This is a genomic window from Acidovorax sp. MR-S7 (assembly GCF_000400995.2).
Classification (GTDB): Bacteria; Pseudomonadota; Gammaproteobacteria; order Burkholderiales; family Burkholderiaceae_C; genus MR-S7.
Genome location: NZ_DF238999.1, coordinates 320,813 through 376,278, shown reverse-complemented (window position 1 = coordinate 376,278; position 55,466 = coordinate 320,813). Strand labels below are relative to the sequence as shown.

The window sequence follows — 55,466 nt, the reverse complement described above, 5'->3', positions numbered from 1 at the left end:
TGTAAGCGCTATAGCCGAAAATGCCTGTGATTCCACTGTATACCTGACGTTAGACACAGGCCACATGGGAGTCGCGCCCCTGGTGGCAGAGGTGCTGCAGCGGCAACAGGTGAAGGTGACCTTTTTCGCTGCCAGTGAACGCACGCAGACCGGTGGCGGCAGCCTGGATGGGCACTGGGCCGCGTGGTGGAAAAGCCGGGCAGCCGAGGGGCACGAGTTCGCATCCCATACGCTGGACCATGTCTACTGGCGGGCCGATGAAGGTTCGGATGGCAAGCCGTCTTTCCGCGTGCGTCCTTCTGCCGGGCCGCAGGCGGGGCAGGAGTTCTCGCTCACGGGAGCGCAGTATTGCGCGCAGATCGACGCGGCTGCCCGCAGGCTGCGGGACATTACGGGCAAGGAGCCGCTGCCCCTCTTCCGGGCGCCCGGCGGCAAGACTTCGCAGCGTCTGCTGGCTACTGCCCGGGCGTGCGGGTATGCCCATGTGGGTTGGTCACCCGCGGGCTTCCTGGGCGACGAGCTGCCGAGCGAGCGCTACAGCAACCGCGCTCTGCTGGAGCAGGCGCTGCGCACCATCCGCGATGGCGACATCCTGCTGGCGCATCTGGGTATCTGGTCGCGCAAGGACCCGTGGGCGCCGGCTGTGCTGGAGCCCCTCATCAAGGGATTGAAGGAGCGGGGGTTTTGCTTTCGCACCCTGCGCGACCATCCCGGCTATGCTGAATGGATACGGCAACGGTAGGACACCATGGCATGGCTGACCCAACTCTTTGACGCCGCGCAGCAGTGGCTTTTCGAGGCCGTGGTGCAGCCCGTGCTGTTCGCGCTGGGGCAGGCCGGCGTGCTCGAGGATGCCTATGCCGCCACGGGCTGGCTGCTGGTCGGGCTGCTGCAACTGGCGGTGATGCTGGTGGTCATCGCTCCCCTGGAGCGCTGGAGACCAGTGGAGCCGGTGGTGGACCGAGCCGCCATCCGTACCGATGTGCTGTACACGCTCATCCACCGCCTCGGGGTGTTCCGCCTGGTCCTGTTCTTCTCCGTCGAGCCGCTGTGGGACGGCCTGTTCGGTGCGCTGCGCATCCAGGGGCTGAGCACGTTCCAGCTGGATGGACTGTGGCCTGGCGTGACCGACAGGCCCCTGGTGAGCCTGCTGCTGTACCTGCTGGTGTTCGACTGCGCGGACTATGCCATCCACCGGGCCCAGCACCGCTGGGACTGGTGGTGGCGCCTGCATGCGCTGCACCACTCGCAGCGCCAGATGACGATGTGGAGCGACAGCCGCAACCATTTGCTGGACGACCTGCTGCGCGACACCCTCCTGGTCTTCGTGGCGCAAGCCATCGGCGTGGCGCCGGGCCAGTTCATCGCGATCGTGGCGCTCACGCAACTCAGCGAGAACCTGCACCATGCCAACCTGAGGCTGGGATTCGGTGCGCTGGGCGACCGCCTGTGGGTCAGCCCGCGCTTTCACCGGCTGCACCACGCGATCGGAGATGCCGGCGCGACTGCCGCGGAGGCCCGTGTCCCGCCAGGTTGCAACTTCGGTGTGCTGCTGCCATGGTGGGACATGCTGTTCGGCACGGCGAATTTCGACCGCCGCTACGAGCCTACGGGCGTGAGTGACCAGGTACGGCCGGGCCCGGACGGGCGGTTGCGGGACTATGGCCGAGGGTTCTGGAGGCAGCAGTGGCGCGGGCTGCTGCGCCTGGCTGGGCGCGCCTGAGCGTTGCCTGCAATGGCGCTATGCTTGGCCGGCATGGGACCTCTTCTTGATTCCTTTTGGCGCGCGGCAGGATATTGCCTGGTCCCGCGCGTCGTGGCGCTGTCGCTGCTGCCGTTGCTGCTCATCGCCGTCGTGGCCGCCGCGTGCGGCTATTTCTTTTGGGCGCCGGCGGTGGCCTGGGTGCAGGGCGCGCTCGAGAATGCGGACTGGCTCGGCATGCTGTGGGGCTGGCTGCGTGGATTCGGCGCCGGTGACCTGCCGGGCGTCTTGGCACCGGCGCTCGTGGTGCTCGCGGCCACGCCGCTCATCGTCATCGTCTGCGTACTGGCGGTGGCCCTGCTGATGGCGCCGGCTGTGGTGACGCTGGTCGCGCAGCGGCGTTTCCCTGGCCTGGAGCGCAAGCGGGGCGGCTCCTTTCTCGTCAGCGTCTTGTGGTCGCTGGGCTCCACCCTCGCGGCTCTGGTGGCGCTGGCCGTGTCCGTGCCGCTGTGGCTGGTGCCGCCGCTCGTGCTCATCCTGCCGCCGTTGATCTGGGGGTGGCTCACCTACCGCGTGATGGCTTTCGATGCGCTGGCGGAGCATGCCAGCAAGGAAGAGCGCCAGACGCTGTTCAAGCGCCACCGGTGGAGCCTTCTGCTGATCGGCGTGCTCAGCGGCTTCCTGGGTGCTGCGCCAGGCATCGTGTGGGCCTCGGGCGTGGTGTTCGCCGCGGCGTTCTTCGTGCTGGTGCCGATCGCCATCTGGATCTACACCCTGGTGTTCGCCTTTTCCTCCCTCTGGTTCACCCATTTCTGCCTGGCTGCCCTGCAGCGGCTGCGGCAGGAGCGCGGAGAGCCCCTTCCCGCTCCTGCGGATGCGCAGGCGCCGCCCCTGCTCGACAATCCCTCATCATGACGCCTTCCTTCGGTCTCATCATCGTCGGCGACGAGATCCTCTCCGGCAAGCGTGCCGACAAGCATCTGCCCAAGGTCATCGAGCTCCTGGCGGCCCGGGGCCTGGGGCTGGCCTATGCGGACTATGTGGGAGACGACCGGCCCCGCATCACCGCCGCGCTGCGCAGGGCGTTCGCCTCCCCGGACATCGTCTTCAGCTGCGGCGGCATCGGCGCCACGCCCGACGACCATACCCGCCAATGCGCTGCCGCCGCGCTGGAGCTGCCGCTGGCGCCGCACCCCGAGGCGCAGGCCCTGATCTGCGAGCGCATGCAGGACGTGGCGCGCGAGCAGGGCACAGCTTTCGAGCCTGAGCGGCCGGACAACCTGCACCGGCTCAACATGGGCGTGTTCCCGCAGGGCGCCCGCATCATCCCCAACCCGTACAACAAGATTCCCGGCTTCTCCTGCGACGGGCCGGGCGGCGGCATGGTGCATTTCGTCCCGGGCTTTCCGGTGATGGCCTGGCCCATGGTGGAGTGGGTGCTGGAGCGCTACTGCGCCCGGTGGTTCAACCGCCGGCCGCAGACGGAGCATTCCGTCGTGCTCTACGGCGCGATGGAAGGCGCCCTCACTCCGCTGATGGAGCGCATCGAGGCCGAGCATCCCGGCATCAAGGTCTTCAGCCTGCCCAGCGTGGACCATCCGGTGCACGGACGCCACGTAGAGTTGGGCGTCAAGGGCGATGCAGGCAAGGTGCCGGCAGCCTGGCATGCGCTACGCACAGGACTGCACGATTTTGGTGCGACCATAGGCCCTGAAATGGTGCGGCATTTGTGATGGCGGCTGCCATCTAGAATCCGGCACTCTATTGGTGCGTTGTCGCCGAGCTTGCGTCAAAGACCTGCGCGGTTTTACCGCCGGGCAGGGGATGGCGGTGCTGGCATGCAATCTGCTTTTTCTGCCTCGTCATTTTTGATGAGCACTTCTATTCCTGGAGAACCCTGATGGCCAAGACCGTTGCAGACGTGATGAAGATGGTGAAGGAGAACGAGGTCAAGTTCGTGGACTTCCGCTTCACGGACACCCGTGGCAAGGAACAGCACGTGACCGTGCCGGTTTCGCATTTCGACGAAGACAAGTTCACCTCCGGCCATGCGTTCGACGGTTCCTCCGTTGCCGGCTGGAAAGGCATCGAAGCCTCGGACATGCAGCTCATGCCCGATCCCAGCACCGCCAACATCGACCCGTTCTTCGAGGAAACCACGCTGTTCCTGCAGTGCGACGTGGTGGAGCCGGGCGACGGCAAGGCCTACGACCGCGACCCGCGTTCCATCGCCAAGCGCGCCGAGGCCTACCTGAAGGCCTCCGGCCTGGGCGACACCGCCTACTTCGGCCCCGAGCCCGAATTCTTCATCTTCGACGGCGTGCGCTGGAGCAACGAGCCCGGCAAGGTGTTCTTCGAGATCGAGGAATACGAAGCCCCCTGGAACAGCGGCGCCAAGCTCGAAGGCGGCAACCGCGGCCACCGTCCCACCACCAAGGGCGGCTACTTCCCGGTGCCGCCGGTGGACAGCACGCACGACATGCGTGCCGAGATGGTGCTGGTGCTGGAGCAACTGGGCATTCCGGTCGAGGTGTTCCACCATGAAGTCGCGGGCGCCGGCCAGAACGAAATCGGCACCAAGTTCAGCACGCTGGTCGAGCGCGCCGACTGGACCCAGGTCATGAAATACGTGATCTGGAACGTGGCCAACGCCTATGGCAAGACGGCGACCTTCATGCCCAAGCCCTATGCAGGCGACAACGGCTCGGGCATGCACGTGCACCAGTCCATCTGGAAGGACGGCAAGAACCTGTTCGCGGGCGACGGCTACGCCGGCCTGTCGGACTTCGCGCTGTACTACATCGGTGGCATCATCAAGCACGCCCGTGCGCTCAATGCCATCACCAACCCCGGCACCAACAGCTACAAGCGCCTGGTGCCCGGCTTCGAGGCACCCGTGAAGCTGGCCTACAGCTCGCGCAACCGCTCGGCGTCGATCCGCATCCCCTACGTGGCCAACCCCAAGGGCCGCCGCATCGAGGCGCGCTTCCCCGATCCTTCGGCCAACCCCTACCTGTGCTTCTCGGCCCTGATGATGGCCGGCCTGGACGGCGTGGAGAACAAGATCCATCCCGGCGAAGCCGCCACCAAGGACCTGTACCACCTGCCTCCCGAGGAAGACAAGCTGGTGCCCACCGTGTGCCACAGCCTGGACCAGGCGCTGGAATCGCTGGACAAGGACCGCGGCTTCCTGACCAAGGGCGGCGTGTTCTCCGATGCCATGCTCGACGCCTACATCGAGCTGAAGATGGGCGAGGTGCAGCGCTTCCGCATGGCACCGCACCCGGTCGAGTACGACATGTACTACTCGCTGTGATTTGCGCGGGAGGCCACTCTCGCCCATGGTAGAAAAAAGGCGGCTGCGAGCCGCCTTTTTGCATCGAGGGCCTGCGTGCAATCCCTGCCGGTCCGGGCGGCCGTGATTGGCTGCATGGGGTGATTGGGGGATACTCGACCGCCATGCATGCGGCACGCATGCCCCGTGAGGATTTCCATGAAGAACACATTGCTCGCCTTGACCGCCGCCGTCGCCGCGCTCCAGCCCGCCTGGGCGCAGGACCGCATCTACCGCTGCGGCAACGAATACACCAACAACACCACGCAGGCCCGGGAGCGTGGCTGCAAGCTCGTGGAAGGTGGCAATGTGACGGTGCTCCAAGGTTCGCGTCCGGCGGCAGCCCCGGCGGCGCCTGCAGGCGGCGGGGGCTCCGCCAGCACTGCGCCCGCGAACACGCCACGCGTGGACACGGCCGACCAGCGCGCCCGCGACGCCGACGCGCGTGCCATCCTGGAGGCCGAGCTGCGCAAGGCCGAAGCGCGCCTGGCCGACCTGCGCCGGGAATACAACGATGGCTCGCCCCAGCGCACCGCGCTGGAGCTGCGCAACCCGCAGGGCTACATCGAGCGCACAGCCGAGCTCAAGGCCAGTGTGACGCGCGCCGAGGCCGACGTGGCCGGCATCAAGCGCGAGTTGGCCCGCCTGAACAAGTAAAACGCGCAGGAGGGTACGATCATCCAGCCGCCGCCGCCCACCACTTCCCCGGCGCCCGCGCTGCCGTCCGAGCGCTACCAGGCGCTGGACCTCGTCTCCACGCTGATCGCCGTGCTGCACCCCGACGGCAACACGGCGTTCGTCAATGCCGCGCTGGAAAACGCCCTGGGTCTCTCGCGCCGCATGCTCGAAGGGGCGGACTTCCCGCACTGGTTCACCGACCCCGGAATGCTGCAGCACGCGCTGGCCGGGGCGCGCGGGCAGGACTTCGCCGCGCTGCGCTTCGAGGCCGTGCTGCGCCGCCCGCAGCAGGAGCCGCTGCCTGTGCACGCCAGCGTGGCCGTGGTGGAGCCGGGCGGCGACGTGCTCGTGGAGCTGTGGCCGCTGGAGGCACAAGCCCGCCAGGATCGCGAGGAACGCCTGCGCGAGCAGGCGCAGGCGCACAAGGAGCTGATCCGCAACCTGGCGCACGAGATCAAGAACCCCCTGGGCGGCATCCGCGGCGCGGCGCAGCTGCTGGAGATGGAGCTGGACCGGCCCGAACTGGCCGAATACACCCAGGTCATCATTCACGAGGCTGACCGGCTGCAGAGCCTGGTGGACCGCCTGCTGGCGCCGCACCGCCATCCCCACCTGGTGGGCGACGTGAACATCCACGAGGTCTGCGAGCGCGTACGCGCCCTGGTGCTGGCCGAGCACCCGCAGGGCCTGCGCGTGCTGCGCGACTACGACACCTCCATCCCCGAATTCCGGGGCGACCGGGCGCAGCTCATACAGGCCGTGCTCAACATCGTGCAGAACGCCGCGCAGGCGCTGGCCGGGCGCATCGCCACGGGCGACGCGGAGATCACGCTGCGAACCCGCGTGGCGCGGCAGATCACCTTCGGCCGCCAGCGCTACCGGCTGGCACTGGAATTGCATGTCATCGACAACGGACCGGGTGTGCCCGACGCCATCAAGGAGCGGATCTTCTATCCGCTGGTGACGGGCCGGGACGGGGGATCGGGGCTGGGCCTGACGCTGGCGCAAACCTTTGTGCAACAGCACCATGGCTTGATCGAGTGCGAGAGCGCGCCGGGCCGCACCGACTTCCGCATCCTCATCCCGCTGCCCTGAGGTCCGCGACACGCAACAACGGAGCAAAGACTGTAATGAAGCCGATCTGGATAGTGGATGACGACCCCTCGATCCGCTTCGTCCTTGAAAAAGCGCTGGCCCGCGAGAACCTGCCCACACGCAGCTTCATCCAGGCGCGCGACGTGCTCGACGCCCTGGCCGAGGTGGCCGCGGGCGAGGGCGCGCACCAGGGCCCGCAGGTACTGGTGAGCGACATCCGCATGCCCGGCGGCTCAGGCCTGCACCTGCTCGAGCAGGTGCGCAAGCAGCAGCCGGGCCTGCCGGTCATCGTCATGACGGCCTATTCCGACCTGGACAGCGCCGTCTCCGCCTTCCAGGGCGGTGCCTTCGAATACCTGCCCAAGCCCTTCGACCTGCCCCGCGCGGTGGAGCTGATCCGCCGCGCCGTGGAGGAGAGCCAGCGCGAGGACGTGGCCGAACTGCAGCACGCCGCCGCGCCCGAGATGCTGGGCCAGGCCCCGGCCATGCAGGACGTGTTCCGCGCCATCGGGCGGCTGTCCCAGAGCGTGGTCACCGTGCTCATCACGGGCGAGTCGGGCGCGGGCAAGGAACTGGTGGCGCGCGCGCTGCACCGGCACTCGCCCGTGGCGGACGGGCCATTCATCGCCATCAACACCGCCGCCATCCCCAAGGACCTGCTGGAGTCCGAGCTGTTCGGCCACGAGCGCGGCGCCTTCACCGGCGCGCAGACCCAGCGGCGCGGCCGCTTCGAGCAGGCCGAGGGCGGCACGCTGTTCCTCGACGAGATCGGCGACATGCCGTTCGACCTGCAGACGCGCCTGCTGCGTGTTCTCTCGGACGGCCAGTTCTACCGCGTGGGCGGCCACGCCGCCGTGAAGGCGCACGTGCGCGTGATCGCCGCCACGCACCAGAACCTGGAGCAGCGGGTGAAGGACGGCGCATTCCGCGAAGACCTGTTCCACCGCCTCAACGTCATCCGACTGCGCCTGCCCGCGCTGCGCGAGCGCAGCGAGGACGTGCCCATGCTCACGCGCCACTTCCTGCAGCAGAGCGCGCGCCAGCTCGGCGTAGAGCCCAAGCGCATCTCCGAGGGCGCGCTGGCGCTGCTCACACGCTTCGGCTTCCCGGGCAATGTGCGCCAGTTGGAGAACATCTGCCACTGGCTCACGGTGATGGCGCCGGCCCAGGTGATCTCGCCGCAGGACCTGCCCCCCGAGGTGCTGGACGCTTCCTCCGGCTCCGCGTCCCTGCCGGTGGCGGCTCCGGCGCAACCCGCCGTGCCGGTGGAGGCGCCCCCCTTCGCCCCGGTGCCGATGGCGGCACCCGCCGCCCCCGCGTCCGTGCAGGCCCTGCCGCTGGCCGGCTGGGAGCCTGCGCTGGAAAGCGAGGCGCAGAAGCTCCTGCACGATGGGCTGCCCGACGTGTGGGGCGAACTCTCGCGGCGCTTCGAGTCGCAGCTGATCCGCACCGCGCTGCACCTGACCCACGGGCGGCGCATGGAGGCCGCGCAGCGCCTGGGCATCGGCCGCAACACCATCACCCGCAAGATTCAGGAACTGGGTCTGGATGCGCCGGATGAAGGGTGAAAATGGGCTCTAGCGCTTGCTTGTAAAGCGCAAGAAGCTCCTTTATTTGTAGCTTACGGCTGTGGGAGAAGCGCTGCCTGCGGGTGGGCGGCGCGTCCTACAGCCGGGTCGTCCGCCTGCTGACCCGACGGGGGCGGGGCGGCTTTGAGAATGGCTCCATTGTTCAACCAACCGGAGTCGATTCATGTCGGATTTCAAGGATGACAACCGAGACCCCCTGACCAACGAACCAGGGGCGCACCCCATCGGGACGGGCATTGGCGCTGCGGGCGGGGCCGTGGCCGGCGCTGCGGCAGGCTCGTTCGGAGGGCCTGTGGGCGCCGCGGTCGGTGGCGTGGCCGGTGCGGTGGTGGGCGGGCTGGCGGGCAAGGCTGCAGCCGAGTCGATCGACCCCACCGCCGAAGACGCCTACTGGCGCGACACCTACGAACGCGAGCCGTACTACGTTGCCGGCCGCACGTATGACGAATACCGTCCCGCCTACGAGCTTGGCTGGAGCGCCGTGGGCCGGTACGAGGGCGACTTCGAAGCCGTGGAGCCCCAGCTCTCGCGCGATTGGGGCCATGCCCGCGCCACCAGCCCGCTGGAATGGGAGCAGGCCCGTCCCGCGACCCGCGCCGCGTGGGACCGTGCCCGTGGCAACGTGCTGACCGGCTCTGCCGTGGCGAGCGAGACGGTGCTGGTGGACAACGAGGACGTGGTGGACGTGCTGGACGACCTGCTCGAATGCAGCCGCGACGGCGAATACGGCTTCCGCACCTCGGCCGAGCGCAGCGACAGCCCGGAGCTCAAGCAGACCCTGTTGCGCCATGCTGGCGAATGCGCGACCGCTGCCGCTGAACTGGAGCGCGAAATCCGTTCCTATGGCGGTGAGCCCTCGTCGGGCGGCACCGTGGCCGGCGCGCTGCACCGCGGCTGGGTGTCGGTGAAGGCGGCCTTCAGCAGCAACGACGACAAGGCCGTGCTGGAGGAATGCGAGCGCGGCGAAGACGCCGCCGTGGCGCGCTACCGCAAGGCCCTCAAGGCCACGCTGCCGGCCTCCGTGCGCGCCCTGGTGGAGCGCCAGGCCCAGGGCGTGCAACGCAACCACGACGAAATCCGCGCCCTGCGCGACCGCCAGCCCTGACGGCTGACGGCTTCAGCCCAGCGTCACCACCACGGGTGCGTGGTCGCTGGGCTGCGGGTTCTTGCGCGGCGCGCGATCGATGCGGCAGGCCGTGACCTCGCCGCGCAGCGCATCGCTCACCAGCACGTGGTCGATGCGCAGCCCGCGGTTCTTCTGAAAGCCCAGCATGCGGTAGTCCCACCACGAAAAGCTCTTCTCGGGCTGCTCGAACAGGCGGAACGCATCGGTCAGGCCCAACTCCAGCAACTGGCGGAAATGCGTGCGCTCCTCCACCGTGTGGTGGATGGTGTCCTTCAGGCCCACGGGGTCGAACGAATCACGGTCCTCGGGCGCCACATTGAAGTCCCCCACCAGCGCCAGACGATGGTGCGCCAGCAGCTCCTCGCGCAGCCAGCGGTGCAGGGCGGTGAGCCACAGCATCTTGTAGTCGAACTTGTCCGTGCCCGGGGCTTGCCCATTCACGAAGTAGCAGTTCACCAGCCGCAGAGGGCCCTGCGGCGTGTCCAGCGTAGCGGCGATCACGCGCGCCTGTGCGTCGTTGTGACCCGGGATGTTGCGCACCACGTCGCGCATCGGCGTGCGGCTGAGGATCGCGACACCGTTGTACGTCTTCTGGCCGAAGCACACGGCGTGGTAGCCGGCAGCCTCGAACGCATCGTGGGGAAATTTCTCGTCCACCAGTTTCAGCTCCTGCAGGCCGATGGCGTCCACCGGGTTGGCCTGCAGCCATGCCAGCACCTGCGGCAGTCGGACGGACAAGGAGTTGATGTTCCAAGTGGCGAGTTGCATGGGAGGGAAATGGCGAGGGTTGTGGACTGCGTATTGTCTCGCGCACGCATTGCCCTCAGGGTGCGATGCCATTCAACCGCAGCGGCGGCAGGCCGGTTCCGCGGGCGATGGTCACGCCGCAGGGGCCTTCGCCCCGTGTGGCCAGCCGCTCCTGCAGGGCCTGCGCAGCGGCAGGCAGGGGGGTGTTCGGTGGCAGGCGCAAGGGCGATTGCAGCGTCACGGCTATTCCCGGCAGCACGACCGTAGCGGCGGCCGAGCCGCTGTCTGCATCCGTTCGTACGGCGCCGATGTCTGCCTGCGGACCCAACAGCGCACGGTAGCGGCGCAGGCTGGTTTCCATGTCATGCACCGCGACGGCCAAGGCGGCGACGCCCGTGGCGCCGTTGGGATGGGTGCGGCACGCCGCGCCGTCCGGCACGCGCAGCCGGCGTGGCGTTGCGTCGCCGCAGAGAAAGGGCAGGTCGGGCGTGGCATGGCGGGCTGTGCTCCAGCGCAACTGCGCGCCGTCAGGGCGTATGCGGCCCCCTTCCACCGGACCGTGCAGCGTGTCCAGGCCGCGTGCGCGCGCGGCGGCCAGGGCGCGTGCCGTGTCGTCCGGCAGCAGCGCGAAGTCCACCAGGCCTTCGCCATCGGCCTGCAGCGTGCGCCACCACCGTTCCTGCGGCGCGGGGCCGCGCCAGGCGATCAGCTCGAGGTAGGCGCCGTCCTCGAACACGATCAGCGCATTGTGCGAGGTGCGGCCGGGGTGCTCGCCGCCCGCGAGCACGTGGAAGCCCAGGGCTTCGTAGGCCGCACGGGCGCGATCGAGGTCCGGGACGGCAATGACGACGTGGTCCAGAGGCAGCGGCATGGCGGTCACTCTTCCAGGCGCAGCTTCGTCTCGCGCACGAAGCGGCTCCAGCGCTCGTGTTCCGTATGCACGTGCTGGTCCAGGGCGGAGCCGTCGGTGGCCATGACCTCGAAACCGGCCTGCGTGAGCTTCGTCTTGACGTCGGGTGTGTTCAGCGTGGCCTGGAAGGCATCGGTGAGCTGGCGCACGGTGGCCGCCGGGGTGGCCGCGGGCGCGAAGATGCCGATCCAGGAATAGGCCTCGAAGCCGGGAAAGCCGCACTCGGCCACCGTGGGCACGTCGGGCAGCTCGGGCAGGCGCTTGGCGCCCGTTACGGCCAGGGGCTTGATGCGGCCTGCCGCGATCTGACCGCGCAGCGCCGCGTAGCTCAGCAGCGTGAGGCTGGCCACGTCGCCCACCACCGCCTGCACGGCCGGGCCGCCGCCGCCGTAGGGCACGTGCAGCACATAGGTGCCCGAGCGGCGCTTGATGTCCTCCATCACCAGATGGTTCATCGAACCCAGCCCCGTGGAGGCGTAGCTGTACTTGGCCGGCGCCTTGCGCGCGGCGTCGAGGAATTCCCGCAGGTCCTTGCCCGGCACCGAGGCCGATGCGCCGATCACCAGGGGAAAGCGCACGGCCAGCGTGATGCCCGCGAAGTCCTTGAAGGTGTCGTAGGGCAGGCGGGGCTTGGCGATGGGGTTGATGGCGTGCGTGTCGAAACTCACGAGCAGCGTGCTCCCGTCAGGCGCCGACTTGGCCACATGCTGCGTGGCGATCTGGCTGGCCGCGCCGGGGCGGTTTTCCACGATCACGGGCTTGCCGATCTTCTCGCCCAGGCGCGGCTGCATGAGGCGCGCCGCGATGTCGGTGCTGCCGCCGGGCGGGAAGGTGACGACGAGCTTGAGGTTGGCCTCGTCGGCCATGGCCCCTTGCGGCAGGCCCAGGGCGGCGAGCGCGGCCGCGGACAGCAGTTGTCTTCTTGCGAGAGTCATCCAAGGTCTCCTTCGTGTCTTGAGGGTTCAGCCCATCCACTGGCTCACGGGCACGGCCGTGTCCTGCAGCTCTTGCGAAATCACGTCCACCAGCGCGGGGCCGTCGTGCGCCAGCGCAGCCTTGAGGGCGCTTTCGAGGTCGGCGGGGTTCTCCACGCGCCAGGCCTTCACGCCGAAGGCCTCGGCCACGCGGGCGTGGTCGGTGCGGTTGAAGTCCACCGAGAAGTAGCGCTCGCCGTAGCCGGTCTTCTGGCTGGCCTTGATCCAGCCGTACACGGAATTGGAGAACACGATCATCTTCAGCGGTACGCCCCGGCGCACTACGGTTTCCAGCTCGCCGCAGGTAAAGCCGAAGCTGCCGTCGCCCATGACCGACACCACTACCGAGTCAGGCTGGCCCACGGCCGCGCCGAAGCCTGCCGCGAGCGAGAAGCCCAGGGCGCCGTGCGCCCGGTTGGTAATGAAGTGGCGCCCGGCCTGCGGCGCATCGAAGTAAGCTGAAAAATAGGGGCAGGGCGTGCCGGGGTCGGCCACCACGATGGCTTTTGCGGGCAGCAGGCGGTTGAGGAGGCCCACCACCCGCTCGGGGCGGATCGGGCGCTCCAGGCTCGCGGCCAGCGGTGCGAAGAAGGCCTGCTTGTCGGCGCGTGCGCGGGCCGCCAGCGCCACGCCGTCGGCCGCGCCGGCGGGGCGGCGGGTGATGCGCGCCTGCACCGCCGCGTGCAATGCGGCCAGGCCGAGCTTCGCGTCGCCCACCAGGGCCACGTCGGTGCGGTAGTTGGTGGCGATGGTCATCGGGTCCACGTCCAGGTGCAGGATGGACACCTGGCGCGAGGGCATCTGCCAGTGCTCGGTGGTGGTGGAGCCCGCGCGTGCGCCGATGAACAGCACCAGGTCGGCCTGCGCCACCACGGCGCGTGTGGATTCCACACCGCCGTTGGTACCCACCACGCCCGCGTTGAGCGGGTGCGTGTTGGCCAGGCTGCCCTGGCCACTCACGGTGGTGCACACCGGCGCATTGAGCAGCGTTGCCAGCGCATCCAGCTCGGCCGTGGCGCCCGCAATTACCACGCCGCCGCCGCAGATCAGCACGGGCGAGCGCGCAGCCACCAGGCGCTGCGCAGCGTCTTCCACGGCGGCCGGGTCGGGCGCGCTGCGGTAGGCCGGGAACTGGCCGTGGCCGGGCTGGGCCCAGACGTCGGCTTCGTCCAGCGCATGCTTCTGCACGTCGTAGGGCAGGCAGATGTGGGCCGCTCCCGGGCGCCCCGTGGTCATGGCGCGGAAGGCGCTGCGCACGGCGTGCGGGATCTGGTCCACGCGGTCGATGGTGGTGTTCCATTTGGTCAGAGGCCTGTAGAGCGCCTGCTGGTCCAGCTCGGTGAGAGGGAACTTGCCGCGCGCTCCCACCGATACGTCCGACGTGATGCCCAGCACGGCGACCGACGACTCGTTGGCCTCCACCAGGCCGGGCAGCAGGTAGGTGGCGCCGCCGCCGCTCGGGCCTTCGCACACCCCCACGCGGTCGGTCACGCGGGCGTAGGCATCGGCCATGTAGGCGGCGCTGCGCTCGTCGCGGGTGAGGATGTGGTCCATGCCGTGGTCGATGCGCGCCATGGCGTCGTAGAAAGGCAGGCTGGTGTCGCCGCACAGGCCGAAGATGTGTTTCACGCCATTGAGCTGCAGCATGTGCACCATCGCATCGGCGCCGGTGTAAGGAAGGGTCATGTCTCGCAAAAGTTAGTTAAGAATCCATTTCAGTATACTTAAATGAATTCAAATGGCAAATGCCTTCTGCGTGGGAAGGGCTGGTTCGGGCGGCACAATCCCGGCAGAGGTACTGCACCGCGATGAAAGATTCCATCTCCAAGGTCCGGCGTGAACGCGGCTCGGGCGTGTTCCAAGCCTTGCGCGATATGGCGATCTCCTACCAGTTCAAGCCCGGCGAACGCATCAGCGAGATCGATCTGGCCGAACGCCTGGGCGTGAGCCGCACACCGGTCCGCGAAGCGCTGGCGCGGCTGGTGACGGACGGCTTCCTGGTGCCGTGCACGCGCGGCTTCATGCGCCGCCCGCTGGACATCCAGGAAACCCTGGATCTGTACGAGGCACGGGTGGCCATCGAGCGCGAATGCCTGCGCCTGGCGATGGAACGCGCGAGCGACGCGCAGATCGCGGAAGCGCGCGCCTATCTCGATACCAGCCGCCAGGTGCCGCCCGACACCCCCATCCCCGCGCTGGTGGAGCTGGACGAAGGCTTCCACCTGCGCATTGCGGCCATGGCGGGCAATGCGGAGCTGCAGCGCATGCTGGCGAACATCAACGAGCGCATACGCTTCATCCGCTGGATCGACATGGAGAGCGTGGGGCGCGATTCCACGCAGAAGGAGCACCGCGCCATCGTCGAGGCGCTCGCACGGCGCGCGCCCGCCGAAGCGGAGCGGCTGCTGACCGACCACATCGCACTGCGGCGCGAGCAGATCGTGGAAGCGATCAAGCTGGGGCTGGCGCGCATCTACCTGCCGCAAGAGGCGGGCGCCGCATGAACGTCATCCGGCGCAGGCGCTGGCCATCGCTACGCGGCCGTCATGTAGCCTGGGCTCCCTGTGCCTGCCCGTTCACAGGCCGCCCAGTGCATTCACGGTGAACGCCAGAATCCCCATGTTGAAAAGAAAAGCCATGGCCGAATGGCCCAGCACGACCTTGCGCATGTGGGCCCCGGTGACAGCGATGTCGGAGGTCTGAAACGTCATCCCCAGGGTGAAGCTGAAATAAAGAAAGTCCCAATAGGTCGGCGTGGAAGTATTGGGCACTTGCAGCCCCGCCATGTCTCCATCGGCGTCCTGCAGGTAGTACAGATGGGCGTAGTGCAACGCAAAGACCGTGTTGGCAAATATCCAGGAAAGCGCAAGGGCGCTGACGACAAGGCCGATGCCTTGCCAATGCAGGGAAGTCTTGCCCGCAATGAGCGTCCCGATGCTGAACAGGATCACCAAGGACAACAGCGCCGTGATAGCCAGGAGAACGGGGCGATTGGCATCGTTTGCCTGAGCAGTGCGGCGCATGGATCTTGCGTCGTCGTTCAGCAGCGGCAACACCAGGCCGAGGAAAACCAGCGCGGCGGTATTGAAGCCCAGCAGCAAGGCGATGCGGGGGTCTGCAAAGTGCAGTCCGTAGGCTGCGAAAGCGATCAGGAATGTGGCCCCGAATGCCAGGAACCGCAGCGGCGCGATGCTGTTGCGAAGCCTGCCAGCGACTTTGTCAAGCATCGCTGCGACTGGCGGTCGAAGGAGCTGCGGCCAGCTTGATCATTGTCTGCTGCGCCATGGTGCCGTTGGCAATGATGATTTGGCGCTGGTCATCCGTGCGCAGCACGGTGTATCCGAGTGAAATGTCGTCCACTATGCCGATCTCGTGGCCACTGGCGGTGGGTGCCTGCACCTGAATGCGATCACCCCGGCGAAAGGGTTTGTAGAGCACCAGGCTAATGCCTGCCACAAGGTTGCCCAGGGTGCTCTGCGCAGCAAAGCCGACAATGACCGATACCAGGCTCACGCCTGCCAGCAGGGCCGTGCCGAGCCTGTTCAATGGCGGAATCAAATGGGCATAAGCGGTGAGCAGCAAAAGCCAGAGAAGCAGAACCGACAGGTGGCTCAGGAACGAGAGGGTGATTTGGTCCACCCGTTCGGATGCATCGTGGCGGAGTGCCGTTGCAATCAACTGCCGTATGAGCCTCGAAAGAAAGACGCCGGCCACGAGGAAGACGCATGCCAGGAGCACGGCACGGATGAGCTGGGCAGGTTCGAACCACGTCAACATTGAACCTTCTCCTGAAACTCCTGCATGGCGGGAAATGTTAGCAGTTCGCTTTCTCAGAAAGCGGGAGCTTCCAGCCACCGCCGCGCAGCGCCCATCACGCATTGAGTCAGCCTGTCCAATGCTTGCTGCGCGCTGCGCGGATGGGCCCAGTAGAGCGGCACGTCCAGCGTGCGGCCCGGCAGCAGGTCCACCAGCGTGCCGTCCTGCAGTTGCCGGTCGATCAGCACCGTGGGGTGCATGCCCCAGCCCATGCCGATCTCGCAGGCGCGCACGTAGCCGAAGTTGGACGGCAGGAAGTGCCGCGGCGCCTGCGTGCGCGAAGCCAGGCCGTGTGCCTGCATCCACAGGTCCTGCAGGCGGTCCTTGCGGTCGTAGATCATGATGGGCGCGCGGGCCAGTGCGGCGGGTGTCACGCCGCCGGCGAAGTGGCGTGCGGCGAAGTCCGGGCTGGTGGCGGCCACGTAGCGCATGGTGCCCAGCGGCCAGGTGTTGCAGCCCGCGATGGCTGTGCCGGTGGCGGTCACGGCGGCGATCACCTCGCCTTCGCGCAGGCGCTCGCCCGTGTGTTCCTGGTCGTCGATGCGCAGGTCCAGCAGCTCGTTGCCGCCGGCGGTGAAGGCGGCCATGGCCTCCATGAACCAGGTGGAAAGCGAATCCGCGTTCACCGCCAGCTTGAGTGTGGGCGCAGGAGCGGGGGCATCGGGCAACAGGTCCGGATTGGTGCGGCGCAACTGGTTCTCGAGCAACGCCACCTGCTCCACGTGCAGGCACAGGCGCCGGCCCGCATCGGTGCCCGTGCAGGGCGTGCCGCGCTGCACCAGCACCTGGCCCACGCGCTCCTCCAGCTGCTTGATGCGCTGCGAGACAGCCGAGGACGTGACGTGCAGGCGCCGTGCGGCGCGCTCGAAACTGCCCTCGCGCACCACGGCGGCCAAGGCTTCCAGAGCAGCATAGTCCAGCATTCAGTTTTGCTAAAGATTGGTTAGAAGTTTGAAGTGTACTTAACCAGACGGAGGCCTACGATGCCCCCATGTTCACCACTGCCGTTTCCTCCTCCTGGCTTGCGGGCTTCACCGTCTGCCTGTCGCTCATCGTCTCCATCGGGGCGCAGAACCTGTATGTGCTGCGCCAGGCGGTGCAGGGCCGGCACGTGGGCGTGTGCGTGGCCTGGTGCGTGGCCAGCGACGCACTGCTGGTGGGCCTGGGTGTGGCAGGCATGGCGCAGGTACTGGGCAGCTCGCCCACCCTGGCGCATGCCCTGCAACTGGGCGGCGTGCTGTTCCTGCTGGCCTATGGCCTGTTCGCGTGGCACCGCGCTTTTTTTGCGCCCGACGCGGGGCTTCATGCTGCGGGCAGCGGCGTGGCCCGCGGCGTGCTGGGCGTGGTGAGCGGACTGGCGGTCATCACGCTGCTCAATCCCCATGTGTACCTGGACACGGTGCTGCTGATCGGCTCCATCGGCGCACGGCAGGATGGCAGCCTCAAGTGGGTCTTCGTGCTGGGCGCCGCCTCGGCCAGCCTGGTGTGGTTCGTGGTACTGGCCTTCGCGGGGCGGCGGCTGCAGGGCGTGTTCGCCAATCCGCGTGCATGGCGGGTACTGGATACGCTCACCGGCGCGATGATGTTCGTGCTGGCGTGGTGGGTGTGGCAGGCCGCCTAGAAAGTGGCAGGCGAGTTGACCCAGAGGATGCGAGCCACCACTTCGCCGGCATTGCGGTAGCCGTGGGGCACCTGGCTGGAGAACGTGAAGGCATCGCCCGGCTGCAGGATGAAGCGTTCATGCCCTAGCTGCAGCTCCACGGTGCCTTCCAGCACGTAGCCCATTTCTTCGCCGGTGTGCTCGATCTGGCCGTCGCTGGCCTCGCCCGGGTCGATGATGTGGATGTTGGCCTGGAGCAGGCCGCCGCGCTGGGGTAGCACCAGCCGCTCCAGGCCGAGGCCGCCGCTGCGGATCACGGGCCGCTCGCCCTGGCGCAGGATGGGGCCGGCGTTGGGCGAGCCTTCCGTGGTCAGGGCCGCGATGTTGGTGTTCAGCGCCACGGCCAGCCGGTGCAGCATGGCCAGGGACGGGGTGGCCGACCCGCGCTCGATCTTGGAGATCAGGCTTTCCGAGCATTCGGCCCGCTGTGCCAGCTCCAGCAGCGTGAAGCCGGCGACCAGCCGCGCATGCCGCAGGCGCACGCCCAGCGTGCTGGCGGGGTGGGATGGGGCTGGGGCACGGGGCTTGCGGGGCGTCACGGGTGGGGTTTTCAGCTAGCGATTGGCCAGGGCGGTCACCGTGTAGGCGAGGGCTTGTGCGCCCAGGAACAGGTCGCGCGGTGCCGTGGCTTCGGCCGCATTGTGGCTGATTCCCTTTTCGCTGGGCACGAAGATCATCGCCGTGGGACAGTGGTCGGCCAGGTACATCGCGTCGTGGAAGGCGCCGGAGGTCAGCGCCAGCGGTGCGGGCAGCCCGGCCCGGGCGCTGGCGCGCCCGGCCGCTTCCTGGATCAGGTCCAGCATGGGCCGCGGGAAGTGCGTGGGTGCGCGCTGGAAGAAGCGCTCGATGGTGACGGCACCCTGGGATGCGGCCACCTGCGCATGCAGGAACGCCTCGAAACCGTCGAGCACGCCGTCGTCCAGGCAGCGCATGTCCACGGTGAAGTCCACCCGGCCAGGAATCGTGTTGACCGAGTTGGGCGTGACCTGCCAGCGGCCCAGGGTCAGTCGCAGCTGGGTGGCGCTTTGCGAGGCCGCGTAGTCGTAGAGCTTTTGTGCCAGCGGCATGGCCGCGGCCATCGCGTCGCGGCGCTCGTCCATGGGCGTGGTGCCGGCATGGGCCATCACGCCGTGGCACGACACGGTGAACCAGCGCACGGCCTGGATGCCCGTCACCACGCCGAGCGGGATGCCGGCGCGCTCCAGTACGGGCCCCTGCTCGATGTGCAGCTCCACGCAGGCCGACAGGGGGCGCTGCATGGCGCAGCGGGGCAGGCCGGGCGCCTGCGCGAGGGCGGTCTGCAGTGCATCGCCGAAGCGCACACCGTCCTTGTCCGTGGAGCCGAGGTAGCCCGGCAGCCGGGACGGATCGACGAAGGCACTGGAGCCCATCGCGCCGGGGCCGAAGCGGCTGCCTTCCTCGTTCGTCCAGGCAACGACCTCGATGGGGCGCAGCGTCTCGATGCCTGCGTCGTTGAGCGCGGCGATGGTTTCCAGCCCGGCCAGCACGCCATAGGCGCCGTCGAGCTTGCCGCCCACGGGCTGGGTGTCGCCGTGGCTGCCCGTGAGCACGGCCGGCAGCGCGTTGTCCCGCCCCGGGCGGCGGAAGAACAGGTTGGCGCAGTCGTCGATCATGACCTCGCAGCCCAGGGCGCGGGCTTGGTCGACGAGGTGGCGGCGCGAGGCGAGGTCGATGTCGGTGAGCGTCTCGCGGGATACGCCGCCGTCCGCGCGGCCGCCGAATGCGGCCAGCGCGGCGATGGAGGCCTGCAGGCGGTCGTGGTTCACGGCGTCCTGCGCGCGGGCCGGGGCGTCGAGGCTGGGTGGCTGGTTCAAAGGGGTCTCCTGTGGGATGGTTATGCCAGGGCACGCTCCAGCGCATGTGCTGCGCTCAGGGCCTGGGCATCGTGGTAAGCGGGGGCGACGAGCGTTACGCCCACGGGCATGTTGTGTGCGCCCGTGCCCACGGGAACATGGACGCAGGGATTGCCCAGCAGGGACCACATGCGGTTGAACACGGGATCGCCCGTGGCCTCCAGTCCCGCCGGGGCGATGCCTTCCGTGCTCGGGGCGAGCAGTATGTCCACCTGAGTGAACACGGCGTCCAGCGCATGGCGCGCAGCGCGTGCCTGGGCTTGCGCCGCGAAGAAGCGCAGGCCGTCCACCTGCCGGCCGCTGGCCAGCACGGCGGCAAAGGCCGGGCTGAACAGGTGGGAGTCTGTGCGCAGCTCCGGCGCGAAGGCAGCGGCGGCCTCGTGGCCCATGATGTCGACCTGCGCGGCATTCAGCGAGGCGAACGTATCGGGCAGGATGACCTCGGCCACGCGCGCACCGCCGCGTGCGAGCACGTCGGCCGCCTGTTGCAGAGCGCGGCGTGTGTCGTCGCCGGCCCGGTCCCCATGCGGCGTGCGGCACAGCCCGATGCGCAGCCGCCCGATGGGCTGGGGCGCGAGCGGCAGGCCGGCCAGCGTGCCGACCAGGAAGGCGGCGTCGTCCACGGTGCGCGCGATGGCGCCCACCGTGTCCAGGCTGGGCGAGAGCGGCTTGATGCCGGCGAGCGGCAGGGTGCCGTGCGTGGGCTTGTAGCCCACCACGCCGCAATAGGCCGCGGGGCGCACGATGGAGCCCGCCGTCTGCGTGCCGAAGGCCACCGGCACCATGCCCGCCGCCACGGCGGCGGCCGAGCCGCTGGACGAACCGCCCGGCGTGCGCGGCGCGTCCAGCGGCGCACGCGGGTTGCGCGTGGGGCCGGGCTGGAAGGTGGCGAATTCGGTGGTCACGGTCTTGCCCATGACGAGGGCGCCGGCGCTGCGCGCCATCGCCACGCAGCCCGCATCCACCAGCGGCTTATGCCCTGCGTAGATAGGCGAGCCGTAGGTGGTGGGCATGTCGCAGGTGTCCATCAGGTCCTTCACCCCGATGGGTAGGCCGTGCAGCGCGCCGGCCTGTGGCGCCTCGTCCAGCGCACGGGCCTGCGCCAGCACCTGCGCGGCATCGAAGTGCTGCCAGGCCAGCACCTGGGGCTCGCGTTCGTGGACGCGCTCGATGAAGGCCTGGGCCACGTCCTGGGCGCGCAGTTCGCGGCGCGCGAGGCGGGCCACCAGTTCGCGGGCGGGCCATCCAAGGCAGTCGTGCATGGGTTCCTTTCCTCAGCCGAAATAGGCGGCTTTCACTTCGTCGTTGGCGGCCAGCGCATCGGCCGTGCCCTCGGCCATCACGCGGCCCTGCGAGAGCACGTAGCCGTAATGCGAGATGGCCAGCGTCTGGCGTGCGTTCTGCTCCACCAGCAGCACGGTGATGCCCAGCGCGTTGATGTGCTTGATGACGCTGAAATTTTCCTTCACGTACAGCGGCGACAGGCCCAGCGAAGGCTCGTCGATCACCAGCAGCCGGGGCTCGGCCATCAGGCCGCGGCCGATGGACACCATGGCCTGTTCGCCGCCCGACATGGTGCCGGCGAGCTGCACCGCGCGCTCCTTCAGGCGCGGGAAGATCTCGTACACCCTGGCCAGGCGCTCGCGCACCCGCGCCGAGTCCTTTTCCAGGAAGGCGCCGAGCGCGAGGTTCTCTGCCACCGTCATGCGCGGAAATACCTTGCGCCCTTCGGGAATGCAGGCGATGCCGCTGGCGATGATGCGGTGCGTCTTCTCGCCCGCGAGGTCGCGGCCGTTCCACAGGATCTGGCCCTGGCGCGGCGGCGTGAGCCCCAGGATGGAGCGGATCAGCGTGCTCTTGCCCGCGCCGTTGGCGCCCAGGATGCAGGTGATCTTGCCCGGCGCGACGTCGATGCACACGTCGTGCAGCACGTTCACCTTGTCGTAGCCCGTGGTCAGGCCTTTCACGGTCAGGGCGCTCATACGGTTTCCTCTCCCAGGTAGGCGGTCTGCACTTGCGGGTCGGAGGTGATCTCCGCATAGCTCCCTTCGGCGATCTTCTTGCCGTAGTTCAGGACGACACAGCGGTCGGTGATGCGCTCGATGACGTTCATCTCGTGCTCGATCAGCACCACGGTCAGGTTGCCGAGCTTGCGGCGCACGTCCAGGATGTCGCCCATCAGCGCGTGCGTCTCGTCGTGCGTCATGCCGGCCGAGGGCTCGTCCAGCAGCAGCAGGCGCGGCTGGCTCAGCAGCGCGCGGCACACCTCGATGCGGCGCCGGTCGATCATCGTGAACGTCTCCACGGGCTCGAACATGCGGCTCACCAGCGGCGGGCTGAAGATGCCTAGCAGGCCGCGCACTTTCTCCACGTAGGCCTCGTACTCGGCGCGGAAGGCACGGCGCCGCAGCAGGTTGAAGACCAGCCCGTGCTGCATGTGCTGGTAGTCGCCGATGACGATGTTGTCGAACACCGTCAGCGGCAGCGACAGGCGCGAGCGCTGGAAGGTGCGCGCCACGCCGCTGCGGTAGATCTCCTGCGGCGTCTTGCCGATGATTTCGCCGCCCCGGTAGGAGATGCTGCCGCTGCTGGCCTTGTAGAGGCCCGTCAGCACATTGAAGAACGTCGTCTTGCCCGAGCCGTTGGGGCCCAGCAGGCCCAGCACCTCGCCCTCATGGATGGACATGTCGAGATGGTCGAGCGCCGTCAGGCCGCCGAAGCGCATGGTCAGGCCCTTGACCTCAACCAGGGTGGGTGTCTGGCTCATCGTGCGGCCTCCTGGCTGAAGAACAGGCGGGTCTTGCGCGGCAGCAGGCCGTCGGGGCGGAACAGCAGGATGGCGATCACCAGCGCGGCGTAGAACAGGAAGCGGTATTCCTGGATGAACTGCAGCTTCTCGGGCAGCACGAGCACGATCACCGCGGCGGGCAGCAGCCCCACTGCATTGCCCAGGCCGCCCAGAATGACGATCGACAGCATGAGCAGCGAATCGGCGAAGGTGAAATTGTTCGGCGCCACGAAGCCGGTCAGCATGCCGTACACGCTGCCCGCGATGCCGGCGAAGCAGTTGCCCATCATGAAGGCGATGACCTTCCAGCGCGCGATGTGCAGGCCGAAGGTGGCGGCGGCCGTCTCGTCGGTGCGCACCACGTCCATGGCGAGGCCGACCCAGGAGCGCTCCAGCGCCTTCACCAGCAGGAAGATGCCGCCGCACACCACGAGGCTGAGCAGGGCGTAGCTCACGTAGAACGACGCCTCGTGGCCGAAGACGGTGAAGCCGTCGTTGAGCGCGTAGCCGAACAGCGTCATGCCCGGCACCTGCAGGCCCTGCGGGCCGCCCAGCACGTCGTTCACCTCGATGAAGGTCTTGAACAGGATGCCGAAGGCGATGGTCACCAGCGCCGCGTAGTGGCCGCGGGTGCGCAGCACCGGGGCGATCAGCACCGAGCCGATCACGGCGGCGATCGCGCCCGAGATCACCACGATCAGCAGGTGCGGGATGCCCGTGTGCGTGGCGAGCACCGCCGTGGCGTAGGCGCCGATGCCGAAGAAGGCCGCGCCGGCGAAGTTGGCCACGCCGGAGAAGCCGAACTGCAGTGTCAGCCCCAGGCCTGCGGTGGTGTAGAGCAGCACGGCGCAGATCATGAGCAGCGCGAAGTGCTGGTCGTAGAACAGCGCGATCAGGGCGAGCACCGAGCCCGCGGCCCAGAGGTTGGCCTGGCCGGGGCGCAGGGCGCCGGCCGTGCCGATCTGCCCGGCGATGCCGGTCTTGCGTGCCAGCGCGATCGCGATGGCAGCCAGGGCCAGCAACGCGCCGACGGCGGCCTGCGATTCGGCGTGCAGGAACAGCCACATGTACACGGTGAGGGCGATGCTGGCGAGCGCCAGCACCAGGGTGGGATTGCGGGGTTGGCTGGTGGTCATGGTGTCACACGCGCTCGCTGGATTTTTCGGCGATCAGGCCGGTCGGCTTCCAGGCCATCAGCACGATGACCACGGCGAAGGCGAACACGTCCTTGTACGCACTGGGAATGTCGGGAACCAGGGCAGGCAGCGCCGCGCTGCCCAGCACCTGCAGGCCGGCGAACAGAAAGCCGCCGAGGATGGCGCCGTAGACGTTGCCCAGGCCGCCGAGGATGGCGGCGGCGAAGCCGATCACGCCCAGCAGCAGGCCGATGTTGAAGTTGATCTCGTTGTAGTACAGGCCGTTCATCACGCCCGCCAGGGCCGCCATGCCGGAGCCCAGTGCGAAGGTGAGCAGCACCACCGCCTCGAAGTTGATGCCCATGAGGCGTGCGGTCTCGCCGTCCTGCGCCACGGCGCGGATGGCCATGCCGAGGCGGGTGCGCGTGATGAGCAGGTGCACGCCCACGATCACGGCGGCGCCCGCGGCGAGCAGCAGCAGGTTGTCCACCCGCAACGAGAGGCCGCCCAGCTCGACCGAGCTGGTGGGCAGCAGGCGCGGGAAGGGCTTGGGGTTCGAGCCGTCCGGGTAGAACAGCCGCACCGCCTCGCGGATCACCGTGCCGAGCATCAGCGTGGCCAGCAAGGTGTTGAGCGGCGGCGCCTTGCGCAGCGGCAGGATCAGGTACTTGGCGATGGCCGCGCCTAAAGCGCCCGTCACGCAGATGGCGCACAGCACCACGGCCAGCAGCTGCAGCCAGGGCGAGCCCAGGTCCAGCAAGGTCATGCCGACCGAGGCGGCCAGCCCGGCGAACGCGCCGACCATCAGCACGTCGCCGTGCGAGAACTTGATCACGTCCAGCACGCCGAAGAACAGCGTGAAGCCCACGGCGACCATGGCATAGATCATGCCGAGCATCAGGCCGTTGAAGATGTATTGCCCGAGTTCACTCATCCGATTCCCCTTGTCATGCCGCGGCCCGCATGCGGGCGGGCCGCTGCGTCGTGCTTACAGGCCGGCGAGCTTCTTCTTGCCGCTGGCGTAGGCGCTGTCTTCCCAGATCACCCACTTGCCGCCATCGACCACGTACTTGGTCACGAGCGGCACGATGTTCTGGCGGTGGTCGTCGAAGGTCACCTTGCCGATCACGGTGTCGGCATCCTTGGTGGCGTTGAGCACGTCGCGCACCTTCTTGCGGTCGGGACCCACCTTCTCCACGGCGTCGATGATCAGGTTGGTGGCGGCGAAGGCGAACGGGCCGTAGGCCTCGGGCGGCTCGCCGAACTTCTGCTGCTGGTACTGCTCGGAGAAGAGCTTCCCGCCCGGCAGCTTCTCCAGCGGTGCGCCTTCCAGGAAGGCCAGCGAGCCCTCGGCCAGCTCCGGGCCCACGCCCTGGATGTAGGCGTCGGACATCACGCCCGAGGTGCCCTGGAACTGCGCCTTGATGCCCAGCTTGTCCATCTGGGTGCGGATGCGCACGCCCAGGGGTGTGAGGCCGCCGAAGTAGATGACGTCCGGCTTGAGCTCGCGGATCTTGGTCAGCTCGGTCGTGAAGTCCTGCTGTTCGGCCGTGACGCCGAACGTGCCCACGATGGTGCCGCCGTCCTTCTTCAGGTATTCGCTGAAGTACTTGTTGTGGCCTTTGCCGTAGTCGGTGGTGTCGTGGATGACGGCCCACTTCTTGTAGCCCTGGCCGGTGACGAACTTGGCCGCCACCTCGCTCTGGTTGATCATGGTGCCGTTGACGCGGTGGACTTCCTTGAAGTTGTTCGCGTAGGTGATGTCGGGCAGCACGGCGCCCCACACCACGGCCGGCATGCCGAAGCGGCTGTACACGCCCACGGTGCCCATGGCCACGGCGGAGCAGAAGTGGGTGACGCCCGCCACGATGTTGCGGTCGGCCGCGACCTTGGTGGCTACCTGCACGCCCACGTTGGGGCGGCATTCGTCATCCTGCGTCACGAGCTGGTAGGTGTACTTCGCCTTGGGGTCCGCATTGCGCAGGCGCACGGCCAGCTCCGCCGAATTGCGGCCGCCCAGGCCGATGGCCGACACGCCGCCGGTCAGTGGGCCGATGAAGGCGATCTTGACGACGTCCTTGGCTGCTGCGGGCGCGCTGCCCAGGAGCATGCTGGCGGAGGCGGCCAGCATGGCGGCCGCGATGACGGAATGTTGCTTTGGCACCTTTTTCCCCTTTGAAGTGAGCGCTGGATGGGTTTCAAGCCAATTGAAAATTCGTGCAAGTCATGAGCACTAAATTCAAGTGACTTGAAAATTATGCAAGCAGCATGCCAGCCTGGGGGTGCCGAAATATGCTCGGTAACCCGCACTGTTGCGGCCTGGCGGCGGGCCGGGGCGCGCAGGAACACCGCGGCTGCCTCACGCTGGTGCAGCCGCATGCCTGGCTTTGGGGCGTGGTGCGGCGGGAATAAAAAAAGCGCTGCAGGAGCAGCGCTTCAGGGATGGAGCGTGGAGAGGCTCAGAACGCGGGCACCACGGCGCCCTTGTACTTGTCCTGGATGAACTTCTTCACCTCGGGCGTGTGCAGCGCGTTGATCAGCTTGGCGATGGTGGCGTCGCCCGCACGGTCGGCGCGGGCCGCCACGATGTTGGTGTAGGGCGAATCGGCGCCTTCGATGAACAGCGCGTCCTGCGTGGGGTTCAGCTTGGCCTCGATCGCGTAGTTGGTGTTGATCAGGGCCAGGTCCACGTCGGCCAGGGCGCGCGGCAGCAGCGGGGCTTCGAGTTCCTTGAACTTGAGCTTCTTGGGGTTCTTGGCCACGTCCAGCGGCGTGGGCGTGAGGCTCTTGGAGTCCTTCAGCTCGATCAGGCCCTGCTTGGCCAGCAGGATCAGCGCGCGACCGCCATTGGAGGGGTCGTTGGGGATGGCCACGATGGCGCCGTCCTTGAGCTGATTCACGTTCTTGATCTTGCTGGAGTAGGCGCCGAAGGGCTCCACGTGCACCTTGCCGTTGGGAACGGCCACCAGGCTGCTCTTGCGGTCCTTGTTGTAGCTGTCCAGATAGGGCTGGTGCTGGAAGAAGTTGGCGTCGAGCTGCTTGTCCTGCACGGCGGCGTTGGGCTGCACGTAGTCGCTGAATTCCTTGATCTGCAGGTCCACGCCCTGGGCTTTGAGCTGGGGCTTCACGAAGTTCAGGATTTCCGCATGCGGCACGGCCGTGGCGGCCACCTTGAGCACGTCGGCGGCCTGCGCGCCCAGCGCGAGGGCGGCCAGGGCAATGGCGGAGAGGGTTTTCTTCAGCATGGCGATCAGCGTCCTTTGAATGGGTTACTCCACATCGCCGCTTCATGCAAGAGGGCGATTGCTAGGGCGCAAGTGTAAGACGGGCACACGCCTGGCAATTCGTTTTTATTTTCATATTCATATATGGCGCCATATCTTTATGGAGGGAATTTATGGCGAAATAGGGCTGCGGCGCTTTATTGGAAAGCGCTGGCAGCTATGAATAGGGGAGCGTTGGCGTGCGTGCGTTCAGCGCAGCACTTCCAGCAGCCGGTCCAGCCCGCCCTGGTTGATCGCCACCTTGGCCTGCGCGCGCACGGCGGGCTTGGCGTGGTAGGCCACCGAGAGGCCCGCGGCGCCCATCATCGGCAGGTCGTTCGCGCCGTCGCCCACGGCGATCGCCTGGCGCGGGTCTATGCCCATGAGCGATGCCACCTCCAGCAGCGTGCGGCGCTTCTCGGCCCCGTCGCAGATGTCGCCCCAGGGCTGGTCCACCATGCGGCCGGTGAGCTGGCCGCCCTCGACCTCCAGCACGTTGGAGCGTGCGAAGTCGATGCCCAGATGCGTCTTCACGCGGTCGGAGAAGAACGTGAACCCGCCCGATACCAGCAGCGTGGCCAGGCCCGCGGCCTTGGCGGTGTCGATCAGTTCCTTCGCGCCGGGGTTGAAGCGCAGCCGCTCGGCGAACACGCGCTCCAGGTGGTCCATGCCCACGCCCTTGAGCAGCGCCACGCGCTGGCGCAGGCTTTCCTTGTAGTCGGCGATCACGCCCTGCATCGCCGCCTCGGTGATGGCCGCCACCTCGGCCTTGCGGCCCGCGGCGTCGGCGATCTCGTCCACGCACTCGATGCTGATGAGCGTGGAGTCCATGTCGAACGCGATGAGCTTGTAATCGGCCAGGCGCAGCGGCGGCGCGATGCCCTGCACGACGAGGCCGGGGGCGAATTCGGTGGGGGTGGCGTGGGCGGTCATATGCTTCTGAAAAGATAGCTGCCTGCGCTTGTTCCACAAGGGCAAACAGGCAAAAAGACTAAAAATCGGATGGGAGCGCGGATTATCGCCGCCCCGCGGCCGGTTGCAGGCTGCGCTGCGCGCGCTGGCAGATGCGCTGCGTGGCGGCGCAGCCGCCATCCTGCAGCCACTGGGCGCACAGCGCGCGCACCCAGTCGGGCCGGTCCTTGGCTGCGTCGTTGAGCCAGTTGGCTACCGAGTCCTGCACGTAGGCGCTGGGATCGGCGCGCAGCGGCACCAGCAGGGGCAGGGCGGCTTCGGGGCGGCTCTTGAGTTCCGCGATGTGGGCGCACCAGACGCCGCGCGGGCGCAGTGCCTCGCTGGCGAAGCGGCGCAGGCGCTCGGAGGGCGCATCCGTCCAGGCGGCCAGCAGCGCGACGGCCTCGGGCAGCTGCCGCGCGAGGTGCGGGCGCACGGCCATCCAGGCCCATTCGCGCACGCCGAAGTGCGCATCGTCGGCCAGCGGGCGGATGGCGGCGAGCCGCGTGGGCAGGTCCAGCCCTGGCTGCGCGCCGACCATGAAGCAGGCCCAGCCGCGCACCGTGTCGGCGGGGTGGGCCCTGCAGGTGCCGATGCCGGGGCTGCCCAGTGCCTGCAGCAGCAGCGCGCCGATGCGCTCCATGCGCTTCAGGATGCCGAGGCGGCACGCGTCCTCGGCAGCGGAATGGAGGGCGGGCGGCAGGCCGGGGAACACGCTGCGCAGCAGCTTGGCCTGGTCGAGTGCCAGGCATTCGGCGAGGGTGGCCGTGGGCAGCGTGCCGCGCGAGAGCGCGTCGAGCACGCCGGCGGGAATGTCCGCGGCGCGCGTGGCGCCCTTGCGCTCAGGCGGCGCCATGTGCCGCTGCGCCGGTGTTGGCGGCCACCTTGTCGAGCAGCCGGGCCAGCTGCGTGCGTTCGGCGGCGGTCAGGTTGCCGAACAGGCCGGCGATCCACTGGCCGTGCTGTTCGAACAGCGTGCGGGCGAGCTGCCGGCCCTTGCGCGTGAGCCGGATGCGCAGTGCGCGCCGGTCGCCGGGCTCGGCATGGCGCTCGGCCAGCGCCTCGCGCTCCAGCCCGTCGAGCAGGCCTGTGACGGTGGCGCGCGTGACGCCCGCCTGCCCGGCCAGCAGGTTGGGCGCCAGGCCGTCGGGCGCGGCGTCGAGCAGGAAGAGCATGACGAACCGGCCTTCCGACAGGCCGTGCGGGGCCAGCAGCGCGGCGCAGTCGCGGTCGATGCGCGCGGCCAGCGACAGGGTCTGGAAGCACAGGCGGATGCCTTGCAGGTCGGGAAGCTGCCGCCGTTCGGCCTCCTGCAGCAGGGCGAGGTATTTCTGTTCGAGCACCATGCCGCGATCATACGGTATGGCGGCTAATCATCATGTGCTATCGCTGGTCCAGGTACAGCCTGTCGGACCAGGTGGCCAGCCACTCGGGCTTGAAGGCGACGAACACCGCGCACAGCATGCCGGTGACCACCGCGTCGCCCCAGGCCATGAGCCAGCGCGCCACCAGCGAGAGCTGCTCGCCCACGCCCGGCAGCACGTGGCCCACCCACTGCGACAGCGTGCCGGCGGCGAACACGCACAGTGCCGTGCCCAGGAAGCCCCGGCCCAGCACGTAGACGAACAGGCGCGCGCCGCCCAGCGCGCGCGTGCCGGAGAGCCGGCGCACCGCCGCGCCCAGCAGCACCGCCAGCGAGGCCGGCACCACGCCCTGCCACACGGCCAGGCCCAGCGCGTCGCCCCAGGCCAGGCCGGGCGAAACCAGCGCGGCGATGCCGCCCACCGCAAGCAGCGTGGGCACGGCCAGCGGCCAGCCGAGCATGAGCAGAACCAGGCAGGCACCCGACCACTGCAACTGCAGCGGCATGCGGTGCAGCGTGGGCAGCGCCCAGGCCCAGGGCAGCAGCGCCAGGGTGGCCAGCAGCGGCGTCCACAACGTGGCGGGCGCGCCATGGGTTTCGTGGGCCAGGGGCTTGCGGCTGGCCAGCAGCCGCCAGGGCCGCGCGGCCAGGGCGAGGGCCAGGGCCAGCAGGGCGAGGGCGGCTTCGATCCACATTGCTATGGTTTAGGTAGCTGGTCGCGCTTGGATGGCAAGCGCTAGAGGCTGATTTGGCATATGTTTTCCCCTACGCTCCCAGCGGCTTTCCCAGGCTGCGCAGCACGTCGCGCACCATCTGCGCGCGGTCCTTGGGCTCGGGCAGCTCGCGCTCGATGCGCAGCTTGTCGTTGCCCGCGAGCTTGATGTGCTTGTTCTTCTGGATCAGGTGGATGATGGCCATCGGGTCGATGGGCGGCTGGGGCTTGAAGGTGATGGTGATCACGCTGGGCGCTGCGTCCACCTTGGCCACGCCGTAGGGCGCCGACAGCACGCGCAGGCGGTGCACGTCGATGAGCGCCTGCGCCTGCGGCGGCAGCTTGCCGAAGCGGTCCACGATTTCCTCCAGCAGCGCGTCGATCTGGTCGCCGGTCTTGGCGGTGGCGAGCTTCTTGTAGAACGACAGGCGCAGGTGCACGTCGCCGCAGTAGTCGCCCGGCAGCAGCGCGGGGGCGTGCAGGTTGATGTCGGTCGCTGCCTGCATGGGCGAGAGCAGGTCGGGCTCCTTGCCGGCCTTGAGCGCCTTGACGGCCTCGGCCAGCATGTCGTTGTAGAGCTGGAAGCCCACCTCCAGCATGTTGCCGCTCTGGTTCTCGCCCAGCACTTCGCCCGCGCCGCGGATCTCCAGGTCGTGCATGGCGAGGTAGAAGCCGCTGCCCAGCTCCTCCATCTGCTGGATGGCGTCCAGCCGCTGCTGCGCCTGCTTGGTCAGGCCGTCCATGTCGGGCACCATCAGGTAGGCATAGGCTTGGTGGTGGCTGCGGCCCACGCGGCCGCGCAGCTGGTGCAGCTGCGCCAGGCCGAACTTGTCGGCGCGGCTGATGATGATGGTGTTGGCGGTGGGCACGTCGATGCCGGTCTCGATGATGGTCGAGCACAGCAGGATGTTGTAGCGCTGGGCGACGAAGTCGCGCATCACGCGCTCCAGCTCGCGCTCGGGCATCTGGCCGTGGGCCACGGCGATGCGGGCCTCGGGCAATATCTCTTCGAGCTTCTGGCGCCGGTTCTCGATGGTTTCCACCTCGTTGTGCAGGAAGTAGCACTGGCCGCCGCGCTTCAATTCGCGCAGCACGGCCTCGCGGATCACGCCCGTGCCCTCGTTCCTCACGAAGGTCTTGATGGCCAGGCGCCGCTGCGGCGCGGTGGCGATCACGCTGAGATCGCGCAGCCCTTCCAACGCCATGCCCATGGTGCGCGGGATGGGCGTGGCCGTGAGCGTGAGCACGTCCACCTCGGCGCGCATGGCCTTCATGGCCTCCTTGTGGCGCACGCCGAATCGGTGTTCCTCGTCGATGATGAGCAGGCCCAGGTTCTTGAACTTGGTCGATTCGCTGAGCAGCTTGTGCGTGCCCACGACGATGTCCACCGTGCCATCGGCAATGCCCTTGACGGCTGCGGTGATCTCCTTGCCCGAGCGGAAGCGCGAGACCTCGGCCACTTTCACCGGCCACTTGCTGAAGCGGTCGCTCAGCGTGCGGAAGTGCTGCTCGGCCAGCAGCGTGGTGGGCGCGAGGAAGGCCACCTGCTTGCCCCCGGCCACGGCCACGAAGCAGGCGCGCAGGGCCACCTCGGTCTTGCCGAAGCCCACGTCGCCGCACACGAGGCGGTCCATGGGGCGCGGGCTGATCATGTCCTGCACCACGGCGTGAATGGCGGCCTTCTGGTCGGCCGTTTCCTCGAAGCCGAAGTCGCCCGCGAAGGTCTCGTAGTCCTGCGGCGAATAGCGGAACGCATGGCCTTCGCGCGCGGCGCGGCGCGCGTAGATGTTGAGCAGCTCGGCGGCGGCGTCGCGCACCTGCTCGGCGGCCTTGCGCTTGGCCTTTTCCCACTGGCCGCTGCCCAGCTTGTGCAGAGGCGCCTCATCGGCCGAGACGCCGGTGTAGCGGCCGATGAGCTGGAGCTGGCTCACGGGCACGTAGAGCACGGCCTTGTCGGCGTATTCCAGGTGCAGGAATTCCTGCAGGGCGGGCGTACCGTCGGGGTTCTTCTCGCCCAGGTCCATGTTGACCAGGCCCCGGTAGCGCCCGATGCCGTGCTGCGCGTGCACCACCGGGTCGCCCACGTTGAGCTCGGAGAGATCCTTGATGAGCGCCTCGACGTCGCTCGCCTGCTCCTGCTTCTTGCGCCGGCGCGTGGTGGCGCTGGCGGCGAACAGCTCGGTCTCGGTGACGAGGTCCAGCCCTTCCTCCAGCCATGCGAAGCCCGTGGCCAGCGCCGCCGTGGCGATGCCTACGCGCTCCTCGGGCGTGGCCTGGAATTCGGCCAGGCTGTCGAACGCGGGCGGGTTCAGGCCCGATGCGCGCAGGAAGTCCAGCAGGCTTTCGCGGCGCCCGTCGCTCTCGGCCAGCAGCAGCAGGCGCTGGCGGGTGGTGCGGATGTGGGCCTGCAGCCGGGCCAGCGGGTCTTCCGCGCCGCGCACCACGGCGAGGTCGGGCAGCTTCTGGAAGTGCGCGTTGTCCTGCACGTCCTCCACGCCGGGGCGCAGCGCCAGCTGGGCGTGCGGCTTGGCCTCGCCGTAGAACTGCTCGGCGGAGAGGAACAGCGCATCGGGCGGCAGCACGGGGTAGTCCGGGTCGCCCTGGATCAGGCGGTAGCGCTCGCGCGTGTCTTGCCAGAAGCGCTGGAACGGGGTTTCCAGGTCGCCGTGCAGCACCACGGTGGCCTGTTCTCCCAGATAGTCGAACACGGTGGCCGTCTCGTCGAAGAAGAGCGGCAGGTAGTACTCGATGCCCGCCGTGGCCACGCCGTTGCCCATGTCCTTGTAGATGCGGCTGCGCGTGGGGTCGCCCTCCAGCAGCTCGCGCCAGCGCTGGCGGAAGCGCGCGCGCGCCGCGTCGTCCATGGGGAACTCGCGGCCCGGCAGCAATCGCACCTCGGGCACGGGGTAGAGGCTGCGCTGGCTGTCGGGGTCGAAGGTGCGGATGGAGTCGATCTCGTCGTCGAACAGGTCCACGCGGTAGGGCTGCGGCGAGCCCATGGGGAACAGGTCGATCAGCCCGCCGCGCACCGCGTATTCGCCGTGGCCCACCACCTGCGAGACATGCTGGTAGCCGGCGAGCGTGAGCTGCGCGCGCAGCTTGGCCTCGTCGAGCTTCTGCTTGGTCTTGAAGTGGAAGGTGTAGCCCGCCAGGAACGCGGGCGGCGCGAGGCGGTAGAGCGCCGTGGTCGCGGGTACGAGCACCACGTCGGCCTCGCCCTGCGAGATGCGCCAGAGCGTGGCAAGCCGCTCGCTGATCAGGTCCTGGTGCGGCGAGAAGCTGTCGTAGGGCAGCGTCTCCCAGTCGGGGAACAGCGCGCAGCGCAGGCCGGGCGCGAAGAAGGCCATCTCGTCGATGAGCCGCTGCGCGTCGGTGGCGTCGGCCGTCACGATGGCCGTCGGGCGGCCCGCGGCCTTCTCGCGCTCGCCCAGGCGGGCCAGTAGCAGGGCATCGGCGCTGCCCACGGGGCGGGGCAGGGTGAAACGTTTTCCGGGGGAGAGTTTGGGCAGATCCATGCAGGTGTGCCGCCCTGGCGCTTGAGGCTCGGGGCGCAAGCGGCTGATTCTAGAATGCCCGCCCATGACCGACCTGCCGCAGCCCTCCGCATCCAGGCGCCACGCGCCGGCCCGCTTCTGGGGGCTGGTGCCCTGCGCGGGCACGGGCTCGCGCGCCGTCGGGCCGGGCGGCAATGCGGCCTTGCCCAAGCAATACCAGCTGGTCGCGGGCCAGCCGCTGGTGCTGCACACGCTGGCCGCGTTCGCGGGCGTGGCGCGGCTCGCGGGCACGCTGGTGGCGGTGGCTCCGGGCGACGGCTTCTTCACCGCGCACACGCATCCCGCATGGTTCGCCGTGCCCTGCGGCGGCGCGGCGCGCGCCGATTCGGTGCTCGGCGGCCTCAAGGAGCTGCAGGCGCGCGGTGCGCTGGATGACGACTGGGCGCTGGTGCACGACGCCGCGCGCTGCCTCGTGACCACAGCGCAGATCGACGCGCTCATCGACGCCTGCGAGCACGATGCCGTGGGCGGCCTGCTGGCGCACAAGCTGGCCGACACGCTCAAGACCGCCACCGACGGCCCCGGCGGCGTGCGCGTGGCCGCCACCGTGGATCGCAGCGACAAGTGGCTCGCGCAGACGCCGCAGATGTTCCGCATCGGCGCGCTGCGCCACGCGCTGGAACAGGTGGGCGCGGCCGCCACCGACGAGGCGAGCGCCATGGAGGCCATGGGCCTGCGCCCGCGCCTGGTGCCGGGCGGCGCGCAGAATTTCAAGGTGACCTACCCCGACGATTTCGCGCTGGCCGAGGCGGTGCTCGCGCAGCGCATGCACGGCGCCACGCTGGCGCGCTTCGGCGGCGCACGCGGCGAAGCGTCGGGAGAATCGGTCAAGACCATTTTTTCCTCCAAGCATTGACGGAGCACGCATGGATTTCAGGATTGGCGAGGGTTGGGACGTTCACGCGCTGGTGCCGGGCCGGCCGCTGGTCATCGGCGGCGTAACGATTCCCCACGCGATGGGCCTGCTCGGCCATTCCGACGCCGACGTGCTGCTGCACGCCATCACCGATGCGCTGCTGGGCGCGGCGGCGCTGGGCGACATCGGCAGCCACTTTCCCGATACCGATGCGCGTTTCAAGGGCGCGGATTCTTCCGTGCTGCTCGCCGAGGCCGCGCGCCGCGTGTGCGAAGAGGGTTACGCCATCGGCAACGTGGACAGCACCGTGATCGCCCAGGCGCCGCGCCTGGCCGCGCACATCCCCGCGATGCGCGCATCGATCGCGCGCGCGCTCGGCCTGGAGACGGACCAGGTGAACGTGAAGGCCAAGACGGCCGAGCGCCTGGGGCCCGCAGGGCAGGGGTTGTCGATCGAGGCGCGCGCGGCGGTGCTGCTGCAGCGCTGAAAACCGCGGCTAGCCGCCGCCCAATTGCCCAGTCAGCGTTTGCGCCGAGTGCCGCAGTGCATCGACGAACCACGGCTGCATCCGCTGCTCCGGCGCCGTGAGCGTCAACGCGCCGACCAGCTCATGCGCCGCATTCCACACCGGCGCGGAGACGCCCACCAGGCCGGGGACACGGTCTCCCGTCACCATCACGTAGCCGTCGCGCCGCACCTGGTCGTATAGACGGCCCTTGGCTCCGGCGCAGGCCATCAGCACGCGGCCGCCCGCGCCGCGGTCCAGCGGGAGCAGGTCGCCCGCCCGCACGTGGTCGCGCAGCAGCTGGGGCGAATCCACGCGGTAGAGCACCAAGCGCTGGTCGCCTTGCCGGACGTGGAACGCAACGCTCTCCCCGGTGCGCTCCGTCAGAGCGCGCATTTCCGGCAGCACCAGGTCTTCCAGCGAGAAGGACGCCGAATAGACCGACGCGAGCCGCGCGACTTCCGGGCCCAGCCCCCACAGGCCGTCCGCCGTCTTCTGCACCAGCCGCCCATGAGCGAGCGACGCCAGGACCCGCAGCACGGTGCTCTTGTAGAGGCGGGTGCGCTCTGCCAGCTCCGTGACGCTCAAGACCTTGTCGCCCGACCGGAATGCGGCAAGCACGGTGATGGCCTTGTCGACGGCCGCCGCGCCGCCCGGAGCGGCCTGTTCATCGGCGAGAGAGGCGATCGTGGACTTCTTCGGCATGGGCCCGAGGGTAACGGGAAAACAGGGGGGCTCCGTTTGACAGGCCGGTGAGGCGCTTCTATCATTGTTCCATACATTGGATCTATGTTCTAACTTATAGAACAAAACAAGAATTGCAGGAGACAACGCCATGAGCAGCGGCAATTACCTGGCGGTCCGTCCGGAGTGGCTGGCACTGGGGCCGGAAGAGGTGCTGGAGCCGGATGTGCCCATCGTGGACGCGCACCACCACTTCTACGACCGTCCCGGCTGGACCTACCTGGCAGACGAATTCCTGGCGGACGTGCACACGGGGCACAACGTGCGTGCGACGGTCTACATGCAGGCCCAGACCCGGTACCGCGAGGACGGGCCTGCGCAACTGCGGCCCGTGGGCGAAACGGCCTACGTGGCAGCGGCCACCGAAGCATTGGCTGCGGGCAACGTCCGCGTTGCCGCCGGGATCGTGGGGCATGCCGACCTGCGCCAGGGCGCGCGGGTGCGGGAGGTTCTCCAGGCGCACATCGCGGCGGGGCGCGGCCGCTTTCGCGGCATCCGGCACCTCACGGCCTGGGATGCCGATGCCTCGCTGGTGAACCCGCTGTCGGCGGCTCCCGCCCGGCTCCTGCTCGACCGGGCTTATCGGGAGGGCGTGGCGCAGCTCGCCCCGCTGGGCCTGTCGTACGACGCGTGGCTTTTCTTTCCGCAGTTGCCGGAGCTGCTGGACCTGGCCAAGGCGTTCCCGGACACGCCCGTCATCGTCAACCACTGCGGCGGCATCGTGCGCATCGGCGCCTATGCGGAACGCCGTGCGGAGGTCTTCGGCCTCTGGGCGCAGTCGATGCAGGCACTGGCGGCGCTGCCTAACGTCTTCGTCAAGCTGGGCGGGCTGGGCATGCGCGTCAATGGCTTCGGCTTCGAGCAGGGCGAGCGCCCGCCCACCTCCCAGCACCTGGCAGACACCTGGAAGCCCTGGATGCACACGCTCATCGAGGCCTTCGGCGCCGAGCGCTGCATGTTCGAGAGCAATTTCCCTGTCGACAAGGGCTCGTACGGCTACGCCACCGTCTGGAACGCTTTCAAGCGCCTGGCGGCCGGCGCGAGCGCCACGGAGCGCCAGGCGCTTTTCGAGGGCACTGCCCGCTGCGTCTATCGGCTTGGGTGAAGGCCGTTCCTTTTCTTCTTTCCACCACTACCACTCAGGAGACATCCATGCCAATCGACAACGTACGCCGCCACATGCTTCTGGCGGGCGCCGCCAGCGTGCTCGGCGCTCCTGCCTTCGCACAGGGCAAGCCCATCACCATCATCGTTCCCTATTCGCCCGGCGGGACGGCAGACCTCTCGACACGGGTGATCGCGCAGTTCGCGGCGCCGAGCGTGGGCTCGCCCATGGTGGTCGACAACCGCACCGGAGGCGGCGGGCTCATCGGCTGGGGGCTCGCCTCGCGCGCGGCTCCCGACGGCAACACGCTGCTGACGGTCGAGCTGGCCTACGCGATCGCCGCCGGCTTGCTGCCGAACATGCCTTTCGACCCGCTCAAGGCTTTCTCCCAGATCACGACGGCCGTCAAGGTGCCGCACGTGCTGGTGGTGAATCCGAACGTGCCCGCCAAGACGGTGCAGGAGTTCATCGCGCTGGCCAAGGCGCAGCCCGGCAAGCTCAACTATGGTTCGGGAGGCAACGGCACCAACACTCATCTGGCCGGCGAGCTGTTCAAGAGCGTCACCGGCACGGACATCGTGCACGTGCCCTACAAGGGGGCCGGCGCGGTGCTTGCCGACCTGATGGGCAACCAGGTGCAGGCGCTGATCACCGCGGTGCCCACCGCGCTGTCCCATGTCCGCAGCGGCAAGCTGCGGGCGCTGATGGTGACCGGTGCGGAGCGCAATGCGCTGCTGCCCGACGTGCCTTCGGCCAAGGAGGCGGGCATCCCGGCGATGGACATCGACTACTGGGTCGGGCTCGGCGCGCCGGCAGGCACGCCCCAGCCCGTCGTCGACAGGCTCGGCAAGGCCATCAATGCCGCCCTGGCGCAACCCGAGGCCAGGAAGAAATTCGCCGAGATGGGGCTCACCGTGGTGGGCAACACGCCCGAGCAGGCGACGCAGTTCGTGAACAGCGAGATCCAGCGCTGGAGCGCAGTGATCAAACAGGCCGGCATCAAGCCGGAGTGAGCATGCCGATACAACCTCTGCAGGGCGTTCGGGTGCTGGACCTGACCAATGTGCTTGCCGGCCCTTTTTGCTGCCACCAGCTCGCGCACATGGGCGCGGACGTGATCAAGGTCGAAACCCGGACCGGGGGCGACCTGGCACGCCAATTGGGCGCGGATGTGGAGCTCAACCGCCGCCACATGGGCGTGTCGTTCCTCGCCCAGAACCCCGGCAAGCGCTCCATCACGCTCGACCTCAAGAAGGACAAGGCCAAGCAGGTGTTCCGCCAGCTCGTGCGCACGACGGACGTGGTGGTGGAGAACTTCCGCCCGGGCGTGATGGACCGCCTGGGTCTGGGCTACACCGACCTGCTCCAGGAGAACCCCAGGCTCATCTACTGCGCGATCTCGGGCTTCGGCCAGTCGGGGCCGCTGCGGGACCTGCCTGCCTATGACCAGATCATCCAGGGCATGTCCGGGGTGATGAGCGTCACCGGCGACGCGGACTCGGCGCCGCTGCGCGTCGGCTACCCCATCGCCGACACCATCGGGGGCATCACGGCGGCCTTCGCCGTGGCGTCTTCCCTGGCCGATCGCCAGCGGGCCGAGGGCGTCTTCATCGACGTGTCGATGCTGGAGGCCACGATGGCCACGATGGGCTGGGCGGTTTCCAACTACCTGGTGGCGGGACGCGTCCCGCAGCCCATGGGCAACGACAACGTCACCGCGAGTCCCTCCGGCACCTTCAGGACGGGCGACGGCCTGCTGAACATCGCTGCCAACAAGCAGGAGCAGTTCGAGCAGGTGTGCGAGGTGCTGGGCCGCCCCGAGTGGAAGCAGGATGCTCGGTTCGCCGATCGCCATGCCCGGCTGAAGCACCGTGCCGAGCTCACGCAGTCGATGGAAGCGGAAATGGCCGCGCGCTCCGCCGACGAATGGTGGCGGCTGTTCAACGCGGCCGGCGTCCCCGCCGGTCCGGTGCTGACCGTGCCCCAGGCGCTGGACCACCCCCAGATCGCCACACGCGGCATGGTCGCCACTTACGAGGACGTGCCAGGCGTCGGCCGCGATGTCCGGCTGGTGCGCACGGGCTTCAAGCTCAATGGCGAGGCGCCCTCCGTCGCGGCCCCTCCGCCCCGGTTGGGCGAACATACGGACGCCATCCTTGCCGAACTGGGGTTCCAAGAGGATGAGATCGCGTCCCTCAGGCAACAGGAGGCCATATGAGCGCAACAGCAGAAGAAGTGAAGCGAGGCGTGCAGGATTGGTGGCGCACGTCCATCATCGACATGGCGCCGGGCAGCATCCGCTATCGCGGCTACCCGATCCAGGAGCTGATCGGCAACGTCAGCTTCGCCCAGATGATCTGGCTGATGACGCGCGGAGAGCTGCCGTCCACCGGCGAGGCGCGGCTGCTGGATGCCGCGCTGATGGCCGCGGTGGACCACGGACCTCAGGCGCCGAGCATCGCCATCGCGCGCATGGCCGCCACGTGCGGCGTGGGCTTGAACAACGCGATGGCGTCTGCGGTGAACGTGCTGGGCGACGTGCACGGCGGGGCGGGCGAGCAGGCCGTCGAGATGTACGTGGACATTGCTCGGCGCATGGATGCCGGCGAGGAACTGCAGGCCGCTGCCGGCGCGGGGCTCGACGAGGCCATCGGCCGCCATGGAAAGTTCGTCTCGGGCTTTGGCCACCGGTTCCACCCCATCGACCCGCGGGCGCCGCGCCTGCTGGAACTGGTGGACGAAGCTGCGCAGGCGGGCGTGGTCAGCGGCCGGTTCGCGCTGATCGGCAGGGCCGTCGAAGACGTGTTGGCCTCGCGCAAGGGCGGCCGGCGCATCCCCATGAACATCGACGGCGCCACGGCAGTGATCTATGCCGAGCTGGGTTTTCCGGCTCCGTTGGCGCGCGGGCTTTTCTGCCTGTCGCGCTCCGTCGGCATCCTGGCGCACGCCTGGGAGCAGACGCAGCAGGGCGGGCGCAATAAGGGGCCGATACCCCGCGAATACCTCTGGAGCTACGACGGCCCCGCGCGGCGGCCGCTGCCCGGCTCCGAAGGCTAGCCGGCTACACGGGCCGCGCGGGCTTGCGCGCTTCGGGAGGCAGGTGGCGCTTGATCTGCGGGCGCTGCAGGCGCTGCTCCGGCCCCTGGCCGCCCGGCAGGTCGGCGGCGCGCTGGAGCTGGATGTGCGCCACGAGGCCGCCCGACGCGGAATTGGCCAGCGCGAAGATGCCGCCCATGCGCTGCACGGTCTTGTCCACGATGGACAGGCCCAGCCCCGCGCCGGCCGCGGCGGTGCGTGCCGAGTCGCTGCGGAAGAACGGCTTGGTGAGGCTGGCGAGCTGCTCCGGCGGGGCGCCGGGGCCGTGGTCGCGCAGCTTGACCAGCACCCATTTCTCGCGCGCCTTGGCGGCGATGTCCACCGTGGTGATGCCGGTCTCGCGGTCCTTGCCGTAGCGGCGGGCGTTCTCCAGCAGGTTGGAGATGACGCGCGCCAGCTCCACCTCGTCGGCCAGCACGTTCAGCTCCTCGGGCACGTTCATGGTGATCTGCAGCTCGCGGTGGTCCTGCACGGCGTAGACGCACGAGGACACCACGCCGTGCAGGTTCACGGGGCTGAGCGTCACCGTGTCGGGACGCGCGTAATCGAGGAACTTGTCGATGGTGGCGTCGAGCTGCACGATGTCGGCCACCATGTGCTCGCGCGCCACCTCGTCGAGCACGCTCATCTCGGTTTCCAGGCGCAGGCGCGCCAGCGGCGTGCGCAGGTCGTGCGAGATGCCGGCGAGCATGACCGCGCGGTCCTGCTCCAGCTTGGCGAGCTTCTGCGCCATGCGGTTGAAGCCGATGTTCACCTCTCGGATCTCGCTGGTCACCGCCTCCTCGTCGAGCTGGCTGGCGGCGAAGTCGCCGTCGCGCACGCGGTTGGCGGCGTACGAGAGCTGCTTGAGCGGCCGGTTGATGAGCCGTGCGATGGCCGCTGCACCCGCCAGCGACAGTGCGCCGGCCGTGATGAGCCAGATCAGCCAGGTCCTGCCGCTGGCGGCCGACAGGCGCGAGCGGTCCATGAGCAGCCAGTTGAGGTCGCCGTTGATGGTGAAGCCTACCCACAGCCCGTTCTCGCCGTTCACGCTGCTGGCCACGATGGTGCCGGGGCCCAGGCGCTGGGTGAGCTCCTCCGTCAGCCGCGCACCCAGGGCAGAGGGGGGCAGCAGCTCGAACTTGTCGCCGGGCTCGCGCGGCAGGATGCGCACGCCTTCCTGGTCGGCCATGGTCTTGAGCAGGGAGACGCGGGCGATCGCATCGGAGTGGATCAGCGCGGCGCGGCTCAGGTTGACCAGCGAAGCGATCTGCTGGGCCGTCTGCAGCGTGCGCGGCTCGAACTCCAACGCGCGCAGCGTCTGCAGCCACGCCAGGATGCTGCCCACCAGCAGCAGCGACAGCAGGAAGAAGGTGCGCCAGAAAAGATTCAGCCCCACGCGCGCGCGCTGGGCTCGCTGGCTGGCAGGCGCTTCCAGCGGTGCCGGACTGGTCGCGTCGGAAGGATGATGATGACTAGCGCTCATGAGAAAGCATGGACGGCTTGAAACCGGCACCCGCCATGCCAGCAGCCGCCGCGGAGCTGGCTCCGCCAGGCCGCGGGCGGCGTCCCCCTGGGGGGAAGGCGCCGAAGGCGACTCAGGGGGGCTCCCTTAGTTCGTGCCGTCCGGCACGAACACGTAGCCCACGCCCCACACCGTCTGGATGTAGCGCGGGGCGGCGGCGTCCACCTCGACCAGCTTGCGCAGGCGCGAGATCTGCACGTCCAGGCTGCGGTCGAAGGGCTCGAATTCGCGCCCGCGCGCCAGCAGCGCCAGCTTCTCGCGCGACAGCGGCTGGCGCGGGTGGCGTACCAGGGCCTTGAGCATGGCGAATTCGCCTGTGGTCAGCGGCAGTTCCTCGCCATTCTTCTGCAGCGCGCGCGTGCCCAGGTCGAACGTGAAGGGGCCGAAGGTCACCACCTCGTTGTCGCCCGAGGGCGCACCCGGCGCCTCCTGCGGCGGACGGCGGCGCAGCACGGCGTGGATGCGTGCGAGCAGCTCGCGCGGGTTGAAAGGCTTGCCCAGGTAGTCGTCGGCACCCACCTCCAGGCCCACGATGCGGTCCACGTCTTCGCCCTTGGCGGTGAGCATGATGATGGGCGTGCGGTCGTTGGCCGCGCGCAGGCGGCGGCAGATGGACAGGCCGTCCTCGCCGGGCATCATGAGGTCCAGCACGATCAGGTCCACCGTCTCGCGCAGCAGGATGCGGTTGAGCGCCTTGCCGTCTTCCGCCACCATGACCTCGAAGCCCTCCTGCGTGAGGTAGCGGCGCAGCAGATCGCGGATGCGCGCATCGTCGTCCACCACGAGCACTTTGTCGGTACGGTTGGTCGTAGTTGCCATGTTGTGATCCCGGTCCAATTTGTAACAGAGCCGATTCTGACCAGCTTGCAGCGCAAAGTTCGCGTTTTTCCGAGAGCTTTGACCAAGTGTTACAGGTTTTGCGCCACGTGCCATCGACATTACCCGCACGTCACCAAAACGGCCGTTTCGGCGGCTACGCTTGTATGTCAGCGGATGGCGCATCCGCGTGGAGGCCCTCATGGGCAGGAAGGGAAAATCAATGAAGAATGCTGTAAAAATAATAGCTGCTGCCGCTTTATTGGTGGGCGCTTCTGCGGGTTTTGCTCAGAACGGTGGCGCATCCGCGCCGCAGAATGTGCTGCAACTGTCGGCCGCGGGCACCGTGGAAACCCAGCAGGACCTGCTGGTGGTGACCCTGGCCGCCACCAAGGAAGCGCCCGACGCGGCGGCAGTGCAGACGCAGCTCAAGCAGGCGCTGGATGCGGCCCTGGCCGAGGCGCGCCGCCAGGCCCAGCCGCAGCAGATGGATGTGCGCACGGGCGCCTTCAGCCTGTACCCGCGCCACGGCAAGGACGGCAAGATCGCCGGTTGGCAGGGCCGCGCGGAACTGGTGCTGGAAGGCCGCGACTTCCAGCGCATCACCGGCACGGCGGGCAAGGTGCAGAGCATGGCCATCAGCCAGATCGCATTCGACCTGTCGCGCGAGGCACGCGCCAAGGCCGAGACCGAGGCGCAGTCCCAGGCCATCGAGGCGTTCAAGGCCCGTGCCACGGAGCTGGCGCGGGGTTTCGGCTTCGGCGGCTACACGCTGCGCGAGGTGGCGGTGAACAGCAACGAGATGTTCCCCGGCCCCCGCCCGCGCGTGATGGCCATGAAGGCTGAAGCTGCATCCTTCGCCGATGCGCCCGTGCCGGTGGAGGCGGGCAAGGCACAGGTGGTGGTCACCGTGTCGGGCTCGGTGCAGTTGCGCTGATATCTCAAGCCAAATCGGCCTTTGGCGCTTATCCAGAAAGCGCAAGCAGCTATTGGAATAATAGCGATGGGCAAGCCCTGCGGCACTGGCGCCACCCAGGCCGGCAGACGCCGCGCAGCGGCTCAGAGGGGTGTTCTCTTACTGGGCTGTCCAGCCGCCGTCCATGTTCCAGGCCACGCCGCGCACGTTGTTGGCTGCCGGCGAGCAGAAGAACACGGCCAGTTCGCCCAGTTCCTCGGGCGTGGTGAACTGCATGGAAGGTTCCTTCTCTCCCAGCAGCAGCTTCTTGGCGTCTTCGTTGGACAGACCATGCTCGGCGGCCTTGGCGTCCACCTGCTTTTGCACCAGGGGCGTGAGCACCCAGCCCGGGCAGATCGCATTGCAGGTCACGCCGGTGGTGGCGGTTTCCAGCGCCGTCACCTTGGTCAGGCCGACGATGCCGTGCTTGGCCGCCACGTAGGCGGATTTCTGCGCCGAACCCACCAGGCCGTGGACCGACGCCACGTTGATGATGCGCCCCCAGCCTGCGGCCAGCATGCCCGGCAACGCCAGGCGCGAGGTGTGGAAGGCGCTGGTCAGGTTGATGGCGATGATCGCGTCCCACTTCTCCGCCGGAAAGTCCTGCACGCTGGCCACGTGCTGGATGCCCGCGTTGTTCACCAGGATGTCCACGCGTCCGAACTGGGAGGCGGCGTACTTGAGCATGTCCTCGATCTCGGCGGGCTTGCTCATGTCGGCGCCGTGGTAGGCCACGCGCACGTCCGACGCGCTGCCCGCGGCCAGTACCTGCGCGCGGGGGCCGTCCACATCGCCGAAGCCGTTGAGCACGATGTTGGCGCCCTGGCGTGCCAGGGCCATGGCGATCCCGAGGCCGATGCCGCTGGTGGAGCCGGTGACGAGTGCGGTTTTGCCTTTCAGCATGAGAGTCTCTCCGAATGAATTAGGATGCAATCCAAGCATTATCGAGCGCTGCATGACGGTACCGTTTCCATGATTCAACCTACGCTGAAATACGTACCGTGCCCCGGCCCTGCCGCCGTGGGCTCCGCAGAAGAAGGCCACCGCATGGCCTATTGGAAGTGGAATGCCACGGGCGACGCGGCGCACCCGCGCGTGGTGGTCTGCGCGCACGGCCTCTCGCGCCAGGGCCGCGACTTCGATACCCTGGCCCGTGCCATGAGCCTTCACGCCCGCGTGGTCTGTCCCGATGTGGTGGGCCGGGGCCAGAGCGACTGGCTGGCCGATCCCATGGGCTACCAGATTCCGCTGTATGCCGCCGACATGCTGGCCCTGCTGGCGCACCTGCACCAGCAGGCGCCCATGCGCATGCTGGACTGGGTGGGCACCAGCATGGGCGGGCTCATCGGCATGGTGCTGTGCGGCCAGCCGGGCCTGCCGATGCCCGTGCCCGTGCGGCGCCTGGTGCTCAACGACGTGGGGCCGACCATCGAGTGGCAGGCGCTGGAGCGCATCGGCCAGTACCTGGGCCAGCCCGCGCATTTCGAGACGCTGCAGCAGGCGGCGGATGCGCTGTGGGCCATCTCGCGCAGCTTCGGGCCGCACACGCCGCAGGAGTGGCTGGAGCTGTCGCGCGCCATGGTGCGGCCTGGTCCGCAGGGAGGGCTGGCGCTGCATTACGACCCGGCCATCGCAGTGCCGTTCCGCACCTTGACCGAGGAGGCCGCCCGTGCCGGCGAGCAGCAGATGTGGCAGCTCTATGAGCAGATCACGGCCCAGGTGCTGCTGTTGCGAGGGGCCGAGTCCGACCTGCTGTCCGCGCAGACGGCCCAACACATGGCGCAGCGCGGGCCGCGTGCGCGCGTGGTGGAGTTCGCTGGTGTAGGCCACGCGCCCACGCTGGTGGCGCAGGGCCAAGTGGATGCCGTAGTGTCGTTCCTGCAGGGCGACGGCGTGGAGGGTGCCGCATGAGAAGCAGCGCCATCGGCCACATGCCTCTGGGGCAGGGCGGGGCGGCTGCCGCGGGCCGGCCCGAGGCCGTGCCGCAACTCATCGCCGCCACCGCGCAGACCGAACCCGGCCATGACGGCGCATTGGCGCGCGCGCGCGCCTTCGCCGAACCGCTGCTGACCGGCGAGACGCTGGGTACGGGGGAGAACACCCTCGCACATGCGGATGCCGTGTCCGCCATCCTCAAGAACCTGGGCGGCTCCGAGACCATGCAGGCCGCCGCCTACCTGGTCTATACCTGCGCGCACCTCAACAGGCCGGAGGAGGTCATCGCCAAGGCATTCGGCGACAACTTCGCCGCACTGGCCGTCGAGACCACCAAGCTCATGCGCGTGCAGCAGCAGGCGCGCGAGGCGCAGGTGGCCGGCCTGCAGGTGGACGATGCTGCCACGCATACCGAGAACGTGCGCAAGATGCTGCTGGCCTTCTCGCGCGACCTGCGCGTGGTCATGCTGCGGCTGGCTTCGCGCCTGCAGACGCTGCGCTTCTATGCCGCGACCAAGCGCGCGGTGTCGCCCGGCATTGCGCGCGAGGCGCTGCAGGTGTTCGCACCTCTGGCCAACCGGCTGGGCATCTGGCAGATGAAATGGGAGCTGGAGGACCTGGCCTTCCGCTTCCTGGAGCCCGACACGTACAAGGAAGTGGCGAGTCTGCTGGACGAGAAGCGCGTGGAGCGCGAGCTCTACATGGAGCAGGTTCGCAGCCGGCTGGAATCCGAGCTGCGCGCGCGCAGCATCAGCGCCAGCGTGCAGGGGCGGCCCAAGCACATCTACAGCATCGTCAAGAAGATGCGCGGCAAGTCGCTGGGCTTCGACCAGGTGTTCGACATCCGCGCGCTGCGCGTCATCGTGCCCAGCGTCAAGGACTGCTATGCGGCCCTGAGCTGGGTGCACAGCCAGTTCAGTCCCATCGAGGCCGAGTTCGACGACTACATCGCCCGCCCCAAGCCCAACGGTTACCAGTCGCTGCACACCGTGGTGCGCGACGAGGCTGGCCGGGCTATCGAGATCCAGATCCGCACCCAGGCCATGCACGACCACGCCGAGCACGGTGTGGCCGCACACTGGGCCTACAAGGAGGCGGGCACCAAGGGCTACGCGGGCGTGTCCGCCAGCAGTGAATACGACGCCAAGATCGCCGTGCTGCGCCAGCTCCTGGCCTGGGAGCGCGACCTGGTCGGCGGCGCGAGCCGCAGCGGCCTGTTCGAGGACCGCATCTACGTGCTCACGCCCGATGCCGCCGTGGTCGAACTGCCGCAGGGAGCGACGCCCGTCGACTTCGCCTATGCCGTGCACACCAACGTGGGCCACCGCTGCCGCGGCGCGCGCGTGGACGGCGCTATGGTGCCGCTCAACACGCCGCTGCAGAACGGCCAGACAGTGGAGATCACCACCGTGAAGGAGGGGCGCCCCTCGCGCGACTGGCTCAACCCGGAGCTGGGCTATCTCACCAGCAACCGGGCCAAGGCCAAGGTGCGCGCATGGTTCAACGCGCAGGCCACGCACGCCACCGTCGCGCGCGGGCGCGAGCTGGTCGAGAAGCTGCTGCAGCGCGAAGGCAAGACGGCTGTCAAGCTCGATGACCTGGCCGTGCAGCTGGGCTTCAAGTCGGCCGAGGCGCTGTTCGAGGTGGTTGGCAAGGACGAGTTTTCCCTGCGCTCCATCGAGACACTGCTGCGCCCGCCCGAGCCCGTGGCCGAGCCGGAAGACCAGTTGCTGATCCGCAAGGCGCGCACGGACAGCGTGCCCAAGGGGGGGGTGCTGGTCGTGGGCGTGGACTCGCTCATGACGCAGCTCGCCAAGTGCTGCAAGCCCGCGCCGCCCGATGAGATCCGCGGATTCGTCACGCGCGGCAAGGGCGTGAGCGTGCACCGCGCGGACTGCAGCAACTTCCGCGAGATGGCGGCGCGCAATGCCGAGCGCGTCATCGATGTGGAATGGGGCCGGCCCCAGCTGCAGGCGGCGGCGGTCTACCCGGTGGATGTGGCTGTGGAGGCCTCGGACCGGCAGGGCCTGCTGCGCGATATCTCCGAGGTGTTCGCGCGCGAGAAGACCAACGTGATCGGCGTGCAGACCCAGTCCGTCAAGGGCACGGCCTGGATGACCTTCACCGTGGAAGTGTCGGACGCGGGCCGCCTGAACAAGGTGCTGGGCATCGTCGGCAGCGTTCCGGGCGTGCGTTCCGCGCGGCGGCGTTGAGCATTGCGCCGTTTGCCGGAAGCGGCCTTTTTTACTGCTACAATCTCACTTCTCGAATACACACAGGCGCGTAGCTCAGCTGGTTAGAGCACCACCTTGACATGGTGGGGGTCGTTGGTTCGAGTCCAATCGCGCCTACCATTTCTCTCCTCGTGGAAGTGACCAGCTTCCACGGCACGCAGGAGAGTTCAGCCTCCCCTCTTCCTTTTGCCTTGCGGTGTCTTGGTGCATTCGTGCGCCAGATGGCTATCCCTTTGCCGGGCGCGGGGCTTGGGCAAGCGCCCGGCAGCTGGAAGCCGACGCGCTACAATAGGAGGCTTTCCCGCAAAAAACGTCGCCCGGCCGCATCCAAAGCAATCTTAAACTAGCAGCAGTCCTCAGGAACCGTCTTCCCGAGGGCTCCCGGGCGACCCGCAACCCATCGGAGAACCCAGTGCTTTTGTCTCTCAAGGGAACCTTCCCTCCCGCCATCCTGGCGCTTGCAGACGGCACGGTCTTTATCGGCAACTCGATCGGTGCCACCGGCACCACTGTCGGCGAAGTGGTGTTCAACACCGCCATCACCGGCTACCAGGAAATCCTCACCGACCCCAGCTACTGCCAGCAGATCGTCACCCTGACGTATCCGCACATCGGCAACTACGGCGTCAACAGCGAGGACATCGAGGCCGACAAGGTCCATGCCGCAGGCCTCGTCATCAAGGACCTGCCCCTGGTCGCGAGCAACTTCCGCCAGGCCGAGACCCTGTCCCAGTACCTCGTGCGCACCGACACGGTGGCCATTGCCAACATCGACACGCGCAAGCTGACCCGCCTGTTGCGTGAGAAGGGGGCGCAGAACGGCGTCATCGTCGGGCTGGCCGTGGGCGAAGCCGTGACGCAGGCGCGCATCGACGAGGCCGTGGCGGCCGCCCAGGCCGCGCCGAGCATGAACGGTCTGGACTTGGCCAAGGTCGTGAGCACGTCCGCTACCTACGCTTGGGACCAGACCGAGTGGAAACTGGGCGAGGGCTACGGCACGCAGGACGCGCCGCGCTTCCACGTGGTGGCTTACGACTACGGCGTGAAGCTGAACATCCTGCGCATGCTGGCCGAGCGCGGCTGCAAGCTCACCGTGGTGCCGGCGCAGACACCCGCGGCCGACGTCCTGGCGATGAACCCCGATGGCGTGTTTCTGTCCAACGGCCCCGGCGACCCGGCTGCCTGCGACTATGCCATCGCGGCCGTGCAGCAGATCGTCGCCAGCGGTGTGCCCACCTTCGGCATCTGCCTGGGGCACCAGATCATGGCGCTGGCCGCCGGTGCCAAGACCTTCAAGATGGACAACAGCCACCACGGCGCCAACCATCCCGTGAAGGACCTGGACAGCGGCCGTGTCAGCATCACGAGCCAGAACCATGGCTTCGCGGTGGACATGGCCACGCTGCCCGAGACGCTGCGCGCTACCCACATCAGCCTGTTCGACGGCACGCTGCAGGGGCTGGAGCACAAGGACAAGCCCGCCTTCTGCTTCCAGGGCCATCCCGAGGCCTCGCCGGGCCCGCACGACATCGCCTACCTGTTCGACCGCTTCACGGCGCTCATGCAGGCTGCCAAGGCCAAGTGAAGGAAATCCTGGCGCCATGAAACTCTTCAGCTTCCCGGCCGCGGCGCTCGAGAAGGCGATCCACAAGCGCATGCTCACGCTGCCCGCGCCGCACCGCGAATGGTTCGCCGAGCGCTGGCAGCAAAAGCCCTACAAGAAGGCGTTCGTGGAGAACAAGGCCATGCCGCTGGTCACGCTGATCGCCAAGGGCAAGACCTGGGACGACGCCACCTTCGCCGAAGGCCTGCAGGAATGGGACGTGACCTTCTACGAGGCCGAGGCCGAGGTGCTGCGCCCGCTGGTGCAGGGCGATGGCCTGATCCAGCTCATGCAGAAGAGCCTGCCCGCCGAGCGCGCCCAGGCGCTGCTGGACCGGCTTGACGCACGGCGCCCCGTGGCAGCTTCTGCCGCCACCGACTGAACCGATACACCATGCCAAAACGCACAGACATCAAGAGCATCCTCATCATCGGCGCCGGCCCGATCATCATCGGCCAGGCCTGCGAGTTCGACTACTCCGGCGTACAGGCCTGCAAGGCGCTGCGCGAGGAGGGCTACAAGGTCATCCTGATCAACAGCAACCCCGCGACGATCATGACCGACCCGGCCACGGCCGACGTCACCTACATCGAGCCCATCACCTGGCAGACGGTCGAGAAGATCATCGCCAAGGAGCGCCCCGACGCCATCCTGCCCACCATGGGCGGCCAGACCGCGCTGAACTGCGCACTGGACCTGTGGCGCAACGGGGTGCTGCACAAGTACAAGGTCGAGCTGATCGGCGCCACGCCCGAGGCCATCGACAAGGCCGAGGATCGCCTGAAGTTCAAGGACGCGATGACGCGCATCGGCCTGGGCTCGGCGCGCTCGGGCATTGCGCATTCGATGGACGAAGCCTGGGCCGTGCAGAAGAACGTGGGCTTCCCCACGGTGATCCGCCCCAGCTTCACGCTCGGCGGCACGGGCGGCGGCATCGCCTACAACCCGGAAGAATTCGAGACCATCTGCAAGCGCGGCCTCGAAGCCTCTCCGACCAACGAGCTGCTGATCGAGGAATCGCTGCTCGGCTGGAAGGAGTACGAGATGGAAGTCGTCCGGGACAAGGCGGACAACTGCATCATCATCTGCTCCATCGAGAACCTCGACCCCATGGGCGTGCACACGGGCGACTCGATCACCGTGGCCCCGGCGCAGACGCTGACCGACAAGGAATACCAGATCATGCGCAACGCCAGCCTGGCGGTGCTGCGCGAGATCGGCGTGGACACGGGCGGCTCCAACGTGCAGTTCTCGGTGAACCCGAAGGACGGCCGCATGATCGTGATCGAGATGAACCCGCGCGTGTCGCGTTCGTCGGCGCTCGCGTCCAAGGCCACGGGCTTCCCCATCGCCAAGGTCGCGGCCAAGCTGGCCGTGGGCTACACGCTCGATGAGCTCAAGAACGAGATCACGGGCGGCGCCACGCCCGCGTCGTTCGAGCCCTCGATCGACTACGTGGTCACCAAGATCCCGCGCTTCGCGTTCGAGAAGTTCCCCACCGCCGACAGCCGCCTGACCACGCAGATGAAGTCCGTGGGCGAGGTCATGGCCATGGGCCGCACGTTCCAGGAATCGTTCCAGAAGGCACTGCGCGGCCTCGAAGTGGGCGTGGACGGCATGAACGAGAAGACGCAGGACCGCGAACTGCTCGAAAAGGAACTCGGCGAGCCCGGCCCCGAGCGCATCTGGTACGTGGGCGATGCGTTCGCGATGGGCCTGTCCGTCGATGAAGTGCACGACCTCACCAAGATCGACAAGTGGTTCCTGGTGCAGATCGAGGAGATCGTGAAGATCGAACTCGACCTGGACAAGCTCGCGGAAGGAAAGGGCGATGCCGCGCTGGCCGCCCTGGATGCCGACACGCTGCGCACGCTCAAGAAAAAGGGCTTCTCCGACCGTCGCCTCGCCAAGCTGCTCAAGACCACCGAAAAGGCCGTGCGCGAAGCACGCCGCGCGCTGAACGTGCGCCCGGTTTACAAGCGCGTGGATACCTGCGCGGCCGAGTTCGCCACCAACACGGCCTACATGTACTCGACCTACGAGGACGAGTGCGAGGCAGCGCCCACGGACAAGAAAAAGATCATGGTGCTGGGCGGCGGGCCCAACCGCATCGGCCAGGGCATCGAGTTCGACTACTGCTGCGTGCATGCGGCGCTGGCGATGCGCGAGGACGGGTACGAGACCATTATGGTCAACTGCAACCCCGAAACCGTCTCGACCGACTACGACACCTCCGACCGCCTGTATTTCGAGCCCCTCACGCTCGAAGACGTGCTGGAGATCGTGGACAAGGAAAAGCCCGCGGGCGTGATCGTGCAGTACGGCGGCCAGACGCCTTTGAAGCTGGCACTGGGCCTGGAAGCCGAGGGCGTGCCGATCATCGGCACCTCGCCCGACATGATCGATGCCGCCGAGGACCGCGAGCGCTTCCAGAAGCTGCTCAACGACCTCGGCCTGCGCCAGCCGCCCAACGCTACGGCCCGCACCGAGTCCGAGGCGCTGGAAAAGGCCGCCGCGCTGGGCTACCCCCTGGTAGTGCGCCCCAGCTACGTGCTGGGCGGCCGTGCCATGGAAATCGTGCACGAGCAGCGCGACCTGGAGCGCTACATGCGCGAGGCCGTGAAGGTGAGCAACGACTCGCCCGTGCTGCTCGACCGCTTCCTGAACGACGCCATCGAGTGCGACGTGGACTGCCTGCGCGACCCCGAGGGCAAGGTCTTCATCGGCGGCGTGATGGAGCACATCGAGCAGGCCGGCGTGCACTCGGGCGATTCCGCCTGCTCGCTGCCGCCGTACTACCTCAAGCAGGCCACCATCGACGAGCTCAAGCGCCAGACCGCCGCGATGGCCGAGGGGCTGAACGTGGTCGGCCTCATGAACGTGCAGTTCGCCATCCAGGAGGCCGACGGCAAGGACGTGATCTACGTGCTCGAAGTGAACCCGCGCGCCTCGCGCACGGTGCCCTTCGTCTCCAAGGCCACGGGCATCCAGCTTGCCAAGGTGGCCGCGCGCTGCATGGCGGGCCAGACGCTGGCGGCGCAAGGCATCACGCAGGAAGTGACGCCGCCGTACTTCAGCGTGAAGGAGGCCGTGTTCCCGTTCGTGAAGTTCCCTGGCGTCGACACCATCCTCGGCCCCGAGATGAAGTCCACGGGCGAAGTCATGGGCGTGGGCAAGACCTTCGGCGAGGCGTTCGTCAAGAGCCAGCTCGGCGCGGGCACCAAGCTGCCCACCTCGGGCAAGGTGTTCCTGACGGTGAAGAACGGCGACAAGCCGCGCGCCGTGGCGATCGCGCGCCAGCTGGTGGAGCTGGGCTTCGAGCTCGTGGCCACCAAGGGCACGGCGGCCGCCATCGCCGAGGCCGGAGTGCCCGTCACGGTGGTCAACAAGGTGACCGAGGGCCGTCCGCACATCGTGGACATGATCAAGATGGGCGAAATCGCCATGGTCATCAACACGGTGGAAGAGCGCCGCAACGCCATCGCCGATTCGCGCCAGATCCGCACCAGCTCGCTGCTGGCGCGCGTGACGACGTTCACGACCATCTTCGGCGCCGAGGCGGCCGTGGAAGGCATGAAGTACCTCGACAAGCTCGATGTGTACTCGGTGCAGGAGCTGCATGCCCAACTGGCCTGACGGCCTGGCTTGATCTTGCCGCCGCACGCGGCATAATCAAGCGCTGAACTGAAACCGCCGCCCGGCAACGCGCGGCGGTTTCCCTTTTCACGGAGACTTTTTCCCATGGCCACCATTCCCATCACCAAGCGCGGCGCCGAGAAGCTCAAGGAAGAGCTGCACCGCCTCAAGACCGTCGACCGGCCCGCGGTGATCAACGCCATCGCCGAGGCGCGTGCCCAGGGCGATTTGAGCGAGAACGCCGAGTACGAGGCCGCCAAGGACCGCCAGGGCTTCATCGAGGGCCGCATCCAGGAGGTGGAGGGCAAGCTCTCCGCCGCGCAGATCATCGACCCCTCGGCGCTCGACGCGGGCGGCCGCGTGGTCTTCGGCGCCACCGTGGAACTGGAGGACGAGGACAGCGGCGACACGGTGAAGTACCAGATCGTCGGCGAGGACGAGGCCGACCTGAAGCTGGGCCTCATCAACGTCTCCAGCCCCATCGCCCGCGCGCTCATCGGCAAGGAAGAGGGCGACACCGCCGAAGTGCAGGCCCCGGGCGGCGTGCGCCGCTACGAGGTGGTGGCCGTCAGCTACATCTGACCATGTACGAACGCCTGCCCGTGCTGGCCGCCGCCCTCTGGTGGGGCAGCCTGTCGGCCATCGGCTTCGTGGCCGTGCCGCTGCTGTTCGCGCACCTGCCCACGCCGGCCATGGCGGGCAACATGGCGGCCAAGCTGTTCGCGGCGCAGACTTATATTTCGATAGCGGCTTGCGCTTGTCTGCTGGTGATTTCCAAGCGAAAACATGCCGAAAATCCCGAACAATGGGCGCAAGCAGCTATGGTTTTTGTGATCCTCGGCCTGCTGCTGGCCCTGCTGGTGCAGTACGGCGTGGCGCCGCGCATCGTGGCGCGCGAGAATCTGCGGCTGTGGCACGGCGTGGGCAGCGGCATGTATTTCGTCCAGTGGCTGTGCGCGGGCATCACGTTGTGGAAGACAGCGAAGCAAGGGAGTTAGCCATGGAATCCCAGGTCATCCGTATCGAGGGCAGCGACTGGCAGGCCGTGCAGGGCAATGACGCCTGGCGCGCGGCGCTGGAGGCCGGCAAGGTGCTGTTCTTTCCAAGCCTGGGCTTCGAACTGCAGCCCGAGGAGCGCCCGCTGCTGCGTCCCGACGTACGCGACCCCGGCGCGCGCAACATCAGCCTGAACGTCGACGGCAGCCTCAAGGGCGCCGCGGGCGACGCCGCCACGCAGGCCCTGCTGGCGGGCATGATCGGGCGCTTCCGCCAGCAGGCGCTGGGCCTGGTCGATGCGCTGCTGCCCCACTACACCTCCGCGCTGCGCATGGCGCCGACCAGCTACCGTCCCATGCAGGTGGAAAGCCGCCAGCAGTCCTGGCGCGCCGACGACCGGCGCCTGCACGTGGACGCTTTCCCCTCGCGCCCCAACTACGGCGAGCGCATCCTGCGCGTGTTCGCCAACGTCAATTCCGATGGCGTGCCGCGCGTGTGGCGCGTGGGCGAGCCCTTCGAGACGGTGGCGCGCACGTTCCTGCCCAAGGCCAAGCCGTATTCCGCATGGCAGGCCAAGGTGCTGCAGGCGCGGCACGTGACCAAGTCTTTCCGCAGCGAATACGACCACCTGATGCTGCAGCTGCACGACGGCATGAAGCGCGACATGGCGTACCAGCAGAGCAGCCCGCAGGAAACGGTGCCGTTCCCTGCCGGATCGGTGTGGGTGTGCTTCTCGGACCAGGCCACGCACGCGGTCATGTCGGGCCAGTACATGCTGGAGCAGACGCTGCATCTGCCCGCCGACCACGCCTACGACAAGGAGGCGAGCCCGCTGGCCATCCTCACGCGGCTGACAGGCAGGCAGTTGGTCTGATCGCTTGCACCATCACTCACGCCAGTGCCGGGCGACCCAGCTCGCCGGCTTGATGAACCCCATGCGCTTGTTGCGCCGCCCCGCCAACGCATCGGGCGGGTTGCATTCGCCGTGGAAGATCATGATGCGCGCGCCGGCGGGCACGAAAGGCTCGCGCCAGTAGTTGGCGGGCCATGCCGGGATGCCGTGGTACTTGAAGCTCGGGCACCAGCCCTCGGGCCAGTACGAGAGCTTGCCCTGCCGGTGCAGGAATTTCGAGAGGAACGTCTGCTCGTTGCGGTAGTTCGCCTGCACCTCGTCCATGTGCTCGCGGAAGTATGCGAGCACGTCGGCATGCGCACCCAGTTTGAATCGGTAGACCGACGAGTTGCCCGTGATCCGCTGGCCGAAGCGCCAGAAGCGCGGGTAGTCGTGGATGATGAGGAACTCGCCCGGCTGCTCGAAGAATGCGTCGAGCGAGCCGACGACCACCACGTCCACGTCCAGGAACAGCGCGGTGCCGCGCAGGCCGTGCAGGTCGGCCTCGAAGGTGGTGAGCTTCTTCCACGCGCCGTCGCGCTGGCCCGGCTTGAGGTGCAGGTTCAGCGGCGGAATGGGCAGGCACTGCACCTCGGGGCGGATGCCGGTGCCGTCGTCGGTCAGGCAGACGAAGTTGAACTCGCCGCTCAGGTGGCGGCGCACCATGGCGTAGAGGCGGTTGACGTACTCCGGGCCGTACTTGGTGCCCCACTTCATGCAGAGCACGTGGCGCTGAGGCGCAGGCATGTCAGTCCGCCTGGCGCTTCTTCACCGATTTCTGCTTGGGCTTGGCGCGCTTGATCTGGCCGCCCGCCGTGAGGCGCTGGTTGCCGAGCACGCGCAGCTGCTTCACCTCGGGCTTCTGGCCGGCGCGCTTGCTGAACTTGAGCACCTTCACGTCGCGTGGACCGGGCATGCGGTCCTCATCGACGGCCTTTTCCTTGGCCGGGATCGGGCGCCAGAGCACGAGCAGCTTGCCGATGTGCTGGACGGGCGCGGCGTTCAGGTCGTCGGCCAGCTTCTGGTACATGGCCTCGCGCGCCGCGCGGTCGTCGCCGAACACGCGTACCTTGATGAGGCCGTGGGCGTTCAGGGCTGCATCGATTTCCTTTTGCACGGCGGGCGTGAGGCCGTCGCCGCCGATCAGGACCACGGGATCGAGGTGGTGGGCGTCGGCGCGGTGTGCGCGGCGCTCGGCGGGCGTCAGTTGGATTTGGGGCATGGGCCGTATTATCTCAATCACATGAAAGCCCAGACGAAAAGCAAAAAAGTGAACAAGGCGTGGCTCAACGACCACGTCAACGATCCTTACGTGAA

General features: G+C 68.1%; 54 protein-coding genes and 1 tRNA gene (2 of these 55 running past the window's edge). 28 read left to right on the top strand and 27 right to left on the bottom strand.

Translation table 11 applies throughout. From position 1 onward, the window contains the following. The 9 genes from AVS7_RS22810 to AVS7_RS22770 all read left to right on the top strand — a co-directional run. Positions 1-742 carry the 3' portion of a polysaccharide deacetylase family protein gene (locus AVS7_RS22810; RefSeq protein ID WP_024002134.1) on the top strand. The gene continues 98 nt to the left of window position 1, outside the view, so the window shows 742 of its 840 coding nt (coding positions 99-840); its start codon lies beyond the left edge, outside the window; the stop codon is at positions 740-742. 6 nt (positions 743-748) lie between these two features. After that, positions 749-1,723, top strand: coding sequence for a sterol desaturase family protein (locus AVS7_RS22805; RefSeq protein ID WP_020231075.1), 975 nt, complete (start codon positions 749-751; stop codon positions 1,721-1,723). A gap of 33 nt (positions 1,724-1,756) precedes the next feature. Beyond that, on the top strand, positions 1,757-2,617 hold the full coding sequence (locus tag AVS7_RS22800) for an EI24 domain-containing protein (protein WP_034692011.1): 861 nt from the start codon (positions 1,757-1,759) through the stop codon (positions 2,615-2,617). Continuing rightward, positions 2,614-3,435: a molybdopterin-binding protein gene (locus AVS7_RS22795; protein WP_020231073.1), complete on the top strand. Its 822-nt coding sequence runs from the start codon at positions 2,614-2,616 to the stop codon at positions 3,433-3,435. The genes AVS7_RS22800 and AVS7_RS22795 overlap by 4 nt, the downstream gene beginning before the upstream one ends. 167 nt (positions 3,436-3,602) lie before the next feature. Then, a complete protein-coding gene (glnA, locus tag AVS7_RS22790) occupies positions 3,603-5,018 on the top strand; it encodes a type I glutamate--ammonia ligase (RefSeq protein WP_020231072.1) in 1,416 nt (471 codons plus the stop codon). Positions 5,019-5,195: 177 nt separating this feature from the next. Further along, on the top strand, positions 5,196-5,693 hold the full coding sequence (locus AVS7_RS22785; protein WP_020231071.1) for a hypothetical protein: 498 nt from the start codon (positions 5,196-5,198) through the stop codon (positions 5,691-5,693). 60 nt (positions 5,694-5,753) lie between these two features. Further along, positions 5,754-6,809 carry a nitrogen regulation protein NR(II) gene (glnL, locus tag AVS7_RS22780; RefSeq protein WP_034692009.1) on the top strand — a complete coding sequence of 352 codons (1,056 nt, stop codon included), beginning with the start codon at positions 5,754-5,756 and terminating at the stop codon, positions 6,807-6,809. 35 nt (positions 6,810-6,844) lie between these two features. Further along, on the top strand, positions 6,845-8,377 hold the full coding sequence (gene ntrC, locus AVS7_RS22775) for a nitrogen regulation protein NR(I) (RefSeq protein ID WP_024002133.1): 1,533 nt from the start codon (positions 6,845-6,847) through the stop codon (positions 8,375-8,377). Between the two features lie 184 nt (positions 8,378-8,561). Continuing rightward, positions 8,562-9,503 (top strand): PA2169 family four-helix-bundle protein, encoded by a 942-nt coding sequence (locus AVS7_RS22770; RefSeq protein ID WP_020231068.1) that lies wholly within the window; start codon positions 8,562-8,564, stop codon positions 9,501-9,503. Between the two features lie 12 nt (positions 9,504-9,515). Here AVS7_RS22770 and xth read toward each other — a convergent pair whose 3' ends face one another. The 4 genes from xth to AVS7_RS22750 are packed head-to-tail and all read right to left on the bottom strand — an operon-like array spanning position 9,516 to position 13,841. After that, entirely contained in the window at positions 9,516-10,292 is a 777-nt protein-coding gene (gene xth / locus AVS7_RS22765; RefSeq protein WP_024002132.1) for an exodeoxyribonuclease III, read from the bottom strand. 55 nt (positions 10,293-10,347) lie between these two features. Continuing rightward, positions 10,348-11,142: a VOC family protein gene (locus AVS7_RS22760; RefSeq protein WP_024002131.1), complete on the bottom strand. Its 795-nt coding sequence runs from the start codon at positions 11,140-11,142 to the stop codon at positions 10,348-10,350. Between the two features lie 5 nt (positions 11,143-11,147). Next, positions 11,148-12,116: a tripartite tricarboxylate transporter substrate binding protein gene (locus AVS7_RS22755; RefSeq protein WP_020231065.1), complete on the bottom strand. Its 969-nt coding sequence runs from the start codon at positions 12,114-12,116 to the stop codon at positions 11,148-11,150. Positions 12,117-12,143: 27 nt separating this feature from the next. Next, positions 12,144-13,841: a thiamine pyrophosphate-binding protein gene (locus AVS7_RS22750; RefSeq protein WP_020231064.1), complete on the bottom strand. Its 1,698-nt coding sequence runs from the start codon at positions 13,839-13,841 to the stop codon at positions 12,144-12,146. A 122-nt stretch (positions 13,842-13,963) separates the two neighbouring features. Here AVS7_RS22750 and AVS7_RS22745 point away from each other — a divergent pair, with 122 nt between their 5' ends. Continuing rightward, positions 13,964-14,659 (top strand): GntR family transcriptional regulator, encoded by a 696-nt coding sequence (locus AVS7_RS22745; protein WP_020231063.1) that lies wholly within the window; start codon positions 13,964-13,966, stop codon positions 14,657-14,659. Positions 14,660-14,731: 72 nt separating this feature from the next. Here AVS7_RS22745 and AVS7_RS22740 read toward each other — a convergent pair whose 3' ends face one another. The 3 genes from AVS7_RS22740 to AVS7_RS22730 are packed head-to-tail and all read right to left on the bottom strand — an operon-like array spanning position 14,732 to position 16,894. Continuing rightward, positions 14,732-15,382, bottom strand: coding sequence for a DUF1345 domain-containing protein (locus tag AVS7_RS22740; RefSeq protein ID WP_020231062.1), 651 nt, complete (start codon positions 15,380-15,382; stop codon positions 14,732-14,734). After that, positions 15,375-15,932: a mechanosensitive ion channel family protein gene (locus AVS7_RS22735; protein WP_020231061.1), complete on the bottom strand. Its 558-nt coding sequence runs from the start codon at positions 15,930-15,932 to the stop codon at positions 15,375-15,377. Before AVS7_RS22735 ends, AVS7_RS22740 begins: the two co-directional genes overlap by 8 nt. 53 nt (positions 15,933-15,985) lie before the next feature. Continuing rightward, complete coding sequence (locus tag AVS7_RS22730) at positions 15,986-16,894, bottom strand: HTH-type transcriptional regulator ArgP (RefSeq protein ID WP_020231060.1); 909 nt, start codon at positions 16,892-16,894, stop codon at positions 15,986-15,988. Between the two features lie 68 nt (positions 16,895-16,962). Here AVS7_RS22730 and AVS7_RS22725 point away from each other — a divergent pair, with 68 nt between their 5' ends. Further along, positions 16,963-17,592, top strand: coding sequence for a LysE/ArgO family amino acid transporter (locus tag AVS7_RS22725; protein ID WP_020231059.1), 630 nt, complete (start codon positions 16,963-16,965; stop codon positions 17,590-17,592). On the opposite strand, the gene AVS7_RS22720 is transcribed toward AVS7_RS22725, so the two are convergent. From AVS7_RS22720 to mfd, 14 genes are all read right to left on the bottom strand, one after another. Continuing rightward, entirely contained in the window at positions 17,589-18,170 is a 582-nt protein-coding gene (locus AVS7_RS22720; protein ID WP_024002130.1) for a helix-turn-helix domain-containing protein, read from the bottom strand. The two genes, AVS7_RS22725 and AVS7_RS22720, sit on opposite strands and share 4 nt — an antisense overlap. A 15-nt stretch (positions 18,171-18,185) precedes the next feature. Beyond that, entirely contained in the window at positions 18,186-19,466 is a 1,281-nt protein-coding gene (locus AVS7_RS22715) for a M20 family metallo-hydrolase (RefSeq protein ID WP_020231057.1), read from the bottom strand. A gap of 20 nt (positions 19,467-19,486) precedes the next feature. Further along, entirely contained in the window at positions 19,487-20,767 is a 1,281-nt protein-coding gene (locus AVS7_RS22710; protein ID WP_020231056.1) for an amidase, read from the bottom strand. Positions 20,768-20,779: 12 nt separating this feature from the next. Next, complete coding sequence (locus tag AVS7_RS22705; RefSeq protein WP_020231055.1) at positions 20,780-21,487, bottom strand: ABC transporter ATP-binding protein; 708 nt, start codon at positions 21,485-21,487, stop codon at positions 20,780-20,782. Next, a complete protein-coding gene (locus tag AVS7_RS22700) occupies positions 21,484-22,272 on the bottom strand; it encodes an ABC transporter ATP-binding protein (RefSeq protein WP_020231054.1) in 789 nt (262 codons plus the stop codon). Before AVS7_RS22700 ends, AVS7_RS22705 begins: the two co-directional genes overlap by 4 nt. Next, a complete protein-coding gene (locus AVS7_RS22695; protein WP_020231053.1) occupies positions 22,269-23,429 on the bottom strand; it encodes a branched-chain amino acid ABC transporter permease in 1,161 nt (386 codons plus the stop codon). The genes AVS7_RS22700 and AVS7_RS22695 overlap by 4 nt, the downstream gene beginning before the upstream one ends. Positions 23,430-23,433: 4 nt before the next feature. Further along, entirely contained in the window at positions 23,434-24,363 is a 930-nt protein-coding gene (locus tag AVS7_RS22690; protein ID WP_020231052.1) for a branched-chain amino acid ABC transporter permease, read from the bottom strand. A gap of 54 nt (positions 24,364-24,417) precedes the next feature. Beyond that, entirely contained in the window at positions 24,418-25,560 is a 1,143-nt protein-coding gene (locus tag AVS7_RS22685; RefSeq protein WP_020231051.1) for a branched-chain amino acid ABC transporter substrate-binding protein, read from the bottom strand. 328 nt (positions 25,561-25,888) lie between these two features. Continuing rightward, the gene (locus tag AVS7_RS22680) at positions 25,889-26,674 is read right to left on the bottom strand and encodes a MetQ/NlpA family ABC transporter substrate-binding protein (protein ID WP_020231050.1); all 786 of its coding nucleotides are present in this window, start codon (positions 26,672-26,674) and stop codon (positions 25,889-25,891) included. A gap of 228 nt (positions 26,675-26,902) precedes the next feature. Beyond that, positions 26,903-27,625, bottom strand: coding sequence for a phosphoserine phosphatase SerB (serB, locus tag AVS7_RS22675; RefSeq protein WP_020231049.1), 723 nt, complete (start codon positions 27,623-27,625; stop codon positions 26,903-26,905). Positions 27,626-27,707: 82 nt separating this feature from the next. Continuing rightward, positions 27,708-28,499 (bottom strand): hypothetical protein, encoded by a 792-nt coding sequence (locus AVS7_RS22670; protein WP_020231048.1) that lies wholly within the window; start codon positions 28,497-28,499, stop codon positions 27,708-27,710. Further along, positions 28,486-28,989 (bottom strand): MarR family winged helix-turn-helix transcriptional regulator, encoded by a 504-nt coding sequence (locus AVS7_RS22665; RefSeq protein ID WP_020231047.1) that lies wholly within the window; start codon positions 28,987-28,989, stop codon positions 28,486-28,488. Before AVS7_RS22665 ends, AVS7_RS22670 begins: the two co-directional genes overlap by 14 nt. Positions 28,990-29,026: 37 nt before the next feature. Continuing rightward, entirely contained in the window at positions 29,027-29,701 is a 675-nt protein-coding gene (locus AVS7_RS22660) for a hypothetical protein (RefSeq protein WP_020231046.1), read from the bottom strand. Between the two features lie 70 nt (positions 29,702-29,771). Beyond that, the gene (gene mfd, locus AVS7_RS22655; RefSeq protein ID WP_024002128.1) at positions 29,772-33,233 is read right to left on the bottom strand and encodes a transcription-repair coupling factor; all 3,462 of its coding nucleotides are present in this window, start codon (positions 33,231-33,233) and stop codon (positions 29,772-29,774) included. 64 nt (positions 33,234-33,297) lie between these two features. Between mfd and ispD the strand changes: the two genes are divergently transcribed. Both ispD and ispF read left to right on the top strand, forming a co-directional pair. Next, positions 33,298-34,128, top strand: coding sequence for a 2-C-methyl-D-erythritol 4-phosphate cytidylyltransferase (gene ispD, locus AVS7_RS22650; RefSeq protein ID WP_020231044.1), 831 nt, complete (start codon positions 33,298-33,300; stop codon positions 34,126-34,128). A gap of 10 nt (positions 34,129-34,138) precedes the next feature. Further along, positions 34,139-34,615 (top strand): 2-C-methyl-D-erythritol 2,4-cyclodiphosphate synthase, encoded by a 477-nt coding sequence (gene ispF, locus AVS7_RS22645; protein ID WP_020231043.1) that lies wholly within the window; start codon positions 34,139-34,141, stop codon positions 34,613-34,615. A gap of 9 nt (positions 34,616-34,624) precedes the next feature. On the opposite strand, the gene AVS7_RS22640 is transcribed toward ispF, so the two are convergent. Then, entirely contained in the window at positions 34,625-35,338 is a 714-nt protein-coding gene (locus tag AVS7_RS22640; RefSeq protein ID WP_020231042.1) for an IclR family transcriptional regulator, read from the bottom strand. Positions 35,339-35,468: 130 nt separating this feature from the next. On the opposite strand from AVS7_RS22640, the gene AVS7_RS22635 reads away from it, so the two are divergent. The 4 genes from AVS7_RS22635 to AVS7_RS22620 are packed head-to-tail and all read left to right on the top strand — an operon-like array spanning position 35,469 to position 39,539. Beyond that, positions 35,469-36,482, top strand: coding sequence for an amidohydrolase (locus tag AVS7_RS22635; protein ID WP_020231041.1), 1,014 nt, complete (start codon positions 35,469-35,471; stop codon positions 36,480-36,482). Positions 36,483-36,529: 47 nt separating this feature from the next. Then, complete coding sequence (locus tag AVS7_RS22630; protein ID WP_020231040.1) at positions 36,530-37,495, top strand: tripartite tricarboxylate transporter substrate binding protein; 966 nt, start codon at positions 36,530-36,532, stop codon at positions 37,493-37,495. A 2-nt stretch (positions 37,496-37,497) separates the two neighbouring features. Then, positions 37,498-38,700 (top strand): CaiB/BaiF CoA-transferase family protein, encoded by a 1,203-nt coding sequence (locus AVS7_RS22625; RefSeq protein WP_024002127.1) that lies wholly within the window; start codon positions 37,498-37,500, stop codon positions 38,698-38,700. Continuing rightward, positions 38,697-39,539 (top strand): citryl-CoA lyase, encoded by an 843-nt coding sequence (locus tag AVS7_RS22620; RefSeq protein ID WP_024002126.1) that lies wholly within the window; start codon positions 38,697-38,699, stop codon positions 39,537-39,539. The genes AVS7_RS22625 and AVS7_RS22620 overlap by 4 nt, the downstream gene beginning before the upstream one ends. 4 nt (positions 39,540-39,543) lie before the next feature. On the opposite strand, the gene AVS7_RS22615 is transcribed toward AVS7_RS22620, so the two are convergent. Both AVS7_RS22615 and ompR read right to left on the bottom strand, forming a co-directional pair. Beyond that, positions 39,544-41,043: a sensor histidine kinase gene (locus AVS7_RS22615; protein ID WP_034692005.1), complete on the bottom strand. Its 1,500-nt coding sequence runs from the start codon at positions 41,041-41,043 to the stop codon at positions 39,544-39,546. 126 nt (positions 41,044-41,169) lie between these two features. Further along, positions 41,170-41,901 carry a two-component system response regulator OmpR gene (gene ompR, locus AVS7_RS22610; protein WP_024002125.1) on the bottom strand — a complete coding sequence of 244 codons (732 nt, stop codon included), beginning with the start codon at positions 41,899-41,901 and terminating at the stop codon, positions 41,170-41,172. Positions 41,902-42,121: 220 nt separating this feature from the next. Between ompR and AVS7_RS22605 the strand changes: the two genes are divergently transcribed. After that, positions 42,122-42,835 (top strand): SIMPL domain-containing protein, encoded by a 714-nt coding sequence (locus AVS7_RS22605; protein WP_034692003.1) that lies wholly within the window; start codon positions 42,122-42,124, stop codon positions 42,833-42,835. A gap of 138 nt (positions 42,836-42,973) precedes the next feature. Here the strand turns inward: AVS7_RS22605 and AVS7_RS22600 are convergent, their stop codons facing one another. Beyond that, entirely contained in the window at positions 42,974-43,756 is a 783-nt protein-coding gene (locus AVS7_RS22600; protein ID WP_020231034.1) for a 3-hydroxybutyrate dehydrogenase, read from the bottom strand. A 69-nt stretch (positions 43,757-43,825) separates the two neighbouring features. On the opposite strand from AVS7_RS22600, the gene AVS7_RS22595 reads away from it, so the two are divergent. The 9 genes from AVS7_RS22595 to AVS7_RS22555 all read left to right on the top strand — a co-directional run bounded on the left by AVS7_RS22595 (position 43,826) and on the right by AVS7_RS22555 (position 54,131). Continuing rightward, a complete protein-coding gene (locus tag AVS7_RS22595) occupies positions 43,826-44,764 on the top strand; it encodes an alpha/beta fold hydrolase (protein WP_034692001.1) in 939 nt (312 codons plus the stop codon). A 20-nt stretch (positions 44,765-44,784) separates the two neighbouring features. Continuing rightward, entirely contained in the window at positions 44,785-47,001 is a 2,217-nt protein-coding gene (locus AVS7_RS22590; protein WP_020231032.1) for a RelA/SpoT family protein, read from the top strand. Between the two features lie 64 nt (positions 47,002-47,065). Then, positions 47,066-47,142 (top strand) — tRNA-Val (locus AVS7_RS22585). Positions 47,143-47,434: 292 nt separating this feature from the next. Then, positions 47,435-48,607 (top strand): glutamine-hydrolyzing carbamoyl-phosphate synthase small subunit, encoded by a 1,173-nt coding sequence (gene carA / locus AVS7_RS22580; protein WP_024002122.1) that lies wholly within the window; start codon positions 47,435-47,437, stop codon positions 48,605-48,607. 16 nt (positions 48,608-48,623) lie between these two features. Continuing rightward, complete coding sequence (locus AVS7_RS22575; RefSeq protein ID WP_020231030.1) at positions 48,624-49,007, top strand: hypothetical protein; 384 nt, start codon at positions 48,624-48,626, stop codon at positions 49,005-49,007. 11 nt (positions 49,008-49,018) lie between these two features. Then, the gene (gene carB / locus AVS7_RS22570) at positions 49,019-52,261 is read left to right on the top strand and encodes a carbamoyl-phosphate synthase large subunit (protein ID WP_020231029.1); all 3,243 of its coding nucleotides are present in this window, start codon (positions 49,019-49,021) and stop codon (positions 52,259-52,261) included. 105 nt (positions 52,262-52,366) lie between these two features. Continuing rightward, positions 52,367-52,843: a transcription elongation factor GreA gene (gene greA, locus AVS7_RS22565; protein WP_020231028.1), complete on the top strand. Its 477-nt coding sequence runs from the start codon at positions 52,367-52,369 to the stop codon at positions 52,841-52,843. A gap of 2 nt (positions 52,844-52,845) precedes the next feature. Next, the gene (locus tag AVS7_RS22560; protein WP_020231027.1) at positions 52,846-53,259 is read left to right on the top strand and encodes a DUF4149 domain-containing protein; all 414 of its coding nucleotides are present in this window, start codon (positions 52,846-52,848) and stop codon (positions 53,257-53,259) included. A 2-nt stretch (positions 53,260-53,261) separates the two neighbouring features. Then, on the top strand, positions 53,262-54,131 hold the full coding sequence (locus tag AVS7_RS22555; protein WP_020231026.1) for a Kdo hydroxylase family protein: 870 nt from the start codon (positions 53,262-53,264) through the stop codon (positions 54,129-54,131). Positions 54,132-54,143: 12 nt separating this feature from the next. Here AVS7_RS22555 and AVS7_RS22550 read toward each other — a convergent pair whose 3' ends face one another. Both AVS7_RS22550 and AVS7_RS22545 read right to left on the bottom strand, forming a co-directional pair. Continuing rightward, positions 54,144-54,896, bottom strand: coding sequence for a hypothetical protein (locus AVS7_RS22550; RefSeq protein WP_020231025.1), 753 nt, complete (start codon positions 54,894-54,896; stop codon positions 54,144-54,146). A 1-nt stretch (position 54,897) separates the two neighbouring features. Then, entirely contained in the window at positions 54,898-55,371 is a 474-nt protein-coding gene (locus tag AVS7_RS22545) for a YhbY family RNA-binding protein (RefSeq protein ID WP_020231024.1), read from the bottom strand. A gap of 21 nt (positions 55,372-55,392) precedes the next feature. Between AVS7_RS22545 and AVS7_RS22540 the strand changes: the two genes are divergently transcribed. Next, on the top strand, positions 55,393-55,466 hold the 5' end (the start) of the coding sequence (locus AVS7_RS22540; RefSeq protein WP_034691994.1) for an RlmE family RNA methyltransferase. The gene runs 589 nt beyond the window's last position; the window shows 74 of its 663 coding nt (coding positions 1-74); the start codon lies at positions 55,393-55,395; the stop codon falls past the right edge of the window.

Excerpts from the sequence above, each read along its gene's own strand:
- AVS7_RS22805 (WP_020231075.1), top strand. The coding sequence starts at position 749 with ATGGCATGGCTGACCCAACTCTTTGACGCCGCGCAGCAGTGGCTTTTC.
- AVS7_RS22800 (WP_034692011.1), top strand. The coding sequence starts at position 1,757 with ATGGGACCTCTTCTTGATTCCTTTTGGCGCGCGGCAGGATATTGCCTG.
- AVS7_RS22795 (WP_020231073.1), top strand. The coding sequence starts at position 2,614 with ATGACGCCTTCCTTCGGTCTCATCATCGTCGGCGACGAGATCCTCTCC.
- glnA (WP_020231072.1), top strand. The coding sequence starts at position 3,603 with ATGGCCAAGACCGTTGCAGACGTGATGAAGATGGTGAAGGAGAACGAG.
- AVS7_RS22785 (WP_020231071.1), top strand. The coding sequence starts at position 5,196 with ATGAAGAACACATTGCTCGCCTTGACCGCCGCCGTCGCCGCGCTCCAG.
- ntrC (WP_024002133.1), top strand. The coding sequence starts at position 6,845 with ATGAAGCCGATCTGGATAGTGGATGACGACCCCTCGATCCGCTTCGTC.
- AVS7_RS22770 (WP_020231068.1), top strand. The coding sequence starts at position 8,562 with ATGTCGGATTTCAAGGATGACAACCGAGACCCCCTGACCAACGAACCA.
- xth (WP_024002132.1), bottom strand. The coding sequence starts at position 10,292 with ATGCAACTCGCCACTTGGAACATCAACTCCTTGTCCGTCCGACTGCCG.
- AVS7_RS22760 (WP_024002131.1), bottom strand. The coding sequence starts at position 11,142 with ATGCCGCTGCCTCTGGACCACGTCGTCATTGCCGTCCCGGACCTCGAT.
- AVS7_RS22755 (WP_020231065.1), bottom strand. The coding sequence starts at position 12,116 with ATGACTCTCGCAAGAAGACAACTGCTGTCCGCGGCCGCGCTCGCCGCC.
- AVS7_RS22750 (WP_020231064.1), bottom strand. The coding sequence starts at position 13,841 with ATGACCCTTCCTTACACCGGCGCCGATGCGATGGTGCACATGCTGCAG.
- AVS7_RS22745 (WP_020231063.1), top strand. The coding sequence starts at position 13,964 with ATGAAAGATTCCATCTCCAAGGTCCGGCGTGAACGCGGCTCGGGCGTG.
- AVS7_RS22740 (WP_020231062.1), bottom strand. The coding sequence starts at position 15,382 with ATGCTTGACAAAGTCGCTGGCAGGCTTCGCAACAGCATCGCGCCGCTG.
- AVS7_RS22735 (WP_020231061.1), bottom strand. The coding sequence starts at position 15,932 with ATGTTGACGTGGTTCGAACCTGCCCAGCTCATCCGTGCCGTGCTCCTG.
- AVS7_RS22730 (WP_020231060.1), bottom strand. The coding sequence starts at position 16,894 with ATGCTGGACTATGCTGCTCTGGAAGCCTTGGCCGCCGTGGTGCGCGAG.
- AVS7_RS22725 (WP_020231059.1), top strand. The coding sequence starts at position 16,963 with ATGTTCACCACTGCCGTTTCCTCCTCCTGGCTTGCGGGCTTCACCGTC.
- AVS7_RS22710 (WP_020231056.1), bottom strand. The coding sequence starts at position 20,767 with ATGCACGACTGCCTTGGATGGCCCGCCCGCGAACTGGTGGCCCGCCTC.
- AVS7_RS22705 (WP_020231055.1), bottom strand. The coding sequence starts at position 21,487 with ATGAGCGCCCTGACCGTGAAAGGCCTGACCACGGGCTACGACAAGGTG.
- AVS7_RS22700 (WP_020231054.1), bottom strand. The coding sequence starts at position 22,272 with ATGAGCCAGACACCCACCCTGGTTGAGGTCAAGGGCCTGACCATGCGC.
- AVS7_RS22695 (WP_020231053.1), bottom strand. The coding sequence starts at position 23,429 with ATGACCACCAGCCAACCCCGCAATCCCACCCTGGTGCTGGCGCTCGCC.
- AVS7_RS22690 (WP_020231052.1), bottom strand. The coding sequence starts at position 24,363 with ATGAGTGAACTCGGGCAATACATCTTCAACGGCCTGATGCTCGGCATG.
- AVS7_RS22685 (WP_020231051.1), bottom strand. The coding sequence starts at position 25,560 with ATGCTGGCCGCCTCCGCCAGCATGCTCCTGGGCAGCGCGCCCGCAGCA.
- AVS7_RS22680 (WP_020231050.1), bottom strand. The coding sequence starts at position 26,674 with ATGCTGAAGAAAACCCTCTCCGCCATTGCCCTGGCCGCCCTCGCGCTG.
- serB (WP_020231049.1), bottom strand. The coding sequence starts at position 27,625 with ATGACCGCCCACGCCACCCCCACCGAATTCGCCCCCGGCCTCGTCGTG.
- AVS7_RS22670 (WP_020231048.1), bottom strand. The coding sequence starts at position 28,499 with ATGGCGCCGCCTGAGCGCAAGGGCGCCACGCGCGCCGCGGACATTCCC.
- AVS7_RS22665 (WP_020231047.1), bottom strand. The coding sequence starts at position 28,989 with ATGGTGCTCGAACAGAAATACCTCGCCCTGCTGCAGGAGGCCGAACGG.
- AVS7_RS22660 (WP_020231046.1), bottom strand. The coding sequence starts at position 29,701 with ATGTGGATCGAAGCCGCCCTCGCCCTGCTGGCCCTGGCCCTCGCCCTG.
- mfd (WP_024002128.1), bottom strand. The coding sequence starts at position 33,233 with ATGGATCTGCCCAAACTCTCCCCCGGAAAACGTTTCACCCTGCCCCGC.
- ispD (WP_020231044.1), top strand. The coding sequence starts at position 33,298 with ATGACCGACCTGCCGCAGCCCTCCGCATCCAGGCGCCACGCGCCGGCC.
- ispF (WP_020231043.1), top strand. The coding sequence starts at position 34,139 with ATGGATTTCAGGATTGGCGAGGGTTGGGACGTTCACGCGCTGGTGCCG.
- AVS7_RS22640 (WP_020231042.1), bottom strand. The coding sequence starts at position 35,338 with ATGCCGAAGAAGTCCACGATCGCCTCTCTCGCCGATGAACAGGCCGCT.
- AVS7_RS22635 (WP_020231041.1), top strand. The coding sequence starts at position 35,469 with ATGAGCAGCGGCAATTACCTGGCGGTCCGTCCGGAGTGGCTGGCACTG.
- AVS7_RS22630 (WP_020231040.1), top strand. The coding sequence starts at position 36,530 with ATGCCAATCGACAACGTACGCCGCCACATGCTTCTGGCGGGCGCCGCC.
- AVS7_RS22625 (WP_024002127.1), top strand. The coding sequence starts at position 37,498 with ATGCCGATACAACCTCTGCAGGGCGTTCGGGTGCTGGACCTGACCAAT.
- AVS7_RS22620 (WP_024002126.1), top strand. The coding sequence starts at position 38,697 with ATGAGCGCAACAGCAGAAGAAGTGAAGCGAGGCGTGCAGGATTGGTGG.
- AVS7_RS22615 (WP_034692005.1), bottom strand. The coding sequence starts at position 41,043 with ATGAGCGCTAGTCATCATCATCCTTCCGACGCGACCAGTCCGGCACCG.
- ompR (WP_024002125.1), bottom strand. The coding sequence starts at position 41,901 with ATGGCAACTACGACCAACCGTACCGACAAAGTGCTCGTGGTGGACGAC.
- AVS7_RS22605 (WP_034692003.1), top strand. The coding sequence starts at position 42,122 with ATGAAGAATGCTGTAAAAATAATAGCTGCTGCCGCTTTATTGGTGGGC.
- AVS7_RS22600 (WP_020231034.1), bottom strand. The coding sequence starts at position 43,756 with ATGCTGAAAGGCAAAACCGCACTCGTCACCGGCTCCACCAGCGGCATC.
- AVS7_RS22595 (WP_034692001.1), top strand. The coding sequence starts at position 43,826 with ATGATTCAACCTACGCTGAAATACGTACCGTGCCCCGGCCCTGCCGCC.
- AVS7_RS22590 (WP_020231032.1), top strand. The coding sequence starts at position 44,785 with ATGCCTCTGGGGCAGGGCGGGGCGGCTGCCGCGGGCCGGCCCGAGGCC.
- AVS7_RS22575 (WP_020231030.1), top strand. The coding sequence starts at position 48,624 with ATGAAACTCTTCAGCTTCCCGGCCGCGGCGCTCGAGAAGGCGATCCAC.
- carB (WP_020231029.1), top strand. The coding sequence starts at position 49,019 with ATGCCAAAACGCACAGACATCAAGAGCATCCTCATCATCGGCGCCGGC.
- greA (WP_020231028.1), top strand. The coding sequence starts at position 52,367 with ATGGCCACCATTCCCATCACCAAGCGCGGCGCCGAGAAGCTCAAGGAA.
- AVS7_RS22560 (WP_020231027.1), top strand. The coding sequence starts at position 52,846 with ATGTACGAACGCCTGCCCGTGCTGGCCGCCGCCCTCTGGTGGGGCAGC.
- AVS7_RS22555 (WP_020231026.1), top strand. The coding sequence starts at position 53,262 with ATGGAATCCCAGGTCATCCGTATCGAGGGCAGCGACTGGCAGGCCGTG.
- AVS7_RS22550 (WP_020231025.1), bottom strand. The coding sequence starts at position 54,896 with ATGCCTGCGCCTCAGCGCCACGTGCTCTGCATGAAGTGGGGCACCAAG.
- AVS7_RS22545 (WP_020231024.1), bottom strand. The coding sequence starts at position 55,371 with ATGCCCCAAATCCAACTGACGCCCGCCGAGCGCCGCGCACACCGCGCC.